The following is a 51371-nucleotide window of genomic DNA, read 5'->3' as shown; positions in this document are numbered from 1 at the left end:
TATGCGATCGTCGGCAGCGTCAGATGTGTATAAGAGACAGGCTCCGGGGTGGGCGGGTTCAAGAACTCGCTGTCCGACGTCGGCTACCAGCACGCCGACATCCTCGCCTACGTCAGCGCGGGCGGTGAGCTCGTCGCCGGTGTGCTGCTGGTGCTGGGGCTGTTCACCCCGCTGGCCGCGGCCGGTGCGCTGGCCTTCCTGATCAACGGCTTGCTGGCCACCATCACGGCGCGCCCGCATCCGCACACCTTCACGTACTTCCTGCCGGACGGGCACGAATACCAGATCACCCTGATCGTCCTGGCCGTCGCGGTCATCCTGTGCGGACCCGGCCGTTACGGGCTCGACGCGCGGCGGGGCTGGGCCCATCGCCCGTTCATCGGGTCGTTCGTCGCGCTGCTGGTGGGCATCGCGGCGGGCATCGCGGTGTGGGTGCTGCTCAACGGGGTCAACCCGATCGCCTGACCCCTTACTGATAGGGGTTGGGCACGCGCCCGGAGCTGGCCTCGGTCAGCTGAGGCAGGGTCGCGAACGTTACCGCGGGCAACCGCAAATCCGCGCCGCTCTTGAGGTGCGCGCGTGCCCAGGAGCCCCGATGGAACCGCAGCCCGTCGATGTCACCCCACTGCACCGTCTGGCTGCCCAGCAGCGTGCGGACCGTCACGCCTCGGTCGTCGGCGACGGTACGCAGCCGGACGATCATTGCCGACAGCAGCACGGGGATCACCAGCAGCGGCACGGACAGCGGCCACAGCATCACCGGTATCAGCAACCCCAGGGTCAAGAATCCGACGGCCAGGTGCGCGATGGGGGAGACCTTGATCACCACGGGCGTGTGGGAAGACGAACCGGTAGCCACTCGACCATCATTTCACCCGGCAAGGGGCACCGGATCTCCGCGCGGGCCGACAGTAGCGGATTTGACGGCTGAGCTGTGCGAAGGCTACCGTCGGACGTTATGGATACCGCCGGACAGCCCGGGATGCTCGTAGTAATTAGTCGGCGCGTTGGTGCCTGACTAGCCTCTTCGGCATTTGAAGCTATCCAGACCAACGCGCAACCCTCGTGCAGCAGATGAGCTGTCGGGGGTTTTTTGTTGCTCCCAGCGAAACTCCCAGACTGAATAAGGACGAAAGACAGTGAGCGCACCCACCAGGCAGCACGCCACACAGCCAGAGCGTGCCGCCGACGTCGCCTCCGACGCGGCGGAGACCCCTGCGGCCGCCCCCACCAAAAAGCCGAAACGTGTTGGGCCCGAGAAACTTACCGGCGCCCAGTCGGTGATCCGGTCGCTGGAGGAGCTCGGCGTCGAGGTCATCTTCGGGATTCCCGGTGGCGCCGTATTGCCGGTTTACGACCCGCTGTTCGACTCGAAAAAGCTTCGGCACGTGCTGGTTCGCCACGAGCAGGGCGCCGGCCACGCCGCCAGCGGCTATGCGCACGCCACCGGCAAGGTCGGCGTCATGATGGCCACGTCGGGCCCCGGCGCCACCAATCTCGTCACGCCGCTGGCCGACGCCCAAATGGACTCGGTGCCCGTGGTCGCGATTACCGGCCAGGTCGGTCGCACCCTGATCGGCACCGACGCCTTCCAGGAAGCCGACATCTCGGGCATCACGATGCCGATCACCAAGCACAACTTCCTGGTCCGCTCGGGCGACGAGATCCCCCAGGTGATGGCCGAGGCCTTCCACATCGCCGCCTCGGGCCGTCCCGGCGCGGTGCTCGTCGACATCCCCAAAGACGTGCTGCAGGGGCAATGCACCTTCAGCTGGCCGCCGCGCATGGACCTGCCCGGCTACAAGCCGAACACCAAGCCACACAACCGGCAGATTCGCGAGGCCGCCAAGCTGATCGCGGACGCCCGCAAGCCCGTGCTCTACGTCGGCGGTGGCGTCATCCGCGGCGAGGCGACCGAGCAGCTGCGCGAGCTGGCCGAGCTCACCGGCATCCCGGTGGTCACCACGCTGATGGCACGAGGCGCGTTCCCCGACAGCCATCGCCAGCACATGGGCATGCCCGGCATGCACGGCAGCGTCGCCGCGGTGGCGGCCCTGCAGCGCAGCGACCTGCTGATCGCCCTGGGCACCCGCTTCGACGACCGGGTGACCGGCAAGCTCGACACCTTCGCGCCGGAGGCCAAGGTCATTCACGCCGACATCGACCCGGCCGAGATCGGCAAGAACCGCCATGCCGACGTTCCGATCGTCGGCGACGTCAAAGCGGTCATCACCGACCTGATCGCGATGCTGCGGCACTACGACATTCCGGGCAACGTCGACATGACCGACTGGTGGGCCTACCTGGACAGCGTTCAGTCCACCTACCCGCTGAGCTACGACCCGCAGAGCGACGGCAGTCTCGGTCCGGAATACGTCATCGAGAAGCTGGGTCAAATCGCCGGCCCGGACGCGGTGTACGTCGCCGGGGTGGGCCAGCACCAGATGTGGGCGGCGCAGTTCATCTCGTACGAGAACCCGCGCACCTGGATCAACTCCGGCGGACTGGGCACCATGGGGTTCGCCATCCCGGCGGCCATGGGGGCCAAGATGGCTCGCCCGGAGGCCGAGGTCTGGGCCATCGACGGCGACGGCTGCTTCCAGATGACCAACCAGGAGTTGGCCACCTGCGCGATCGAAGGCGTGCCCATCAAGGTGGCACTGATCAACAACGGCAACCTGGGCATGGTGCGCCAGTGGCAGACGCTGTTCTACCAGGAGCGGTATTCGCAGACGGACCTGGCCACGCATTCGCATCGCATCCCGGACTTCGTCAAGCTGGCGGAGGCGTTGGGTTGTGTCGGATTGCGTTGCGAGCGTGAGGAAGACGTCGAAGACGTGATCAAGGCGGCCCGGGCGATCACCGACCGTCCGGTGGTGATCGACTTCATCGTCGGCGCGGACGCGCAGGTGTGGCCGATGGTGGCCGCCGGCACCAGCAACGACGAGATACAGGCCGCCCGCGGCATTCGCCCGCTGTTCGACGACGAGAGCGAAGGGCACGCCTGATGCACACGCACACGCTGTCGGTGTTGGTGGAGGACAAGCCCGGTGTGCTCGCGCGCGTGGCGGCGCTGTTCTCCCGGCGCGGTTTCAACATCGAGTCGCTGGCCGTCGGCGCCACCGAGCAAAAGGACATGTCGCGCATGACGATTGTGGTCAGCGCCGAGGAGACCCCGCTCGAGCAGATCACCAAGCAGCTCAACAAGCTGATCAATGTCATCAAGATCGTCGAGCTCGACGAGGGTGGCGCGGTGTCGCGCGAGCTGGCGCTGATCAAGGTGCGCGCCGACGCGGGCACCCGCAGTCAGGTGATCGAAGCGGTGAACCTGTTCCGCGCCAAGGTGATTGACGTATCGACCGAGGCGCTGACCATCGAGGCGACCGGTGATCGCGGCAAGATCGAGGCGCTGCTGCGGGTGCTGGAACCGTTCGGTATACGCGAGATAGTCCAATCGGGAGTGGTGTCGTTGTCCCGCGGTCCGCGCGGCATCGCCACGGCCAAGTAACACACAAGGAGATATTCAACAGTGGCACTAGAAATGTTCTACGACGACGACGCAGACCTGTCGATCATCCAGGGCCGCAAGGTCGGTGTGATCGGGTACGGCAGCCAAGGGCACGCGCACTCGCTGAGCCTGCGCGACTCCGGTGTGCAGGTGCGCGTCGGGCTGAAGGAGGGTTCGAAGTCGCGGGCCAAGGTCGAGGAGCAGGGCCTGGACGTCGACACCCCCGCCGAGGTGGCCAAGTGGGCCGACGTCATCATGCTGTTGGCGCCCGACACCGCGCAGGCGGACATCTTCAAGAACGACATCGAGCCCAACCTCAAGCCCGGTGACGCGCTGTTCTTCGGGCACGGCCTCAACATCCACTTCGGTCTGATCAAGCCGCCCGCCGACGTCACCGTCGCGATGGTCGCCCCGAAGGGGCCCGGCCACCTGGTGCGCCGTCAGTTCGTCGACGGCAAGGGCGTGCCGTGCCTGATCGCGCTCGACCAGGACCCGACCGGCAACGGCGAGGCGCTCGCGCTGTCCTACGCCAAGGCCATCGGCGGCACTCGGGCCGGCGTCATCAAGACCACCTTCAAGGACGAAACCGAAACCGACCTGTTCGGTGAGCAGGCCGTGTTGTGCGGTGGCACAGAGGAATTGGTGAAGACCGGTTTCGACGTCATGGTGGAGGCCGGCTATCCGCCGGAGATGGCCTACTTCGAGGTGCTGCACGAGCTGAAGCTGATCGTCGACCTGATGTACGAGGGCGGCATCGCCCGGATGAATTACTCGGTGTCCGACACCGCCGAGTTCGGCGGGTACCTGTCGGGGCCGCGGGTCATCGACGCCGGCACCAAGGAGCGGATGCGAGAGATTTTGCGCGACATCCAGGACGGCACCTTCACCAAGAAGCTGGTCGCCAACGTCGAGGGCGGCAACAAGCAACTCGAGCAGCTGCGCAAGGAGAACGCCGAGCACCCCATCGAGGTCACCGGCAAGAAGCTGCGCGACCTGATGAGCTGGGTCGACCGGCCCATCACCGAGACGGCGTAGCCGCTCGCTGATCGTCGAGACTGAATCTACGCACACCCACCGCGGCGTGTCGTGTGCGTAGATTCAGTGTCGCGACTCAAGAACCCAGGCGCCCGGCGACTGCCACCACGCGCCGGGCCAGGTGATCCAGGGCGTTCTCGGTGGCCTCGTCGCATTCGTTGATGTTGTCGTGCGTCGAGACCAGGCTCACCCCATACGGATTGCCGTCGACGAACTTCAGCGGGTCGGTGTATCCCGGCGGGACGATGATGCCACCGAAATGCATCAGCGTGATGTAGAGCGACAGCAGCGTGGTCTCCTGACCGCCGTGCACGGTGTTGGAAGACGTGAACGCCGCGTACACCTTGTCCGCGAGTTTGCCCTCGGCCCACAGCCCGCCCAGCGAGTCCAGGAAATTGCGCAATTGCGCAGCGGGAGAGCCGAAGCGGGTCGGCGAACCGAAGATCACCGCATCGGCCCAGACGATGTCCTCACCGGTCGCGGCCGGAAGATCCTTCGTCGCTTGGTAATTCGCCGTCCAGGCCGGGTTCTGGGCAAACGACTCGGGGTCGCGGGTTTCGGCGACGTGGCGCAGGCGGACTTCGGCGCCCGCCGACTCGGCCGCGGCGGCCACGCGCTGCGCCATCGCGGTGCCATGACCGGTGGCCGAGTAGTAGATGATCGCGAGTTTGGTCACGAGCGCATCCTAGGATCGCGATGACGCGCTCCCCAAGCGTGTGTCGGCGCAGGTGACGGCAGTGGTGAGCCCGTCGATGGCCGTCGAAGGCAGCCGTTAGGCTGGCCGGGTGAATCTGCCTGTTGTATTGATCGCCGACAAACTCGCCCAATCGACTGTCGCCGCCCTGGGAGACCAGGTAGAGGTGCGCTGGGTAGACGGGCCGGACCGGGAAAAGCTGCTGGCCGCGGTGGGCGAGGCCGACGCGCTGCTGGTGCGCTCGGCCACCACCGTCGACGCCGAGGTGCTGGCCGCCGCGCCCAAGCTGAAGATCGTCGCACGCGCCGGGGTCGGACTGGACAACGTCGACGTGGCCGCCGCGACCGAGCGCGGCGTGCTGGTGGTCAACGCCCCCACCTCCAATATCCACAGCGCCGCCGAGCACGCGTTGGCGCTGCTCTTGGCCGCTGCCCGGCAGATCCCGGCGGCCGACGCCTCGCTGCGCGAGCACGCCTGGAAGCGGTCGTCGTTCAACGGCACCGAGATTTTCGGCAAGACGGTCGGGGTGGTGGGGCTGGGCCGGATCGGGCAGTTGGTCGCCCAACGGTTGACGGCCTTCGGCACCCACCTCATCGCGTACGACCCATACGTCTCGCCGGCCCGGGCCGCTCAGCTGGGCATCGAACTGCTGCCCCTCGACGACCTCCTCGGCCGCGCCGACTTCATCTCGGTGCACCTGCCGAAGACGCCCGAGACGGCGGGCCTGATCGGTAAGGAAGCGCTGGCGAAGACCAAGCCGGGCGTCATCATCGTCAACGCCGCCCGCGGCGGCCTGGTGGACGAGGCCGCGCTGGCCGAAGCGGTGAGCAGCGGACACGTTCGCGGGGCCGGTATCGACGTCTTCGCCAAGGAGCCGTGCACCGATAGCCCGCTGTTCGAGCTGCCGCAGGTGGTGGTCACGCCGCACCTGGGCGCGTCCACCTCCGAGGCGCAGGACCGGGCGGGCACCGACGTCGCCGAAAGCGTGAAGCTCGCGCTGGCCGGTGAATTCGTCCCCGATGCCGTCAACGTCGGCGGCGGCGTGGTCAACGAAGAGGTGGCGCCCTGGCTGGACCTGGTGCGCAAGCTCGGGGTGCTGGCCGCCTCGCTGTCCGACGGGCCGCCGGTGTCGGTGTCGGTGCAGGTGCGCGGCGAGCTGGCCTCCGAAGACGTTGAGGTGCTGAAGCTTTCGGCTCTGCGCGGTCTGTTCTCGGCGGTGGTCGAGGGGCCGGTCACGTTCGTCAACGCACCGGCGCTGGCCGAAGAGCGCGGCATCACCGCCGAACTCGCCAAGGCCTCGGAGAGCCCGAACCACCGCAGCGTCGTCGACGTGCGCGCAGTAGCCCCCGACGGCACCGCCGTCAACGTCGCCGGAACCCTGTCCGGGCCGCAGCTGGTGGAGAAGATCGTGCAGATCAACGGCCGCAACTTCGACCTGCGGGCGCGGGGCACCAACCTGGTGATCAACTACATCGACCAGCCCGGGGCGCTGGGCAAGATCGGCACTCTGCTCGGCTCGGCGGGCGTGAACATCCAAGCCGCGCAGCTTTCCGAGGATGCCGAGGGGCCGGGTGCGACGATCCTGCTGCGGCTCGACCGCGACGTGCCGAGCGAGGTGCGGTCGGCGATCGGCACGGCGGTGGGCGCCAACAAGCTTGAGGTGGTTGATCTGTCGTGAAGTGCGCCGGCGACGATGCAGAGCGAAGCGATGAGGAGGAGCGGCGCTCATGAAGTTGGCTGTTATCGGCGGCGACGGTATCGGACCGGAAGTGACAGCCGAGGCGCTCAAAGTCCTTGACGCGGTGTTGCCCGGGGTCGAGAAGACCGATTACGACCTGGGCGCCCGGCGTTTTCACGCCAGCGGTGAGTTGCTGCCGGAATCGGTGCTCGCCGAGCTGCGCCAGCACGACGCCATTCTACTCGGGGCGATCGGCGACCCGTCGGTGCCCAGCGGTGTGCTGGAGCGGGGTCTGTTGCTGCGCCTGCGTTTTGAGCTGGATCATCACGTCAACCTGCGGCCGGGTCGGCTGTATCCCGGCGTGAGCAGCCCGCTCGCCGGAAATCCTCACATCGATTTCGTGGTGGTGCGCGAGGGGACCGAGGGTCCCTACACCGGCACCGGCGGCGCGATTCGCACCGGAACGCCGCACGAGGTGGCCACCGAGGTGAGCCTGAACACCGCCTTCGGCGTGCGACGCGTGGTGGCCGACGCCTTCGAACGTGCCCAGCGCCGTCGCAAGCACTTGACGCTGGTGCACAAGACCAACGTGTTGACCTTCGCCGGGAAGCTGTGGTCGCGGATCGTGGCCGAGGTCGGGGAGGACTACCCCGACGTCGAGGTCGCCTACCAACACGTCGACGCCGCCACCATCTTCATGGTCACCGACCCCGGTCGCTTCGACGTGATCGTCACCGACAACCTGTTCGGTGACATCATCACCGACTTGGCGGCGGCGGTGTGCGGTGGAATTGGCTTGGCCGCCAGCGGAAATATCGACGCCACCCGGACCAACCCGTCGATGTTCGAGCCGGTGCACGGCAGCGCGCCGGACATCGCCGGTCAGGGCATCGCCGACCCGACCGCGGCGATCATGTCGGTGGCGTTGCTGCTCGCCCATCTCGGCGAGGACGATGCGGCTAGACGGGTGGATCGGGCTGTCGAGGCCTACCTGGCAACGCGTGGGAGCGAACGGCTCGCCACCACCGAAGTCGGCGGACGGATTGCCGCCGGGCTGTAGTTTCCAAGCCGGGCGGGAGCAACCGCGTCGGCACCAACGGCACCGCGGCCACCGGAAACAGTCCGCACAATATCCACGCGTTCGGGTATTTCGCGGCGGTGATCAACGCACCGAACAGCGGCGGCGCGGCCGCCGCCAGCACCCGCTGGGTGGTGTTCTGAATGCCGAGGGCGCGTCCGCTCCAGAACGGCCCGGCGAATTCGGTGATGGCCGTCGCCTCCAAACCGTTGTCCAGCACGGCGATCACCGAAATGGCGACCATCAGCGGCGCCTGCCAACTCGAATTCAGGAAGTCGGCCCAGGCCAGAAGGAAGAGGGTGACGGCGGCGGCGCCCGCGATGATGCGGACAGGTCGCATGCGCGAGCCGATGCGGTCGGACCAGCGGCCCACCATGACGCGGCCGATTGCACCCAGCAGCTGCGAAAGGGTCACCAGACTGCCGGCGGCCGCGACCGACCAGTGCAGATTCTTGATCAGCCATACCAGCATGAACGTGACGGTCACCGTCTGCGGGACCATCATCAGGCCCGCCACCGTGTGAATTCGCCACAGCACCAAGGACCCTCGGTACGGGCTGGCCAGTTCGGAATTGGTGGCCTTCTCCCGGGGCTTGCGCGGCGGATCGATGATGCCGACCGCACTCGCTACCGCCCCGAACGCGCACGCCAAGGCCGTGAATCTGAGCCCCGCAGCCGGCCCGTGTTCGGCCAGCTCGGGAATTACCAGCGCTCCCAAGGCGATTCCGAGGGGTTGCGCGGTTTGGCGGAAGCCCATGGCCAGGCCGCGTTGGTGCGGCGGGAACCACGCCGACACCAGCCGCCCGCCGGCGGTATTGCAACTGGCCGCCGCCATGCCGCCGAGGAACAGATAGACGGCGATCAACACCATCGAATGCGCCGACGCCGCGGCGTAGGCCGCCACCGCGGTGAGTGCCGAACCCGCGGCCATCACCATCCGCTCGCCCACGCGGTCGAGCACGTAGCCCCACAGCACCAGTGTCACCACCATGCCCCAGCTCGGCATGGAGGACAGCAGACCGGCTTCGTCGAGCGGGATTCCGCGCGCCGTCTGTAGCGAGGGAATCAAGAACGCGACGCCATTGATGAAGAGGAAGGAACTCGCCGTGGCCACCAGCGATACGACCATGATGGACCAGCGCCCGCGCGCGCCCAGCTCCCGTGTCGTGGCCGTCCCCGTTTGCATCCTTAATGCTTGCACACGCAGGGAGAACCGCTGGTAATACTCGTGTGCCCGCCGTCATTGCGGTGACCGGCTATGCCGGGCGCTACCGGCCATCACTAGGCTCAACGAAATGCGCCTTGGTCGAATCGCCAGCCCGGACGGTGTCGCCTTCGTCAGCATCGAGGGCGAACTCGCCGATCCCGCCGCCATGATCGCCCGCGAGATCGCCGAGCATCCCTTTGGCACGCCGAACTTCACCGGCCGGTCATGGCCGCTGGCCGATGTGCGGCTGTTGGCTCCGATACTGGCCAGCAAGGTGGTCTGCATCGGCAAGAACTACGCCGATCACATCGCCGAGATGACCGAGCTCACCGGGCCCGCTGCGCCGGATCCCATCATCTTCCTCAAGCCCAATACGGCCATCGTCGGCCCGAACGTGCCGATCCGGTTGCCCGCCAACGCATCACCCGTGCATTTCGAGGGCGAGCTGGCCGCGGTCATCGGGCGGCCCTGCAAGGACGTCTCGGCAGCCGAGGCCGCCGACAGCATCCTGGGCTACACCATCGGGAACGACGTGTCGGCCCGCGACCAACAGAAAGCCGACGGCCAGTGGACCCGGGCCAAGGGGCACGACAGCTTCTGTCCGGTGGGTCCGTGGATCGTCACCGACGTCGATCCGGCCGATCTCGAAATCCGAACCGACGTCAACGGCGAGGTGAAGCAACACAGCCGTACCTCGCTGATGATCCACGACGTCGGCGCCATCATCGAGTGGATCTCGGCCGTGATGACCCTGCTGCCCGGCGACCTCATCCTCACCGGAACGCCGGCCGGGGTCGGTCCGATCGAGGACGGCGACACCGTCTCCATCACCGTCGAGGGCATCGGTACCCTCACCAATCCCGTGGTCCGTAAGGGAAAGTCGTGACTACCGAAACGAAAGTCCGCGTCAGGTTCTGCCCGTCGCCCACCGGTACCCCGCACGTCGGAATGGTCCGCACCGCGCTGTTCAACTGGGCCTACGCGCGGCACACCGGTGGCACCTTCGTCTTCCGCATCGAGGACACCGACGCCGAACGTGACAGCGAGGAAAGCTATCTGGCGCTGCTCGACGCGCTGCGCTGGCTGGGCCTCGACTGGGATGAGGGGCCCGAGGTCGGCGGGCCATACGGCCCATACCGGCAGTCGCAGCGCAAAGAGATCTACCGCGACGTGGTGGCCAAGCTGCTGGAAGCGGGCGAGGCCTACTACGCCTTCTCGACACCGGAAGAGGTTGAGGCGCGCCACATCGCGGCGGGCCGCAACCCCAAACTGGGGTACGACAATTTCGACCGGCAGCTGACGGATGCCCAGCGCGCCGCGTTCCTGGCGGAGGGCCGCAAGCCGGTGGTGCGGCTGCGCATGCCCGACGAAGACCTCGGCTGGCACGATCTCGTGCGCGGACCCACCAATTTCGCCGCGGGCACCGTGCCGGACTTCGCGTTGACCCGCGCCAACGGAGATCCGTTGTACACCTTGGTCAACCCGTGCGACGACGCGCTGATGAAGATCACCCACGTGCTGCGGGGCGAGGACATACTGCCCTCGACGCCGCGCCAGCTCGCGCTGTACAAGTCGCTGATCCGGATCGGCGTCGCCGATCGCATCCCGGAGTTCGCGCACCTGCCAACGGTATTGGGGGAGGGGACCAAGAAACTCTCCAAGCGCGACCCGCAGTCGAATCTGTTCGCTCACCGCGACCGGGGCTTCATCCCCGAGGGGCTGCTGAACTATCTCGCGTTGCTCGGCTGGGCGATCGCCGACGACCATGACCTGTTCAGTCTCGACGAAATGGTCGCCGCGTTCGACGTCGTCGACGTCAATTCCAATCCGGCCCGCTTCGATCAGAAGAAGGCCGACGCGCTCAACGGTGAGCACATCCGCATGCTTGAGCCGGCGGATTTCGCGGGCCGGCTGCGCGACTACTTCGACGTTCACGGCCACCGCCTCGGATTAGACGCCGCGGCCTTTGACACCGCCGCCGACCTGGTCCAGACACGCATCGTCGTGCTCGCCGACGCGTGGGAACTGCTCAGGTTCCTCAACGACGACGAATACGCCATCGACCCCAAGGCCGCCGCCAAGGAGCTCGGTCCGGACGCGGCCGCGGTGCTGGACGCCGCGCTGGCGGCGCTGGGCGGCGTGACGGACTGGACCACGGCGCAGATCGAGGCCGCCCTCAAGGGCGCGCTCATCGAAAGCCTGGGCCTCAAACCACGCAAGGCGTTCGGTCCGATCAGGGTGGCCGCCACGGGAACGACGGTCAGCCCGCCATTGTTCGAATCGCTGGAGCTGCTCGGCCGTGACCGCAGCTTGCAGCGGCTGGGCGCCGCACGCGGAACGGTAGCCGGATAGGCGAGGACCTCGCATGCGGATTGTGCCGGGAGTCTTTGGTAGTCTGCACTGCGGCTCACAAAGGCCGACAACGGTTGGCAGCAGCGGTCTTCCGAGCAGCTCGATACGGCCCTGAATGACCGCTGACCAGCGGTTTTAGGCAGCCAATGGGGTATGGTGTAATTGGCAACACAGCTGATTCTGGTTCAGCCATTCTAGGTTCGAGTCCTGGTACCCCAGCAAAATCTCGCCACCTCAAGCGATTAGGTGGGCCTTTGAGTGTGAGCTATGCTGACTCTCCGGATCGTGTCCGGCCCCGTCGTCTAGCGGCCTAGGACGCCGCCCTCTCACGGCGGTAGCGTGGGTTCGAATCCCATCGGGGCTACAAAAAATTATTGGCCAGTGCCCAGCACTGCCGGTGCCGTGGATCCACCCACCGGCATGGCCGGCAGGCCAAGTTTGCGGTGATCCCACGAGCGGGCGCGTTGGGCGACGATGCGCACGCAGACGCGCTTGTTCATCATCTGCTCGACGAACGGTTTCATCTCTTCGGTGTAGGGCCCGGTGTAACGCTCGAACACGCTGACCCCGACCCGGTGTGAGACGCCGGGGTCGTCGACGATCTCGGCGACGCCTTCGAAGGACACTCCACGCAAGGTGTCATAGGTGTCGCCGTCCTCGATCAGGAAGCTCACCCGGGGATCGCGTTTGAGGTTGACCGCCTTCTGCGACTTGGCCTTGGTCTCCAGCCAGATTTCGCCGTCCACGACGGCGTACCACATTGCGGTCAGGTGCGGCTGGCCGTCGGGGCCGATGGTAGCCAGCGTCCCGGTGCGGCTCTTGACGACGAAGTCGGCGATTTCGTCCTCGGACATGACGATGCTCGCGCGCTGATTGGTTCCCATGGCGGTCAGTCTGTCAGGCCGTATGCGGCCGAGTGTGCGCTGGTGGCAGACAAAGCGCCCCCGCGACGTTCAGAGCCGGCGGGTGAGCGCTTCGGCCGCGGACAGCAGATCGGCGGCCCAGCGCGCGCCGGGGCGCCGGCCGATGCGGTCGACGGGTCCCGACACCGAGATGGCGGCGATGACGGCTCCGCGGCTGTCGCGCACGGGAACCGACACGCTCGCCACCCCGGGCTCGCGCTCGGCCACGCTTTGTGCCCAGCCGCGCCGCCGCACTTCGGCCAGGGTGCGCTCGGTGAATTTCGCTGCCGGTAGCACCGCTTTTTGCGTCGTCGCGTCGCTGTGGGCCAGCAGCACCTTGGCGCCCGAGCCCGCCGTCATCGGCAATCGCGCCCCCACCGGGACCGTATCGCGAAGGCCCGCAGCGGGTTCCAGGGCGGCCACACAGACCCGTTCGGTGCCCTCGCGGCGGTACAGCTGCACGCTTTCCCCGGTGGTCTCGCGCAACAGGGGAAGCACCCCCGCACTGGCGGCCAGCAGCGGATCGTTGACATGGGCGGCGAGCTCGGTGACGGCCGGACCGAGTCCCCAGCGCCCTTCGTCGTCGCGGGCGAGCAGGCGATGGATCTCCAGCGCTGCGGCCAGCCGATACGCGGTGGCCCTGGGCAATCCGGTTCGTTCGCACAGTTCGGCCAATCCGCACGGGGATTGGGCGATGGTGTGCAGGACATCCACGGCTTTGTCGAGGACGCCGATGCCGCTATGCTGTCTCACAAGGAGATACTAGCGTCTCGCATTCTGAGATCACAGCCCATGATCGATCGGCGAGCCGCAGATGAGGGAAGAGGCGAATTTTCAGATGGGATCCGGCAAGCCGCGCACTCTGGCCGAAAAGGTCTGGGCCGACCACGTTGTGGATAAAGGGAGCGGCGACGCACCCGACCTGATCTACATCGATCTGCATCTGGTGCACGAGGTCACCAGCCCGCAGGCCTTCGACGGGCTGCGGCTGGCCGGCCGGCCGGTGCGACGGCCCGATCTGACGCTGGCCACGGAGGATCACAACGTGCCCACCGTTGACATCGACAAGCCGATCGCCGACCCGGTGTCGCGCACCCAGGTCGAGACGTTGCGCCGCAACTGCGCCGAATTCGGCATTCGTCTTTATCCGATGGGCAATATCGAGCAGGGCATCGTGCATGTCGTCGGGCCGCAATTGGGTCTGACCCAACCGGGAATGACGGTTGTCTGTGGTGATAGTCACACGTCGACGCACGGCGCATTCGGCGCACTGGCAATGGGCATTGGCACCTCGGAGGTCGAGCACGTGCTCGCCACCCAGACTTTGCCGCTGCGGCCGTTCAAAACGATGGCGGTCAATGTCGACGGCGAATTGCCCGCCGGTGTATCGGCCAAGGACATCATTCTCGCCTTGATCGCCAAGATCGGTACCGGCGGCGGGCAGGGGCACGTCATCGAATACCGCGGCAGTGCCATCGAATCGCTGTCGATGGAAGGCCGGATGACGATCTGCAACATGAGCATCGAGGCCGGTGCCCGAGCGGGCATGGTGGCCCCGGACGCCACCACCTTTGAATTCCTGCGCGACAAGCCGCACGCGCCGCAGGGGGCGCAATGGGACGCGGCGATGCGCTCTTGGCAGGAGCTACACACCGACCCCGGTGCCGTCTTCGACACCGAGGTGCACCTCGACGCAACATCGTTGAGCCCGTTCGTGACGTGGGGAACCAATCCTGGGCAGGGCGTGCCGCTGGCCGCGGCCGTGCCCGACCCGGAGCTGATGACCGGTGACGCCGAGCGGCAGGCCGCCGAGAAAGCCTTGGCCTACATGGACCTTCGGCCGGGCACTCCGATGCGCGATATCGCGGTCGACACGGTCTTCGTGGGCTCTTGTACCAACGGTCGTATCGAAGACCTGCGGGTGGTCGCCGACGTGCTGCGCGGCCGCAAGCTGGCCCCCGGGGTGCGGATGCTCGTGGTGCCCGGGTCCATGCGAGTACGCGCGCAGGCCGAAGCCGAAGGGCTGGGCGAGGTTTTCACCGCAGCGGGCGCCGAGTGGCGACAGGCGGGCTGCTCGATGTGCCTGGGAATGAACCCGGACCAGCTGGCGCCGGGGGAGCGGTGCGCGGCGACGTCCAACCGCAACTTCGAAGGGCGCCAGGGGAAAGGCGGCCGCACGCATCTGGTGTCACCGGCCGTGGCCGCCGCGACAGCGGTTCGCGGCACATTGTCTGCCCCGGCCGATTTGAACTGACCCAACCGAGAAGAAGAGATTCGCATGGAAGCATTTCACTCCCACACCGGTATCGGTGTGCCGTTGCGGCGGTCCAATGTCGACACCGATCAGATCATTCCGGCGGTGTATTTGAAGCGGGTCACCCGAACCGGTTTCGAGGACGGGTTGTTCGCCAGCTGGCGCTCGGATCCCTCATTCGTCCTCAACCTCAGCCCCTTTGACCGTGGGACAGTCCTGGTCGCCGGCCCCGATTTCGGGACGGGCTCGTCGCGCGAGCACGCGGTGTGGGCGCTCATGGACTACGGGTTCCGGGTGGTCATCTCGTCTCGATTCGGTGACATCTTCCGGGGCAACGCCGGCAAGGCGGGCCTCTTGGCGGCCGAAGTTTCTCAGGACGGCGTGGAACTCCTTTGGAAGCTCATCGAGCAGAGTCCGGGACTGGAAATCACTGCCAATCTTCAAGATCGAAATATCACCGCGGGAACGACGGTGTTGCCGTTCAAGATTGACGACCACACGGCCTGGCGATTGCTCGAAGGCCTCGACGATATAGCCCTTACGCTGCGGAAACTCGACAAAATCGAATCTTACGAGGCCACCTATCCGCAGTGGAAACCGCGCACTCTGCCCGCCTCCTGAACGGTCGGGAACGCCGGAATTTCTTCTCGCTCACCTAACTAAACCGGGCCGATTTCCAAGGCCCGCCACCGGTCAAGGGCGGCAACCGGATTGCGAAACCTCGGATTGTCCGACCCTGAAATTGCGCGTGGCTCTTGGAAATTTGCTGGGTGAGGGTTTACCGTGTGCACTAGTCGGTTCAAATCGAGGACCACTAGCGTCGGAGGGATTGGATGAATAAGGCAGAGCTCATAGATGTGCTCACTCAAAAATTGAACACCGACCGTCGGCAGGCAACCGCCGCCGTCGAGAACGTCGTCGACACCATTGTGCGTGCCGTGCACAAGGGCGACAGCGTCACCATTACCGGGTTCGGTGTTTTCGAGCAACGGCGCCGCGCGGCCCGGGTGGCCCGCAACCCGCGTACCGGCGAGACGGTGAAGGTAAAGCCGACCTCCGTCCCGGCGTTCCGTCCCGGTGCTCAATTCAAAGCGGTTGTCTCTGGCGCACAGCGTCTCCCGTCGGAAGGACCTGCAGTGAAGCGTGGTGTAGTGGCAAGCGGCGCGGCCAAGAAGACCGCCGCCAAGAAGGCTCCCGCCAAGAAGGCCGCGGCGAAGAAGGCCCCCGCCAAGAAGGCTCCGGCCAAGAGGGCTCCCGCCGCCAAGAAGGCTCCGGCCAAGAAGGCCGCCACCAAGGCCCCGGCCAAGAAGGTCGTGGCGAAGAAGGCTCCGGCCAAGAAGACGGCGGCGAAGAAGGTCGTGGCGAAGAAGGCTCCGGCCAAGAAGGCCGCGACCAAGGCTCCGGCCAAGAAGACCGCGGCGAAGAAGGCTCCCGCCAAGAAGGCCACCGCGCGTCGCGGTCGCCGTTAAGGCAACAGCCGAGTTCTCAACGCGAATACCCTTCGGGTCGCAGCGGTGCGCCCGAAGGGTATTCGCGTGTCAGGCTCGCACGTTGGCGGCCAGCGCGCCGCCGATGTGGTCGGCCGCCACCAGCCGGCCACCTGAGAGTGAGAGCACCCAGGTGCTGCCCTTGTGGTTGCGCGACTTGTCGGGACGTATCCCGTCCCGTTCGCACCACCACGCGATCAAGTCCGGGATCACCTTGCCCTGAGTGCAAATGACCGGTGTGCCTTCCTGCTGGGCGATCTCGAGCATTCGTTGCCGGCCCCGTTTGGGGCTTTTGCCGTAGGACTCCTCGGTGAGGGTCGGCTCGTTGTGCACCGTCACGCCCAATTCCTCGGCCAGCGGTTCCACCGTCTGGTGGCAGCGCAGGCGGTCGGCCGCGTACACGTCGGTGGCGCCGAACGCCAGCAGCTGCGGAACCAGTGCCTCGGCCTGCGCGCGTCCCCGTTTGTCCAGCGGTCGCTGGGTGTCGTCGCCCTTGAACCGTGATTTCCGTCCCGCCGTGCCATGCCGCACCACCACCACCGAATGCGTGTCTGCAGGGTGTTTCATGAAGTGGCGCAACATCTTTCGGTCATGTGAATAACTGAGCTTCTTGAGTGCCTCGGGTATCGGCATCCAGACCAATTCGTCGACCTCGTTGCCGGGGATGAAGTCCCCGCCGGTGCTGCGCGCCGCCCAGTAGTAGACCTTCTTGACGCCCGCCTCGATCGGGTAACTCACCATGTCGAGCCGCCGGCCCAGGACCGCATGCTGTCCCGTCTCCTCGCACACCTCCCGCACCGCGGCGACGGGCGCCGTCTCGCCCGGGTCCACCTTCCCCTTCGGCAGCGACCAGTCGTCGTAGCGGGGGCGGTGGATCACCGCGAGCTCGAGGCCGGGGTTGGAGGAATCGGTCGGCCGCCACAAGACCGCGCCGGCGGCGTACACGATCCGGCTTCCCGGACGCCGAGCGGTGGACGAGCTCTTGGTCGGCAACTCAACTCCTGCAGGTCAATTCGGTCGGGGCCGCGCACACGTTTGCGGTGCGGCCGGAGAACAACCGTAAATCACCACGCAGGGGCTACGGACTGCGGTGTCGCTCCATCAACGACACTTGGTGGTCGCGCACGGTGTGGCCGTCCTGCGGTGACGCGATCCACTGTCCGTCGGGCCCCAGTTCCCAGCACCGGGTGGACGGGTCCAGCGCGGACTCGAACAGGTCGTCCAGGTATGAGGTCAGCCTGGGATCCTTCACCTGAACCAGCGCCTCGACGCGCCGGTCGAGGTTGCGGTGCATCATGTCTGCGCTGCCGATCCAAAACTCGTTGATGCGATTGAAATGCATGATGCGGGAATGCTCCAGGAAGCGACCGAGAATCGAACGGACCGCGATGTTCTCCGAGAATCCTTCGGCGCCGGGGCGCAGCGCGCAGATGCCGCGCACCACCACCTCCACCCGCACGTCCGCCATCGACGCACGGTACAGCGCGTCGATGACCTGCTCGTCGACGAGCGCATTCATCTTGAGCCGGATCCGGCCGCCGCCGTGCTCGCGGTGGGCGGCGATCTCACGCTCGACGCGATCGATGATGCCGGTGCGAATGCTGTGCGGGGCGACCAGAAGGTTGCGGTAGGAGACCTTGCGGGAGTAGCCGGTCAGCGAATTGAACAGGTCCGTCAGGTCGGCCCCGATCTCGGGAGACGCGGTCAGCAGACCGACGTCCTCGTACAGTCGCGCCGTCTTTCCGTTGTAGTTGCCGGTTCCGATGTGGCAGTAGCGCCGGATCGTCGAACCCTCGCGGCGGACCACCAGGCATGTCTTGCAATGCGTCTTGAGCCCGACGTATCCGTAGACGACGTGCACGCCCGCCTGCTCCAGCTCGCGCGCCCAGCGGATGTTGGCCTGCTCGTCGAAGCGCGCCTTGATCTCCACAAGCGCCACCACTTGCTTGCCGGCCTCGGCGGCGTTGATGAGCGCCCGAACGATCGGCGAGTCACCGGATGTGCGGTACAGCGTCTGCTTGATCGCCAGCACATTCGGGTCCGCGGCGGCCTGCTCGATGAATCGCTGCACGCTGGTGGAGAACGACTCATACGGATGATGCAGCAGCACATCGCCTTCGCGCAGCGTGGCGAAGATGCTCCTGGGCGTCTCGCGGTCGACGAATGCGGGACTGGTGGCCGGAACGAACGCCGGGTCCTTGAGTGCCGGCCGGTCGAGGCTGTAGACCTGCCACAACGACGACAGATCGAGCAGGCCGGGCACCTCGATGACGTCACCCGGGTTCACGTCGAGTTCGCGCAGCAGCAGTTCCAGCATGCTCTCGGTCATGTCGTTGGCGACCTCTAGTCGCACCGGCGACCCGAACCGCCTGCGCGCCAATTCCCGTTCCAGCGCTTGCAGCAGGTCTTCGTCACGGTCCTCTTCGACCTCGTAGTCCGCGTTGCGGGTGATGCGGAAAGCGTGATGCTGGACGATCTCCATGCCGGGGAACAGCACCGGCAGGAAGGCCGCGATCAGCTCTTCCATAGGCAGGTAGCGAATTATGGTGGGGCCTTCGCTGTCATCCGTATCGCGTGCGCCCAGCTCCACGAAGCGATTGACGTTGTTGGGCACCTTGACTCGCGCGAAGTGCTGGCCGCCGTCCTCGGGCTGGCGCACCATGACCGCCAGGTTCAGGCTCAGCCCGCTGACGAACGGGAAGGGGTGAGCGGGATCGACGGCGAGCGGCGTGAGAACGGGAAAGACTTGTTCGTGGAAATAGGTGGACAGTTCGTCGCGCTCACCCTGCTCCAAATCCGCCCACGTGACTATATGTATGCCTTCCTCGGCGAGCGCCGGTCGCACCGAATCGAGGAACACCCGCGCGTGCCGGGTGGCGATCCGCTGCGTCTGTTCGCCGATCAGCGCGAGTTGCTCGCGCGGCGTCAGGCCGTCGGCGGAGCGCACCGACAGCCCCATCTCGTCGCGACGCTTGAGGCCGGCGACCCGGACCATGTAGAACTCGTCGAGGTTGGAGGCGAAGATCGCCAGGAACTTGGCCCGCTCCAACAATGGCAACGAGTTGTCCGCGGCCAGCGCCAGCACGCGGGCGTTGAAGTCCAGCCAGCTCAGCTCCCGGTTGAGATAGCGGTCCTCCGGCAGGTCGGTGAGCGCGGCCGGCGTCGCGGCGGGCGGCGCTGCCACGGCCGAGTCGCCTTGGTGCCACAAGTTCTCTTCGGGGCGCGCCTCAGCTTCGATTTCGGTCACCCTGCGATCATTGCTCATCACTCGCCGATGCTGCTAGCGCTCGACGGACATCCATTCGCCGTTGGGCCGACGTTCACCGCGCGGACAGGTGCGCCGCGCGACCGGTTGAGTCACTGGTGGGCGAGGGCGCGGGCGGTCGCCGCGCCCACCCCGAGCCGGCGCGCGGTAGCGAGGTCGTCGGGAGTGTCGACGTCACAGCGCAGGCCGGGCCACGCACCGGTCAGCTCGATCGCGCCCGAACGTCGGTGTCTCGCCGAGGAATCGGCACCGAACTGCGGATCCAGCGGGGCGCGGAAGGCGAAGAGGGCGGCGGTTCCCGTCGCCAGCCGGTCGGCGACGAAGCTGCGCCGGTGATGACGCGCGGCGGCGATCGCCTCGGCCAGCTCCTGCGTCTGAAGCGCCGGTAAATCCCCCTGCAGCACAACGACATTCGGGAAAAAGCCGCCCACCGCCCGTTCGGCGGTGGCGATGGCGTTGTTGAGCGGGTCGCCGTGCCCCTCGGGTGTCGGGTCGGCGAGCACCTCGGCGCCCAGCTCGGTCGCCGCGGCGGCCGCGGCCTCGTCGGGCGTAATGACGGTGATCGAGCCCAGTGAACCGACGCGGCCCGCGGCGGTCAGGGTGTCGATCAACATGGCCAGCACCACGTTCTCCCGGGTGCGTGCCGAGAACACCGGGGCCAGCCTCGTCTTGGCCGCGGCCAACCGTTTGACGGCGACGATCAGGGCGACGTCTCTACCCGTTTCGTCGGCTCGTGTGCCGCTCATGAGATCTCATCCTGCCAGCGGCCGCTGAAGGCGGACGCGCTAGCTCGCGTAACGGCCGCTGATCTAGGGTGTAGCGGCTGCAACACGCTGAGACGACAGACGGGGGTGGTGGATGACCGGTTCGAAGGGCGCCGTCGCGGTCATGGGTGCCGGGGCGTGGGGCACCGCGCTGGCCAAGGTGCTCGTCGAGGCCGGCGAGCCCGACGCGGAGGTCATGCTGTGGGCCCGTCGATCCGACGTGGCCGACCGGATCAACGCCACCCGCTCCAACCCCGACTATCTGCCCGGCGCGATACTGCCGGCGAACGTCCGCGCGACCACCGACGCCGCGGAGGCGCTGGGCTTTGCCTCGACGGTGCTGCTGGCGGTTCCCGCGCAGACGATGCGCGCCAACCTCGAAGGGTGGGCGCCGTTGATACCCGACGGCGCCACCCTGGTCAGCCTGGCCAAGGGCATCGAGCTGGGCACGCTGATGCGGATGAGTCAGGTCATCGTTTCGGTGACGGGTGTCGATCCCTCTCAGGTCGCGGTCGTCTCGGGGCCCAACCTGGCCAGCGAGATCGCCGAATGTCAGCCCGCCGCCACCGTCGTCGCGTGCAGCGACTCCGGGCGCGCGGTCGCCCTGCAGCGCATGCTGAACACCGGGTATTTCCGCCCGTACACCAACAGCGATGTTGTCGGCACCGAGGTCGGCGGGGCGTGCAAGAACGTCATCGCGCTCGCGTGCGGCATGGCGGCCGGCGTCGGGCTTGGCGAAAACACCGCGGCGGCGATCATCACCCGGGGCCTGGCGGAGATCATCCGGCTGGGTATCGCGCTCGGCGCCAAGGGCGCCACGCTGGCCGGCCTGGCCGGGGTGGGCGACCTCGTGGCGACGTGCACGTCGCCGCAGTCGCGCAACCGGTCCTTCGGTGAACGCCTGGGTCGCGGCGGGACGATGGAATCGGCGATGCAGGCCAGGGAAGGGCACGTCGTCGAGGGCGTGACGTCGAGCGAGTCGGTGCTGGCGCTCGCGTCCAGTTACGACGTCGAGATGCCGCTCACCGACGCCGTGCATCGGGTCTGTCACAAGGGGTTGTCGGTGGACGAGGCGATGGCCCTGCTGCTGGGCCGCAGGACCAAGCCAGAGTGACTGCCGCGCGGCGACCGAAACCCCAGCTAGCGGCCCGCCGCCCGGCCCGCGTGCCGCACAACCGGTAGCCTCTTTAGGTTGTGAGTGCCAGCGGAAGCCGCGTGCGCGTCGCCGTCGTCTTCGGCGGGCGCAGCAACGAGCACGCCATCTCGTGCGTGTCCGCGGGCAGCATCCTGCGCAATCTCGACCCCGAGCGGTTCGAGGTGGTCGCGATCGGCATCACCCCGCAAGGGTCGTGGGTGCTCACCGACGGCGACCCGGAGGCGCTGGCCATCAGCGACCGGCGGCTGCCGGAGGTGACCGCGCAGTCGGGCACCGAACTGGCCCTGCCGGCGGATCCGCGGCGCAGCGGCCAACTGGTCTCCCTCTCGTCCGGGGCCGGCGAGGTCCTGGCGTCCGTCGACGTGGTGTTCCCGGTGCTGCACGGTCCGTACGGAGAGGACGGCACGATCCAGGGTCTGCTGGAGTTGGCCGGCGTGCCCTATGTCGGCGCCGGCGTGCTGGCCAGCGCGGCGGGCATGGACAAGGAGTTCACCAAGAAGCTGTTCGTCGCCGAAGGGCTGCCGGTCGGCCCGTACGCGGTGCTGCGCCCGTCGCGGTCGACCCTGCGACCCGATGAGTGCGAGCGGCTGGGTCTGCCGGTGTTCGTCAAACCCGCCCGGGGCGGCTCCTCGATCGGCGTCACCCGGGTGGCGCGCTGGGAGGACCTCGCCGCCGCGGTCGCGGTCGCGCGCCGGCACGACCCGAAAGTGATCGTAGAGGCGGCGATCACCGGTCGCGAGCTGGAGTGCGGCGTGCTCGAAATGCCCGATGGCACAATAGAAGCCAGCACGTTGGGCGAGATCCGGGTGGCCGGGGTGCGGGGACGCGAGGATTCGTTCTACGACTTCGCCACCAAATATCTGGACGACGCAGCGGAATTGGACGTGCCGGCCAAGGTTGACGACGACATCGCCGACGCCATCCGGCATTTGGCGGTCCGAGCGTTCAACGCCATCGACTGTCAGGGGTTGGCCCGGGTCGACTTCTTCCTCACCGACGACGGGCCGGTGCTCAACGAAATCAACACGATGCCCGGGTTCACCACGATTTCGATGTACCCGAGGATGTGGGCGGCCAGCGGCGTGGACTACCCGACCCTGCTGGCGACCATGGTCGAAACGGCGTTGGCCCGGGGCGTGGGCCTGCGCTAACCGGCCGCCGGTCCCGGGTTGATGGGCACCGCCGCGATGGTGCGGTCGACCACCTCGGAGAGTTGCTGAATCGGGGTCGGGCCCGATCCCGACGGCAGCGTGAGCGCCACATACACCGGCCGATCCACCGTGTACCAGGTCGACCTGCCCGCGTCACCGGCGGATTGCTGTTCTGGGCGCACGGCGAACCACTGCACGCGGTCGACGACCTGAATCGGAGATCCCACGACGAACTCGGCGGGACGGTCGAGTCCGCAGCGCAGCACGACGGGCTCGCCCTCCGGACCGGCCCGCCACGCGGCGGCGCCGTGCGGCGTCGGTTGGGCGACGGGCGCGCGCTGATAGTCGCCGAGCCGCTGCGGCAGCGCCCCGGCCAGTGCCCGGCATGCGGGGCTGTCGGCCTGCGGCGCCGGGGCGGCGGGCACGGCGACCGGTTGCGGCGGCGCCTCACGATTCGCCGCGATCACCAGGATCACGCCGATCGCCACGACGGCCACCGCGATGGCCGCGATGATCACCGCGGGCGGTGGCCCCGTGTCGACGGCGGGGCCGGTATCGGGGTCGGTCGTCACCGCCGCGCACCTCCTATCTCTGGCACAGCGGTGCAGGGTTCTACACTGGCGCGGGCCGCTCGCGCGGGCAGTAAACCAACTTACCGCAGGTCGGCGACCCGTCAGAGGCCCACACAGGGGACGAAGGCGCCGGAGGAGGTGGCGTGCGCGACGACGCATCGGAACCCACACTGCAGCAGCTCGGGGAGTTCGCCGTCATTGATCGTTTGGTGCGCGGCCGCCGGCAGCCGGCCGCGGTGGCGGTCGGGCCGGGCGACGACGCGGCGGTGGTGCAAGCCAGGGACGGCCGCATCGCGGTGTCGACCGACATGCTCGTGCAGGATCGTCATTTTCGGCTGGACTGGTCGACCCCCCGCGACGTCGGCCGCAAGGCCATCGCTCAGAACGCCGCGGACATCGAGGCGATGGGGGCGCGCCCGACGGCCTTCGTGGTCGCGTTCGGCGCGCCTGGTGACACTCCGGCGGCCGACGTCGACGGACTGGTCGGCGGCATGTGGGACGAGGCGCAGCGCATCGGCGCGGGCATCGCCGGCGGCGATCTCGTCAGCTGCCCGCAATGGGTGATCTCCGTGACGGTGCTGGGTGACCTCGACGGCCGCGCGCCGGTGCTGCGGTCCGGGGCGAAAGCGGGATCGGTGATCGCGGTCGCCGGTGAACTCGGCCGCTCGGCGGCCGGACTTTCGTTGTTCGGCAAGGGGATTGAGGGATTCGATGCACTGCGCCGCCGGCATCTGGTTCCCCAGCCGCCCTACGGGCAGGGCGTGGCGGCGGCCGCCGGGGGAGCGCAAGCGATGATCGATGTCTCCGACGGCCTGGTCGCCGACCTGCGGCACGTCGCCGAGGCATCGGCGGTGGCGATGGACCTGTCCACGGCGGCGCTGACCGCGGACCACGACGCGCTGAGGGCTGCGGCCGCCGCCGCGGGCGCCGACCCATGGTCGTGGGTGCTCGGCGGCGGCGAAGATCACGCCCTGGTGGCCTGTTTCCCCGGCCCCGCGCCCGCCGGATGGCGGATCATCGGGCGGGTTCTCGAGGGAAACGCCGAAGTCCTTGTCGACGGACAACAGTGGACCGGCTACGCCGGCTGGCAGTCATACGACCGTTAGGGTGGCGCGATGAGCCTTGATGCTTCGAAAGGACCGGTGACGGCGGCGCGGCCGTTGAGCGAACTCGTCGAGCAGGGTTGGGCGACCGCGCTGCAGCCGGTGGCCGATCGGGTCGCCGCGATGGGCCAGTTCTTGCGGGCCGAGATCGCGGCTGGGCGCAGGTACTTGCCGGCGGGTCCGAATGTGTTGCGCGCGTTCACGTTTCCCTTCGACAGCGTCCGGGTGCTGATCGTCGGGCAGGACCCGTACCCGACGCCGGGGCACGCCGTGGGCCTGAGCTTTTCGGTGGCCCCAGACGTGCGCCCGTTGCCGCGCAGCCTGGCCAACATCTTCGACGAGTACGCCGCCGACCTCGGGCATCCGCAGCCCACGTCCGGCGACCTGACGCCGTGGGCCGAGCGCGGGGTGATGCTGCTGAACAGGGTGCTCACCGTGCGCCCGAGCAACCCCGCCTCGCACCGGGGGAAGGGCTGGGAGGCGGTGACCGAGTGCGCGATCCGTGCGCTGGCGGCGCGCTCGCAGCCGATGGTGGCGATCCTCTGGGGCCGCGACGCCTCGACGCTCAAACCGATTCTGGCCGAGGGCAATTGTGTGGCGATCGAGTCGCCACACCCGTCGCCGTTGTCGGCATCTCGGGGATTCTTCGGGTCGCGTCCGTTCAGCCGCGCCAACGAACTGCTCACGGGCATGGGCGCCGATCCCATCGATTGGCGACTGCCTTGACCGAGATGAGGGCCTTGCGGGCGCAGCACCGGGGCGGTCCGGAGCAGCTGGTGGTCGAGCGGACGCCCGTGCCGGCCCCGGCCGCGGGCGAAGTCTTGCTGGCCGTCCACGCCGCCGCCATCACGTTCGACGAGTTGACGTGGGAGGAGACCTGGACCCGAGACGGGGTGAGCCGGACGCCGGTGATCCCGTCGCATGAAGTATCGGGCGTGGTCTCCGACGTGGCCCCGGGCGTGACGGACTTCGCGCCCGGCGACGAGGTGTACGGGCTGATCCCCTTCGACCGGGACGGTGCGGCGGCCGAATTCGTCTGCGCCCCCGCGGGGGACCTGGCCGCCAAGCCTTCGACGGTCTCGCACGCCGTCGCCGCCGCGCTGCCGCTGGCCGGCCTCACCGCCCTGCAGGCCCTGACCGACCACGCCGGCGTGCGCCCGGGTGAAGCCGTGCTGGTGCACGGCGGCGCGGGCGGGGTGGGCGCCTTGACGGTTCAGCTGGCCGCGATGCTTGGTACGCGCGTCACCGCCACGGTGCGCAGCGATGCCGGTGACCTCGTCCGGGGGTTCGGTGCCGTCCGGGTGATCGACGTCCGCACCGAGACATTCGAAGACGCCGTCTATGACGTCGTGATCGACACCGTCGGCGGTGAGACGCTGGACCGATCGTTTCCGGTGCTCCGCCCGGGCGGGCGGCTGGTCACCCTGTCGGCGCCGTCGCCGGCGGGCGTAGCCGACGAATACGGCGTCACGGCAATCTTTTTCATCGTCACGCCGAATCGGGATCAGCTGGTCGAGCTTGCGGCGCTGGTTGACCGGGGACAGTTGCGGGTGGAGATCGCCGAGACGTTCCCGCTCGAGCAGGGCCGCGAGGCCTTCGAAAGCGGCGGCCGCCCGGGCCGGCGGCCCGGCAAGACGGTCATCGTGGTTCGGGATTGATGGCAGGGATACAGGCTGTGTACGACCTCGAAGACACCATTCGGCAACGGCATTCGACGCGGCTCTTCCTGCCCGACCCGGTACCGCGCCACCTGGTGGAGGAATCGCTGGAGCTGGCGATCCGCGCGCCGTCGAATTCGAACGTGCAGCCATGGCACATGGTGTTCGTGTCCGGTGCGGCCCGGGACCGGTTGGTCGCCGCCATGCTGGAAAAGGCGCGCGCCGAACCGCCCCGCGTCCCGCAACTGCCCGCCGCGTTCGCTCACTTCCGGAGTGACACGGGCGCGGAGGTTTACGGGTCGATGGGCATTGCCCGCCATGACAGCGAGGCCCGGCGCATCGCCGTGTTGCGCAACTGGGAGTTCTTCCGCGCACCGCTGGGCGGCATCGTGTGCATGCACCGCGACCTCGGTTACGCCGACAGCATCGGTGTCGGCATGTTCCTGCAGACGCTGCTGCTGGCGTTGACCGCACGCGGATTGGGCACCTGCGTGCAGGTGGCCATCGCCGGTTATCCCGACGTCGTGCGCGAGCAACTCGATATCCCCCCGGAGATGAACATCCTGTGCGGCCTGTCGATCGGTTACTCCGATCCCGATTTTCCCGCCAACAACCTGCACATCGGGCGAGACCCCGTGGACCGGCACGCCGTGTTCCTCGACGAGTGACTTACGAACTCTCGAAGTTGACGTCCTTGGTGACGGCTTTCCACTGTTCGATCGACGACGACAGCGCGGCGATCTTGTCGCGCATGGCCTTGAGAACGTCGCGGCCCAGCAGCAGCCGCAGCGGTGGGTCGTCGAGTGTGGTCACCATCAGCACCGCATCGGCAACCTTCTTGGGATCACCGGGGAGATGATCGGCGAACTGCTTGATCAAGTCCTTGCGCGCCGCCACGTCGACGTAATCGGCTATCGGGGTGCCCGACTCCTTCATCGACCGCGTCGCCCAGTCGGTGCGGAAGGCGCCCGGCTCGATGGCGGTCACCTTGATCCCGAGCGGCCGCACCTCGGTGGCCAGCGCCTCGGTGATCGCTTCCAGCGCGAATTTCGTCGACGAGTAATACGCGTTGGGCGGGTTGGCGACCAGACCGGTCATCGACGACATGTTGATGATGTGCCCGGAGCCGCGGGCACGCATGGCCGGCAGCACCGCCTTGATCATGTTGACCGCACCGAAGTAGTTGACCTCGAACAGCTTTCGAACCTCGGCGTCCTCGCCCTCCTCCACTGCGGACAGGTAGCCGTGACCTGCGTTGTTGATCAGTACGTCGATGCCGCCGAACGCTGCATCGGCCGCCGACACCGCCGCCGCGATCTGATCGGCGTCCGTCACGTCGAGCGCAACGGCCAGCGCCCGGTCGCCGAACTCGTCGATGAAGTCGCGCACCGAGTCGGCCCGCCGCGCGGTCACCACCGTGCTGTGGCCCGCTTCCAGTGCGGCGCGCGCGATTTCGCGCCCGAAGCCGGTGGAGCATCCGGTGATCAGCCAGCGCGACATCGCTAGATCGCCCCTTCCGGCAGGCGCCGCAGATACGCGGGTCGCCGAGCCGCGAGTTGGGCGGCCCGTTCCTGCGGGCTCATCCGCGGCAGGTGCGGCACCTCGGCGTCGAGCCGGTCCAGCTTCACCACCCGCCCGCGGGCGCCGAGGTCTTCGCGGGGACCCGCTCCGCCGAATTCCGCCATGCGCAAAGTCAAGATCCCCTCGCGCAGGCCGTCGGAGTCGATCCAGTTGGCCACGCCGGGATCGGCCGGCGCGATCACGTAGGTGTAGCCGCCGTCCTCGTTGGCGACCGATTGCGCCTTGTTGAGGCTGCCGGTGCGGTCGAGAATGCCCAGCGTGGTGCCCCAGATGTTACTCAGCGGCACCGTGAAGTACTCGGCGCCACCGTCGTTGAGGTCCACCACGAACGCCTCGTCGGGTGCGAGATCGAAACGGCCCATGACGTAGACCTGGTTGCGCATCGCGCCGACCTTGTCGGCCGACCACGCCAGGTTGAAATGGTTGGCGGGCATCTTGTACACGCCGTGGCTGAGTTTGCCGGTGAAGTCGGCGAAGTACTCCATCATCGCCGCGGTGGCCTCGGCCTGCTCGTCGAGCGTGCGTGCTGGTGTCGCGGGCGGCCCACCGAGCCGTTGCACCTCAAGGTAATTGGGGTCGTCGCGGCCCCAGTCCAGCAGCACGTCTCGGATGTAGAACTCGTGCGCCGCGGGGGAGGTCTGCACGTGGTTGGGCCGCCCGCCGGCGCGGTCGGCGTCCACGGTGATGGTGAAGCTGCCGTCGGAGTCGACCCGCATGGTGCGTCCGTTCAGCACGTCGACGGTGCCCATGTGGGCATCCCAGAGCGTGAAGTAGTTTTCGGTCATGCGGTGTTCGCCCACCCGGCCGTGGATTTCGTAGCGTTCATCACCGGAGATCGGGATCACCCGGTACACGCTGTCCGGATTGTCGATGCCCCAACGTGACCCGGGAATGCGCCGACCGTCGACGGGATGCGCCAGCCGGGTGATGCAGCTGACCTTCGGCCTCAGCTTGTCCTGGTTGGACGACCACACCGCCGCCGAGAACATCACCTCGGCGAACGCGTCGTCGAACCGCTCCCGCATCGCGTCGGACGCCTTGGCGCGGCCCAGCCAGGTCTCGGCCACCGCCCGATAGGCGGCCTTGACGGTCGGGTGCTCGATCAGGTCCAGGGCGGCCAGTTCCTGCTCGTGCTGGGATTTCGTCGCGACGGGGTCATCACGCATGCGCTGGTCCTCCGATGTATTGCTCAAAACGATTGGCACACAACGCGATCAGAACTTCAAATGCTGGCTGACGTCGCCGACCTGATCGATGAACATGGTGCGGCTGTCGAACCGCCAGGCGCCGTCCACCCGCGCAAACGTGTCCTTGTAGTGTCCGGTCACGATCACCTGCAAGGGCAGGTCGGGGGTGGCCTGCGTGACGCAGTAGTAGGACGTGCTGCGGGCGGTCCCTTCGGCCTCGTCGATGTGCAATTGCACGTTGGTGGTGTTGTGTTTGGTCTTGGGGGTGCCGTCGGAGTAGATGCGTGTGGCCATCTCATACATCTCGCGCACCCGGGCGGCCCCGGCGAACACCGTCTCCGGTGGGCCGTCCTCCACGCCGCAGATGCGGCCGTGCTCGAAGAGCCGGGCGACCCCGTCCAAATCGCCCCCGTCGAGAAGCTCGGCGTAGGTGTAGATGAGGTTGGTGATTTCGGTTGCGCTGTCACTCATGTGGAACCACCTTTGAACCCATCTCCTCCGCTTCCGCGAACAATGGTGGCAGAACCGGTCCAATTAACATAGAACCGACCATTACTCTTGATCGCCGTGACGTTACCTTGGACGCCGAGCCGGCTCGGCAACCTGACCGGCAAGCGAATCGTTGTGACCGGAGCGACCAACGGGGTCGGCCTGGGCACCGCCCGTGCCCTGGCCAAAGCCGGCGCGCACGTGATCCTGGCGGTGCGCAACACCGAGCTGGGCGAGCAACGCGCTGCCGAGATGGGCGGCTCGACGTCGGTGGCCAGGGTCGACCTCGCCGACCAATCGTCGGTGCGCGCCTTCGCGAAATCGATCGACGACGACATCGACATCCTGATCAACAACGCCGGCGCGCTGACCGACCGCCGCACCGACACCGTCGACGGATTCGAGATGACGCTGGGCACCAACCTGCTCGGACCGTTCGCCCTGACCAACCTGCTGCTGCCCAAAGTACGCACGCAGATCATCAACGTCGGCTCCGACGCACACCGGTCGGCGACGCTGCGCATGGACGACCTGCACCTACGCCGTCATAAGTGGACCCGGCTGGGCGCCTACGCGCAGTCGAAGCTCGCGGTCATGCTGTGGGGACTGGAGCTGGACCGCCGGTTGCGCGCCGCCGGCTCGCCGATCGTCACCCAGCTCACCCACCCGGGCTGGGTCGCCTCGAACCTGTCGCAGCTCGGCGACTCGCCAGTGATGGCGGCAGCCCACAAAGTGGTCAAGCTGGTAGCCGACCGGCTGGCCAACGACATCGACGAGGGGGCGGCACCCACCCTGTATTGCATCAGCGAGCCGGTGCCCCCGGGCAGCTACGTCGGGGTCAGCGGCAGGTTCGGCCTGCGCGGCGGGCCGGTGCTGATCGGCCGGTCACCGGTCGCCTGCGACTATGACACGGCCGCTCGCCTGGTGGCCTTCGCCGAAGAACAAACCGGCACGAAGCTGGAGGTATAGCCATGGGTGAACTCGACAACAAGGTCGCCGTCATCACCGGTGCGGCGCGCGGCCAGGGCCGCAGTCACGCCGTCGCCCTGGCCGAACAGGGCGCCGACATCATCGCGGTGGACATCTGCGCCGATATCGACGCGATTCCCTACCCGCTGGGGACCAAATCGGATCTCGACGAGACCACGCGGCTGGTCGAAGCCACGGGCCGCAAGGTGGTGCCCGTCGTCGCCGACGTCCGCGACCTGGCGCAACTGGAGGCCGCGGTGCAAAGCGGAATCGACGATCTAGGGGAGGTGGACATCGTCATCGCCAACGCCGGGGTGGTGGCGATCGGTGATCCGGAATCCCATTCCGAACCGGTGTTCAACTCGATCGTGGATACCAACCTCAAGGGGGTGTGGCACACGTTGTTGGCGACGGTCCCGTCGATCATCCGCAAGGGCCAGGGCGGGTCGATCGTCCTGGTCAGCTCGTCGCAGGGGCTGACCGGCCGGGGCGGCGACGGCAGTGCGGCGATGTTCGCCTACGCCGCGTCCAAGCATGGGGTGGTGGGGTTGATGCGGTCAGCGGCCAATGCCTATGCGCAACACAAGATTCGGGTCAACTCAGTGCATCCGAGCGGCGTCATGACGCCGATGATCCTCAACGACTTCGTCGTCAACCGGATGCTGGAGAACCCGAACCCGGCCGTCTCCCAGATGCTGCTGCCCGACGTGCCGTTGGTCGAGGCGCAGGACGTGACGGAGGCGGTGCTGTGGCTGGTCGGTCCCCGTGCCCGCTACGTGACGGGCGTGTCGATACCCGTCGACGCCGGGCACATCGTGATGTAGCGGCGGACTAGCCCCGGACGACCTTGCCGGCCTTGATGCAGGACGTGCAGACGTTCAGGCGCTGCTTGTTGCCGCCCGGTCGGGTGACAACGTGCACGGTCTGGACGTTGGGGTCCCACCGGCGGCTGGTGCGGCGGTGGGAGTGCGACACCGACTTACCGAAGCCGGGGCCTTTCCCGCAGATGTCGCACACAGCGGCCATGGTTCAAGCTCCTCAAATCTCGGGGGTCCGGCTCGGCGGTCTGACACGTGGCCGGGACAGCCCGGGCTGACCGGGCCCAACCAGGATACCGATTGTCCTGGCAACCACCAAAACGATCGCCGCCGCTGTCGCCCTGTCTGGCTAGGCTCAATGGGTCGGATCGCCCCGCCGGCGGGTGGTGGTCACGGGCAGCCGTTGCCCGGGCCGCCGAGCTACGCTGGCGCCCACCGGGAGCAGGGTGTGGAGGAGGTGGGTAAAACTGGGAGCGTCGGAGCGTCTGCTGGACGCGATCACCTTGCGGGACTGGGCGCACACCGCCGTCAGCGACCTGATCACCCACATCGATGAGATCAACCGGCTCAATGTCTTTCCGGTTGCCGATTCCGACACCGGCGCGAACATGCTGTTCACCATGCGCTCGGCGCTGGCCGAGGCCAACGCGGGCGTCAATTCCGAGGGCGGCTCGGCCTGCGTCGCCCGGACCGCCGCGGCGATGTCGGCCGGTGCGCTGAACGGCGCCCGCGGGAATTCCGGCGTGATCTTGTCCCAAATCCTGCGGGGCATCGCCGACGTCACCGCCCTCGCGGCCACCGATTCCGGCGGTGAGCTGCCCCACATGGACGCGGCCATCCTCGAGGCGTCGTTGCGCCGCGGCGTGGACCTGGTCATCACCTCGATGGGCGGGGACGAGATCCCGGGGACCATCGTCTCGGTGCTGCGGGCCGCGGCCGACGCCGTCCGGGAGTGCGCCCAGGCCGGGGAAGGGCTCGCCGCGGCGATCATCGCCGCCGGCGATGCGGCGGTCGTCGCGCTGGAGAAGACGCCCGAACAGCTCGACGTGCTCGCCGACGCCGGTGCCGTGGACGCCGGCGGGCGGGGCCTGCTGGTCCTGCTGGACGCCCTGCGGACCACCGTCACCGGCCAAGCGCCCGCCCGAACCGTGTACGAGCTCTCGCCGCGGGCAGCGCAACCGGAAGGCGCCGCCGAGCGGCCGGCACCGCAGTTCGAGGTGATGTACCGGCTGGACGGATGCGATCCGGCCGCGGCGGACGTGCTGCGCGACCGGCTCGGGGAGCTGGGCGACTCCGTGGGCATCGCCGCCGCGCCGTCGTCGGCCGATTGCACGTACTCGGTGCACGTGCACACCGACGACGCCGGCGCCGCGGTCGAGGCGGGGCTGGCGGCGGGGCGGCTGAGCCGCATCGTGATTTCTGCGTTGAGCTCCGGCGGCACCGGGCTGCCGGCCGGCGGCTGGATACGGGAACGCGCCGTGCTGGCCGTGGTCGACGGCGACGGTGCCGCCGAGCTGTTCGGCGGGGAGGGTGCCTGTGTGCTGCAGCGCGATCCGGCCGCCAACGAACCCAACATCAGCGCCCACCAGCTGATGCGGGCGGTGGTCGACACCGGTGCCGCGCAGGTGATGGTGCTGCCCAACGGCTACGTGCCCGCCGAGGAGCTGGTGGCCGGGTGCACCGCGGCCATCGGGTGGGGTATCGACGTGGTGCCGATCCCGACCGGGTCGATGGTGCAGGGGCTGGCCGCGCTGGCCGTGCACGAAACCGACCGGCAGGCGGTGGACGACGGCTACACGATGGCCCGCGCCGCCGGTGCGGCCCGGCACGCATCGGTGCGCATCGCGACCGAGAGCGCGTTGACGTGGGCGGGCCGCTGCCAGCCGGGCGACGGCCTGGGGATCGCCGGGGACGAGGTGCTGATCGTGGCCGCCGACGCGGTCGCGGCGGCCATCGGCCTGCTCGATCTGTTGCTGGCCTCGGGCGGCGACCTGGTGACGGTGCTGGTCGGCGCCGACATCGACACCGAAGAGAACGCCGCGGCCGTGGGCGACATCCTGGAAAAACACATGCACGACCACCACCCGGGAACTGAACTCGTCACCTACCGCACCGGCCATCGCGGGGACGCGCTCTTGATCGGGGTCGAGTAGCCGTGGCGTCGCTGGGCGACCGGCTGGACTTCGTGGTGGGTGCCAAGGCCGCCGACCAGCTCGACGAGGAGTTGGGCATCCGGACCGTCGACGATCTGCTGCGCCACTATCCGCGCAGCTACACCGAGGGCGCGACCCGGTGGGGCTCCGACGATCAACGCCCGCCGGCCGGCGAGCACATCACGATCGTCGACACGATCACCGAAACCAAGACGTGGCCGATGAAAAAGACCCCGAAGAAGCTGTGCCACCGCATCACCCTCGGCGCCGGCCGCAACAAGGTGACCGCGACGTTCTTCAACGCGAACTATTTGAAGAAGGACCTGACCGAAGGCACCAAGGTGATGCTCTCCGGGGAGGTCGGATTCTTCAACAACGTCATGCAGCTGACGCACCCGGCGTTCCTCATCCTCGACTCACCGGACGGCAAGAACCGGGGCACCAGCTCCCTGAAGAACATCGCCATCGCGTCGCAAGCCACCACCGGCGAGGTGCAGATGGCGGCCTTCGAGCGAGCCTTCTTTCCGATTTATCCGGCGACCACGAAGTTGCAGAGCTGGGACATCTTCAGGTGCGTGCGCCAGGTGCTCGACGTCCTGGATCCGGTGGATGACCCGCTGCCCGCCGACCTGCGCGGCCGTTACGGCCTGGTCTCCGAAGACCAGGCGTTGCGCGACATTCATTTGGCGGAAGACGAGGCGGCGCGGAGGCGGGCGCGGGAGCGCCTGACCTTCGACGAAGCCGTCGGGCTGCAGTGGGCGCTGGTCGCCCGGCGGCACAGCGAGCTGTCTGAATCTGGCCCCCCGGCGCCGCCGCGCCCCGAAGGTCTGGCCGCGGAACTGTTGCGGCGGTTGCCGTTTGAGCTGACCGCCGGGCAGGGTGAGGTGCTCGACGTGTTCGCACAGGAGCTGTCGGCAACCCGGCCGATGAACCGCCTGCTCCAAGGTGAGGTCGGTTCAGGCAAGACCATCATCGCGGTGCTGGCGATGCTGCAGCTGGTGGACGCCGGTTATCAGTGTGCGCTGCTTGCCCCCACGGAAGTCCTTGCCGCCCAACACTTGCGGTCGATCAATGACGTGCTCGGCCCGTTGGCGATGGCGGGCCAGCTCGGCGGTGCGGACAACGCGACCCGGGTCGCCCTGCTCACCGGTTCGATGACGGCGGCGCAGAAGAAGCAAGTCCGTGACGAAGTGGCAAGCGGTCAGGTCGGGATCGTCGTCGGCACGCATGCGCTTTTACAGGACGCGGTGGAATTCCACAACCTGGGCATGGTGGTGGTCGACGAGCAACACCGGTTTGGTGTCGAACAGCGAGACCAGTTGCGCGCCAAGGCTCGTCCCGGCGTCACCCCCCACCTGCTGGTGATGACGGCGACGCCGATACCGCGCACGGTCGCGTTGACCGTCTACGGCGATCTGGAAACCTCGACGCTGCGCGAGCTTCCGCGCGGACGCCAGCCGATCACCAGCAACGTCATCTTCGTCAAGGACAAGCCCGCGTGGCTCGAGCGCGCCTGGCGGCGCATCATCGAAGAGGTCGCCGCCGGGCACCAGGCCTACGTGGTGGCGCCGCGGATCGACGAGACCGACGACCCGGAGAAGCAGGAGCAGAACGTCAGACCGTCGGAAACCGCCGAGGGCCTCTACGCCCGGCTGCGTTCCGGCGAGCTGGCCAATGTGCGTCTGGGGCTGATGCACGGGCGGTTGTCCGCCGACGAGAAGGACGCTGCGATGGCGGCGTTTCGGGCCGGTGAGATCGATGTGCTGGTGTGCACCACCGTCATCGAGGTGGGTGTCGATGTTCCCAACGCCACGGTGATGCTGGTGATGGACGCAGACCGCTTCGGCATCAGCCAGCTGCATCAACTGCGCGGCCGCATCGGCCGTGGCCAGCATCCCAGCCTGTGTCTGCTCGCCAGCTGGGTTTCGCCGGAGTCGCCGGCGGGCCGGCGGCTCTCCGCCGTCGCCGCCACCTTGGACGGGTTCGCGCTCGCCGACCTGGACCTCAAAGAGCGCCGGGAGGGAGACGTCTTGGGCCGCAACCAGTCCGGTCGAGCGATCAATCTGCGCTTGCTCTCGTTGGCCGACCACCGCGAGGTCATCGAGGCCGCGCGCGACTTCTGCGTGCGAGCCTACGCCGATGATCCGGCCAACCCCGAATTGGCTTTGCTGGCAGCGCCTTTCGTGGACACTGACCGAATCGAATACCTGGACAAGTCGTGAATCGCAAGGCGCTGCTGTGGTTGTCCGCGGTCGCGGCGCTCGCGTTGCTGGTGGCCTACCAGACGGTCGGATCCTCGACCGCCAGGCACGCCGCCGAATACGCGGCGCGCGCCGACGTCCCCACGGTGCAACCCGGCACCGACGTGCTCGCGGGCATCGCGGTGCTGCCGCTGCGCGCACACCGGTACGACTACCGCAGGGCGGCATTCGGCGACGCGTGGGACGACGGCAACGACGCACCGCTGGGGCACAACGGCTGCGACACCCGCGACGACATCCTCAACCGCGACCTCGTCGACAAGACGTATGTGTCGACCAAACGGTGTCCGGACGCGGTGGCCAGCGGCACCCTGCACGACCCGTATACCAACACAACGATCGCGTTCCAGCGCGGCGCCAAGGTCGGTGAGGCCGTGCAGATCGACCACATCGTCCCGCTCGCCTACGCGTGGGACATGGGCGCCTATGCCTGGCCGGCGGGCGAGCGGCTGCGGTTCGCCAACGATCCGGCCAACCTCCTGGCCGTCCAGGGACAGGCCAATCAGGACAAGGGCGACGCGCCGCCGGCGCTGTGGATGCCGCCGAATGCCGCGTTCGCCTGTCAGTACGCCATGCAGTTCATCGCCGTGCTGCGCGGCTATTCGTTACCGGTGGACCAGCCGTCGACTCCGATATTGCGTCAGGCGGCCGCCACCTGCCCGGCGGGCTAGGTCAGGTGCCGTCGTAGGTGTTCGGATCCGGGCGCAGCCGGGTGCCGTCGTTGAGCCCGTTGATGGCGTCCATGTGCTCGGCGGCCAACTCGAAGTCGAAGACGTCGAGGTTCCCGGCGATGTGCTCGGGATTGGCGGACCGGAAGACGACCGCGTTGCCCAGCTGCAGGTTCCACCGCAGCAGCACCTGCGCCGGCGTCTTGCCGTATTCGCCGGCAACGGAAGTCACCGTCGGGTTGTCGTTCAACTTGCCGAGCGCCAGCGGCGTGTAGGCCTGGGTAACCACGTTGTGTTCGGCGTTGGTCTTGCGCAGCGCCTCCTGGTTGAGCAGCGGGTGCAACTCGACCTGGTTGACTACCGGGGTCACAAAGCTCAGGTCGATGACGTCCGTCACGTGTATGTCGGTGAAGTTCGAGACGCCGATCGAACGCGCGAGCCCGTCGCCGCGGCACTGGATCAGCCCGCCGAAGGAATTCACGTATTCGCCTCGTGCCGGGACCGGCCAGTGGATCAGGTACAGGTCGAGATAATCCAGGCCCAGCTGCTCCAGGCTCTCCTTGCAGGCCTCCATGGATCGCAGGAACCCGTGGTCGGTGGTGGCGAGTTTGGTGGTGACGAACAGTTCGGCACGCGGAATCCCGGAGGACGCAATCGCTCGGCCGACGGCCGCTTCGTTGCCGTAGGCCGAGGCGGTGTCGATCAGCCGGCAGCCCATCTCCAGCGCCGCGGAGACCGCGCGCTCGGTCTCGTCCTCCGACAAATCCGCGACGCCGAGGCCAAGGACGGGCATCGTGTTTTCGTCATTAAGAGCTATCGAGGGCACGGCAACGCCCGACTCGCCAGCCAATGTATTCACCTGCCTATGAAATTGAACGTTCGTGGACCAAACCGGATGTCGTCATCGAGCGAGGAGATCGACGCCATTCCATCGGCGCGATATTACCGGGCTGCAAAATACCACCTCGTCAAACGCCGGGGCGGGGCGCGCAGTGTTATCGGACCCTGGTCTGCATTTCGCATAATCGTGACCACGTAGTGTTGGTCACACGGCGCACCGGAACCGGCAAGTGCCCTGTCGGTCGCGCAGCGCGCCCGGCGCCAAGGGCACTGATCGGTGGCCGCCCGGGCCGGAAGGCTTCGAGACGACGGCGGGCAGCGTCGAGCGTTACGACGTTTTATTCGAGGGAGTACCCATGACCAAGAGCGTGCCCGCGCCGGACCTGCACCTCGGCGTGAAGCACACGCCCATGCGCCTGGCCAGTCGCATGCAGGGCGCGGTCTCCACGATCGGGGTCAAGGTCATTCCGTGGATCCCGACCCCCGCCAAGCGCGCGCTGTTCGGTGGCCGCTCGGTGACCATCGACGGCAACACACTGGACCCCACGCTGCAGCTGATGCTCTCCGGTCTGCGCGCCGTCGGCATCGACGGCCTGGTCGTCGACGACGACCCGGGCGCGTCCCGCGCCCAGATGCGCCAGCTGTTGCTGGAGCTTCCCGGGCCGCAGATCCACGTCGACGTCCAGGAGCTATCGCTGCCGGGGCCCGCCGGCGAAATCCCGGCGCGGCACTACCGCCCCGCCGACGGCGCGTCCGCGCCCGTGCTGGTCTTCTACCACGGCGGCGGATGGTCGATCGGCGACTTGGACTCCTACGACGCGTTGTGCCGGTTGACGTGCCGTGACGCCGGCATACACGTGCTGTCGATCGACTACCGGCTGGCTCCCGAGCATCCGGCGCCGGCCGCGGTCGAGGACGCGTACGCCGCCTTCAGGTGGGCATACGACCACGCCGGGGAACTCGGCGCCGCGCCAGGCCGGGTCGCGGTCGGCGGCGACAGTGCGGGCGGCAACCTGGCCGCCGTCGTCTGCCAACGGGCGCGCGACGAGGGTGACCCCGCCCCCGTGCTGCAGTGGCTGATCTACCCGCGGACCGACTTCACCGCGCAGACCCGTTCGATCGGCCTGTTCGCCCGCGGGTTCCTGCTGACCAAGCGCGACATCGATTGGTTCGAGTCGCAATACCTCAGGCGTTCGGGCATCGACCGGGCGGACCCGCGGGTATCGCCGCTGCTGGCCGAGTCGTTGGCCGGGCTGGCGCCCGCGCTGATCGCGGTCGCCGGTTTCGACCCATTGCGCGACGAAGGCGAGAGCTACGCGGCGGCCCTGCAGGCCGCCGGGACTGCGGTCGATCTGCGGTGCATGGGGTCGCTGACGCACGGCTTCGCCAATCTGTTCCAGCTCGGCGGCGGCAGTGCCGCCGCGACCACCGAGTTGATTTCGGCGCTGCGTGCCCACCTGAGCCGGGTCTGACCTGTTGCGCGGTCGCCGCCGGTAATCTAGAGGCGCCCACGAACGAGTTACGTCCACCAACGAACGACACCCGAGCACCGAAGGATCACGGAAACTGTGGCCGACAAATCCAAACGCCCCCCGCGCTTTGACATGAAGGCCGCCGACGGTAAATCGGGCCGACTCGTCCAGATCGGCGGGACCGCCGTCGTCGTCATCTTCCTCGTCGCGCTGGTCTCCTACATCGTGGTCACGCACCACAAGAAGACCGCCGCCATCGGCGCGGGCGACACGGTGCGGGTGACGTCGAGCAAGCTGGTCACCCAGCCCGGGACGAGCAACCCCAAGGCCGTGGTCACGTTCTACGAGGACTTCCTCTGCCCGGCCTGCGGCAACTTCGAGCGCACCTTCGGCCCGACGGTGTCCAGGCTCATCGACGTCGGCGCCATTGCGGCCGACTACTCCATGGTGTCGATTCTCGATAACTCCAGGAACCAGAACTACTCGTCGCGGGCGGGCGCCGCGGCCCTGTGCGTGGCCGACGAGTCCCTCGACGCGTTCCGCCGATTCCACACCGCGCTGTTCACCACCGACCTGCAGCCCAGCGAACGCGGCACCAGCTTTCCCGACAATGCCCGGTTGATCGAGCTCGCGCGCGAAGCCGGCGTCGTGGGCAAGGTGCCCGACTGCATCAACAGCGGCAAGTACATCGCCAAGGTCACGGGTGAGGCGGCGGCCGCGAAGATCAGTGCCACGCCGACCATCAAGATCAACGGCGACGATTACGACCCGTCCACGCCCGATGCGCTGGTCGCCAAGATCAAGAGCATCGTGGGCGACGTGCCGGGCATCGACGGCGCCGCGACCCCCGCGGCCACGTGACCACCCCGGTGTCAGCCCAAACCGCCGGCCTGACACCGGAATCGGGTCCCGAAGCGCGCGTGCCGGTGCCGAGCGCGTGGTGGGTGCTGATCGCCGGTGTGATCGGCTTGGTGGCCTCCGCGACGCTGACCGTGGAGAAGATCGACCTCCTGCTCAACCCGGCGTACGTGCCGTCGTGCAACTTCAACCCGATCCTGTCGTGCGGTTCGGTGATGGTCACGCCGCAGGCGTCGGTGCTGGGATTCCCCAATCCGCTGCTCGGCCTGGGGGCGTTCACCGTGGTGGTCGTCACCGGCCTGCTGGCGGTGACCAAAGTGGCTTTGCCGCAATGGTATTGGATCGGCCTGATGATCGGGCTGGTGATCGGGGCGGTGTTCGTGCACTGGCTGATCTACGAGAGCCTGTACAGCATCGGCGCGTTGTGCCCGTACTGCATGGTGGTCTGGGCGGCCACCATGACGCTGCTCGTGGTCGTCGCCTCGATCGTGTTCCGGCCGGCGCTGCAACGCCGGGGACGCGGTGTGGCGTGGGTGCTGTACCAATGGCGGTGGTCCATCGCCGCGCTGTGGTTCACCGCGGTGTTTCTGCTGATCATGGCGCGGTTCTGGGACTATTGGTCGACGCTGCTGTAAGTGTTGGCAGGTGACGCGGATCATCGGCGGCGTGGCAGGCGGCCGGCGCATCGCCGTCCCGCCGCGAGGGACCAGGCCGACCACCGACCGGGTGCGTGAGTCGCTCTTCAACATCTTGACTGTGCGGCGTGACCTGAACGGCATCGCGGTGCTCGACCTTTATGCCGGTTCCGGCGCACTGGGATTGGAGGCGCTGTCGCGTGGGGCCGCCTCGGCGCTGTTCGTGGAATCGGATCAGCGCAGCGCTTCGGTCATCGCACGCAACATCGACGCGCTCGGTTTGCCCGGCGCGGCGGTGCGCCGCGGCGCGGTCGCGACGGCCTTGGCGACCGGGACCCAGCGCCCGGTCGACCTCGTTCTGGCCGACCCGCCCTACGACGTCGAGGCCGCCGAGGTGGAAGCCGCGCTGGCCGCTTTGGACACCCACGGCTGGACGAAGGCCGGAACAGTGGCGGTGGTGGAGCGGGCGGCGTTCGGCGCGGAGCTGACCTGGCCGGCCGGCTGGTCCGTCTGGCCGCCGCGCGTGTATGGCGACACCCGTTTGGAGATGGCCGAACGACTGTGAGGCGGGCGTGTACCGTCTTTCGTCATGAGTGGCGCGGTATGCCCGGGGTCGTTTGATCCAGTGACGTTGGGCCACATCGACGTCTTCGAACGGGCGGCGGCTCAGTTCGACGAGGTGGTGGTGGCGATCCTGACCAATCCCGCCAAGAAGGGCATGTTCGAGCTCGACGAGCGGATCGCGATGATCAACGAGTCGACGACACATCTGCCCAACCTGCGCGTCGAGGCCGGCCAGGGCCTGGTGGTGGACTTCGTCAGGTCACAGGGGATGACCGCGATCGTGAAGGGCCTGCGCACCGGCACCGACTTCGAATACGAGCTGCAGATGGCGCAGATGAACAAGCACATCGCCGGTGTCGACACGTTTTTCGTCGCGACGACGCCGCGGTATTCGTTCGTGTCGTCGTCCTTGGCCAAAGAGGTTGCGCTGTTGGGCGGCGACGTCTCGGAACTACTGCCCGAACCGGTCAATCGCCGCCTGCGCGAAAAGCTTGCCGGCCGCTCCTGAAGCGCTGCACCGCAAACGCGCACTCGCGCAGAGGATTTGCGCCGCCAGCTAGTGGCACTCGTGGTCGTGGCCACCGTCGGGGGAGCCGCCCATCATCCGCGCCATCGGAACTCCGCCCGTCGCGACAAACCGGACCACCAGAATGGCCGCGACGGCAAGGAAGGCGATGTTGAGCCAGGTCGTGTAGTTCCACGAAATCGTCGCTTCCATGACCGTGGCGTTGCGCTGCTTCGGAATGAGACTTGCTGCGCCGAAGAACAATTCGACCATATAGCCCGCGGCGACCATGGCGGCGTAGAACGTGCCCAGCAGCGTCAGCATCATCCTGGTGCCGTAGTACTTGCGGTAGATGTTGAGGATCGGCAGGATCAGCAGGTCGGCGTAAATGAACGCGATGACACCGCCGAAACTGATGCCCCCGTTCCACAGCACCGCGGCCAGCGGCACATTGCCGATCGAGCACACGAAGGACACGATCGCCACGATTGGTCCGACGATCGGACCCCATATCGTCGACCAGCCCGGGTGGTCGGCCAAAAAGAAGACCTGCCAAAACTTTTCGGGCACCCACGCCGCGATGGCCCCCGCGATCAACAAGCCCAGGACGAGGTCGCGCAGGATCGCCAGCCACTCCATCACGAACACATGGGCAACGGAAGTGAAGCCCTCCGCGGTGAATAGGCGCTGAGCGAACGAGCCCTGCTTCTTGATGGACATGTCCATGGCCGCATGGCCTTCCATCGAGCCGGCGATTCCGCGGTCGGCCTGCTCACGGGCGGCATCGATAAGCCGAGATCGCACGAACAACCGGAACAACACGGCGAGCACCACGATCATCAGCGGGCCGCCGACGAATTCCGCGGCGGTGAACTGCCAGCCCATCAGCAGGGCCAGGATGATGCCCAGTTCCACCACCAGGTTGGTAGAGCCGATCTCGAACGCCATGGCGGCGGTGAAGCTGGCGCCCTTGCGGAAGAGTGATCGGGCCAACGCGACCGCGGCGTACGAGCACGACGACGACGCCGCACCGAGGCCGGCGGCCAGCGCCAAGGTGCGCGGCCGGTCGTCGCCCAGCAGCGCCACGATGGTGGAGCGCCGCACCACCGCCTGCACCACCGCCGACAGGGCAAACCCCAAGATCAGCGCCCACAGGATTTCCCACGTCATCGATCCCGCCACCGCCAAGGCGTGTCCGACCGCTGCTAGCACGAGTTCTAATCCTTCCCCTTCGATGGGCTGGGCCCCAAACCTATACCCCATGGGGGTATAGGTCAACCGCTGCAAAGTGCGCTGGCCAGCGCCTGGAGCCGCCGCGACCCCTAGAATGGCCGCAACAGGTGCAACCAGCCTTGGTGGCGCGGACGGGCGTTTCGATGCATTTCACTGATGACGGCGAGGCCGCAGCCGGTTTTCGGCGGCGTTTCGCGTCGTTGTCGCGGTCAAATGTCCGACACACCGGCCTCGCCACCACTGTCACAAAGGCAACACCAGGCACACTGGTAACAACAGGGTTTTTGCAGACGCCAGGAGGATGTGGCCGTGTACAGAGTCTTTGAAGCGCTCGACGAATTGAGCGCCATCGTTGAAGAAGCACGCGGCGTTCCGATGACGGCCGGCTGCGTGGTGCCTCGCGGTGACGTGCTGGAACTGATCGACGACATCAAGGATGCAATCCCCGGCGAGCTGGACGACGCGCAGGATGTGCTCGACGCGCGCGACTCGATGCTGCAGGACGCCAAGTCGCACGCCGAATCCATGGTTTCCTCGGCGACCACCGAGTCGGATTCGATGCTCAACCACGCCCGTGCGGAGGCCGACCGGCTGTTGTCGGACGCAAAAGCGCAGGCCGACCGCATGGTGAGCGAGGCTCGCCAGCACAGCGAGCGGATGGTCGGCGAGGCCCGCGAGGAGTCGATGCGCATCGCCACGGCGGCCAAACGAGAGTACGAGGCCAGCGTCGGCCGCGCGCAGGCCGAGGCCGACCGGCTGCTCGAGAACGGCAACATCTCGTACGAGAAGGCCGTCCAGGAGGGCATCAAGGAGCAGCAGCGCCTGGTGTCCCAGAACAGCGTGGTGGAGGCGGCGAACGCCGAGGCCACGCGTCTCATCGACTCGGCGCATGCCGAGGCCGACCGGCTGCGCGGTGAGTGCGACATCTACGTCGACAACAAGCTCGCCGAGTTCGAGGAATTCCTCAACGGCACCCTGCGCTCCGTCGGGCGCGGCCGTCACCAACTCCGGACGGCGGCCGGTACGCACGACTACGCGGTGCGCTAGCGCGTCAACCGGGCGGCCGCGCCCTGGAATTGTGCGGTTCGCGCCGTAGGATTTCTGATATGACGCGGCAGCACAGCACCACCTCGCGGCGCCATCTGAGCTCGCCGATGACGATTGACATCGCCCGGCTGGGGCGGCGCCCCGGGGCGATGGTGACCCTGCGGAAGACCGTGCCCACCCCGTCGCGCATCGGGCTGGACATGATCGCGATCGAGGCGGGCGCTCCGTTGGAGCTCGACCTGCAAGTTCAGTCGGTCTCCGAGGGCGTATTGGTGACGGGGACGGTGGACGCGCCCACCGCCGGCGAATGCTCCCGTTGCCTGACCCCGGTGAAGGGTCACGTGCAGATCCGGTTGACCGAACTGTTCGCCTACCCCGACAGCACGACCGAGGCGACCACCGAGGAGGACGAGGTCGGGCACATCGTCGACGACATCATCGACCTCGAGCAGTCGATCGTCGACGCCGTGGGACTGGAGCTGCCGTTCTCGCCGGTGTGCACCCCCGATTGCCCGGGGCTGTGCCCCGAATGCGGCGTTGCCCTCGCGGCCGAGCCGGACCATCACCACGACGCCATCGACCCGCGGTGGTCGAAGCTGGCGGGCATGTTTCCCGAGGCCGACGCGGCGCGGGGTGAGCAGTGACGTCACGGCAAGACCTGCTCGATGCCCTCGGGGTCGAGCTGCCTGACGAGCTGCTCTCGCTGGCGTTGACGCACCGCAGCTACGCCTACGAGCACGGCGGGCTGCCGACCAACGAACGGCTGGAATTCCTCGGCGACGCCGTACTCGGCCTGACCATCACCGACGAGCTCTACCACCGCCATCCCGACCGTTCTGAAGGCGACCTGGCCAAGCTTCGGGCCAGCGTCGTCAACACTCAGGCGCTGGCCGACGTTGCGCGCAAGCTGTCCGCGGACGGCCTGGGCGTGCACCTCTACCTCGGGCGCGGGGAAGCCAACACCGGCGGCGCCGACAAGTCGAGCATCCTGGCCGACGGCATGGAATCGCTGCTGGGCGCCATCTACCTGCAGCACGGAATCGACACGGCCCGCGAGGTGATCCTGCGATTGTTCGGCGCGCTGCTGGACGCGGCCCCGACCCTGGGCGCCGGGCTGGACTGGAAGACCAGCCTGCAGGAGCTGACCGCGGCGCGGGGCATGGGCGCGCCGTCCTACGTCGTCACCTCCACCGGCCCGGACCACGACAAGGAATTCACCGCCGTCGTCGTCGTGATGGACACCGAATACGGCTCCGGCGTGGGGCGCTCCAAGAAGGAAGCCGAGCAGAAGGCCGCGGCGGCCACCTGGAAAGCGCTGGAAGTGCTGGACACGGCGGTTCCCGGGAATTAGATGCCCGAACTGCCCGAAGTCGAGGTGGTCCGCCGCGGCTTGCAGGCCCGCGTCGTGGGCAGGACCATCACCGCCGTCCGAGTGCACCACCCGCGCGCGGTGCGCCGGCACGAGGCCGGGCCCGCCGACCTCACCGCCCGGCTGCTCGACGCCCGGATCACCGGCACCGATCGGCGCGGCAAGTACCTGTGGCTGCTGCTCGACGGTCCGGGCCAACCGGACACCGCGCTCGTCGTGCACCTCGGCATGAGCGGCCAGATGCTGCTGGGGGAAGTGCCGCGCGCCGACCACGTCCGCATCTCCGCGCTGCTCGACGACGGAACAGTGCTGAGCTTCGCCGACCAGCGCACCTTCGGCGGGTGGATGCTTGCCGATCTGGTGAGCGTGGACGGAAGCATCGTCCCGGTCCCCGTCGCGCACCTCGCCCGCGACCCGCTGGACCCGCTCTTCGACCGCGATGCTGTCGTTAATGTCTTGCGGCGCAAGCATTCCGAGATCAAGCGGCAGCTCCTCGACCAAACGGTGGTTTCGGGCATCGGCAACATCTATGCCGACGAGGCGCTGTGGCGGGCCAAGGTCAACGGCGCCCGGATCGCCGCCGGGTTGAGCCGCCGCCAGCTGGCCGCCGTCCTAGACGCCGCGGCCGACGTGATGCGCGACGCGCTGGCGCAAGGCGGGACGTCGTTCGACTCGCTGTATATCAACGTCAACGGCGAATCGGGCTATTTCGACCGGTCGCTGGACGCCTATGGCCGCGAGGGGCAGAGCTGCCGGCGCTGCGGCGCGGTGATGCGCCGGGAGAAGTTCATGAACCGGTCATCGTTCTACTGCCCGAGATGTCAGCCGAGGCCGCGGCTTTGATTGTGCGCGTGGGGCTTTGGGTGTGCGCCCACGGCGGCGGCACGCCGAGCGGGGCGACGGCGGATCAATCGAAGATGTCCCGGCGCGCGGACCCCGTGGGCAGGGCCGGGTCGACGAACCACTCGCGGGGAAACAGCAGGCCGAACGCCTGAGGTGGCAGTCGAAGCAGGACCCCGTACATGCGGGCGGCCACGCCGGAGTCACCGATCTGTGAGCGGTGGGCGGCGAACGCGTCTCGCTTCTGGCGCGCGAATCCGAAGACGTCGATGCGGTGGGTGATGCTCGCCCGCGGCGCGTACGCGGTGCGGGCGATGTGCGGCTCGTAGGGCGCCGGCAGCCGCAGCAGACTGGCGAGATGGCCGACGCGCACAAGTAATTCGCGCGGCATAGTCGCCTCCAGCACTCGCGGGGTCGCCGCGAGTTCGGCGCCCCGCTTGCCAACGTGATGCACCTGGACATGATCCCGGTGGCCGTAGCCGCCGTTGGGCTGATAGCTGAGCAGGAGGTCCGCGTCTTCCTCGCTGAGTATTGCCGCGAGCCGCTGCGCCGCCTCCTCGACGTTTGCTCGCCCGAAGCGGACCCGCCCCGGCGGATCCGGGTAGAACACCGGGCCATATCCGCTATCGGCATAGCCGAGGCACTCAACCCGCCGCGCTCCCAAAATGTCGGCGCTCGAACGCAATTCGTCCAGCCGAAAACCGCTTTCCTCGTTGTGCACGCGCCCGTCGGTTGCGGTGACGACGACCACGCGATGCCCACCTGCCGCCGCGCGTGCGAGCGTCCCTCCGGTGAGGATCACCTCGTCGTCGGGATGTGCGTGGAAGGCGACCACGGTGGCCATGAAACGCAGTATGCCCAGGGCGCGGTGAATGCACGCCCGGTAAGAAGTAGGGCATGACCGAACTCTGGGTGGAGCGCACGGGATCGCGCCGTTACACCGGATACAGCTCGCGCGGTGCGCAGGTCCTCATCGGCTCGGAGGACGTCGAGGGCGTGTTCACCCCCGGTGAGCTGCTGAAGATCGCGCTCGGCGCGTGCAGCGGGATGTCCAGCGACCAGCCGCTCGCCCGCCGGCTCGGCGACGACTACAAAGCGGTGGTCAGGGTGTCCGGGGCCGCCGACCGCGAAAACGAGGTCTATCCACTCCTGGAAGAGACGCTCGAGCTCGACCTGTCCGGACTCTCCTCGGAGGAGAAGGAGCGGCTGCTGGTGGTGGTCGATCGGGCGATCGACCTGGTCTGCACCGTGGGGCGCACGCTGAAAGCCGGCACGCAGGTCAATTTCAAGGTCGCCGATGTCGGATCCTGACGTCCGGCTCACCGCCTGGGTGCACGGGACGGTCCAGGGCGTCGGCTTTCGCTGGTGGACGCGCTGCCGGGCGCTCGAGCTGGGCCTGACCGGTTACGCGGCCAACCAGGCCGACGGCCGCGTCCTGGTGGTCGCTCAGGGGCCGCGCGAGGCCGGCGAGAAGCTGCTGGCGCTGCTGGAAGGCGGCGAGTCGTGGCCGTCCAGGCCGGGCCGCGTCGAGAAGGTCGTCGCCGACTGGTCGCAGCCGCAGGAACGTTACGAAGGCTTCGTCGAGCGCTGACGCCTGAACGTGATACCGCCGGCGCTATCACCTTTCGGCGCCCGGCATCGCATCTGTTCCCGTGACTGATGTGGTCACTGTGGCCAGTGCGTCGACTGTGTTCAGCGGCCGTATTTCGACCCAGGCGACACCCCTCGGTGAGGGCGGCACGGGCGATTTGAGCGGTAGTCTGGCTCGCCGTGTACCTCAAGAGTCTGACGCTGAAGGGCTTCAAGTCCTTCGCATCGCCGACGACTCTGCGTTTCGAGCCGGGCATCACCGCGGTCGTCGGACCCAACGGTTCCGGCAAATCCAACGTCGTCGACGCCCTGGCCTGGGTGATGGGGGAGCAGGGAGCAAAGACCCTGCGTGGCGGCAAGATGGAAGACGTCATCTTCGCCGGCACCTCGTCGCGGGCCCCGCTGGGCCGCGCCGAAGTCACGGTCACCATCGACAACTCCGACAACGCGCTGCCGATCGAATACTCCGAGGTGTCGATCACCCGCCGCATGTTTCGTGATGGCGCCAGCGAATACGAAATCAACGGTGCCAGTTGCCGTTTGATGGATGTGCAGGAGCTGCTGAGTGATTCCGGGATCGGCCGCGAGATGCACGTCATCGTGGGGCAGGGCAAGCTTGACGAGATCCTGCAGTCGCGACCAGAAGACCGTCGCGCCTTCATCGAAGAGGCCGCCGGCGTGCTCAAGCACCGCAAGCGCAAGGAGAAGGCCCTCCGCAAACTCGACGCGATGTCGGCGAACCTGGCCCGGCTCACCGATCTGACCACCGAGCTGCGCCGCCAGCTCAAACCGCTGGGCCGCCAGGCCGAGGTGGCCCGTCGCGCCCAGACCATCCAGGCCGACCTGCGCGACGCCCGGTTGCGGCTGGCCGCCGACGACCTGGTCAGCCGGCAGGTGCAGCGCGACGCCATCTTCGAGGCCGAGGCCGCCATCCGCCGCGAGCACGACGAGGCCGCCGCCCGCCTGGCCGTGGCGTCCGAGGAGCTCACCGCGCACGAGGCGGCGGTGGCCGAACTGTCGGTTCGCGCCGAATCCGTGCAGCAGACCTGGTTCGGGCTGTCCGCGCTGGCCGAACGGGTGGCCGCGACGGTCCGCATCGCCAGCGAACGCGCGCACCATCTCGACGTGGAACCCGCACCGCCCAGCGAGAACGACCCCAGAAAGCCTGAAGAGTTGGAAGCCGAGGCCGAGCGGGTTGCCGTCGCCGAGCAGCAATTGCTGGCCGAATTGGCGGAGACGCGCACGCGGCTCGATGCCGCCCGCGCCGAACTGGGCGAGCGTGAGCGCGAGGCCGCCGAGGCCGACCGGGCCCACCTGGCGGCGGTGCGGGCCGAGGCGGACCGGCGTGAGGGCCTGGCGCGGCTGGCCGGTCAGGTGGAGACCATGCGGGCGCGCGTCGAATCGATCGACGACAGCGTCGCGCGGCTGTCCGAACGCATCGAACAGGCCGCCGCCCGCGCGCAGCAGTCCAAGGCGGAATTCGAAACCGTGCAGGGACGCGTCGGCGAACTCGACCAGGGCGAGGTGGGTCTGGACGAGCACCACGAGCGGACCGTCGCCGCGTTGCGGTTGGCCGACGCACGCGTTGTCGAACTGCAATCCGCCGAACGCGACGCCGAACGCCGGGTGGCCTCGCTGCGGGCGCGCATCGACGCGCTGTCGGTCGGGCTGGAGCGCAAGGACGGCGCGGCCTGGCTTACCGAAAATCATTCTCAGGCGGGACTTTTCGGGCCAATCGCGAAGTTGGTCAAGGTCCGCTCCGGCTATGAGGCGGCGCTGGCCGCGGTGCTGGGATCGGCGGCCGACGCGCTGGCCGCCGAAAGCTTCGGCGCGGCCCGGTCCGCCGTCGCCGCCCTCAAACAGGCCGACGGCGGCCGCGCGGCGCTGGTGCTCGGCGACTGGCCCGCCGACCACCCCGCGGCGCGTGACGCCCTGCCGGGCACCGCCCTGTGGGCGCTGGACCTGATCGAGACGCCCGCGCGGCTGCGCGGTGCCATCACGGCGATGCTCTCGGGGGTCGCGGTGGTCGACGACCTGGATCAGGCGCTGGAGCTGGTGGCGGCGCGACCGCAGTTGCGCGCGGTCACGCTCGACGGCGATCTGGTGGGCGCGGGCTGGGTGAGTGGGGGCTCGGACCGCAAGTTGTCCACGCTCGAGGTGGCTTCGGAAATCGACAAAGCCGGCAGTCAGCTGGCCGCCGCGGAGTCGCAGGTCGCCCAGCTGACCGCGGCGCTCTCGGGCGCGCTGACCGAGCAGGCCGCCCGCCAGGACTCCGCCGAACAGGCATTGGCCGCGCTCAACGAATCCGACACCGCGATCTCGGCGATGTACGAGCAACTGGGCCGGCTCGGGCAGGAGGCCCGCTCGACCGAAGACGAGTGGAGCAGGCTGCTGCGGCAGCGCGAGGAGCTCGAATCCGGTCGCGCGCAGACGCTCGAGGAAGTCACCGAACTGGAAAACCGGCTGCGCAACGCTCAAGAGACGCAGCACGTGGACGCGGACAGGCCCGACCATGCGGAGGTCCGTCAGCGGATCGCCGCCGCCGCGGAGGCCGCCCGCAGCGCCGAGGTGGAGGCCCGGCTGGCGGTGCGAACCGCCGAGGAGCGGGCCAATGCGGTGCGCGGGCGCGCGGATTCGCTGCGCCGTGCCGCGGCCGCCGAACGCGAGGCACGGCTGCGGGCTCAACAGGCGCGTGAGGCGCGGCTGCGCGCGGCCGCCGTCGCCGCCGCGGTGGCCGACGCCGGCCGGTTGCTGGCGCAGCGGCTGGACTGGGTGGTCGCGGCGGCGTCGAAGATCCGCGAAGCGCTGGCGGCCGAACGCCAGGAGCGCGCGACGGCGATGGCGGCGGTGCGCGAAGAGGTGAACGCGTTGAGCGCCCGGGTGGCCACCCTGACCGACTCGCTGCACCGCGACGAGGTGGCCAACGCGCAGGCGGCGATGCGCATCGAGCAGCTGGAACAGATGGTGCTCGAGCAGTTCGGCATGGCGCCGCCCGACCTGATCGCCGAGTATGGGCCGGACGTGGCCCTGCCGCCCACCGAGCTCGAGATGGCCGAATTCGAGCAAGCGCGGGAACGCGGTGAGCAAGTGGTCGCGCCCGCTCCGATGCCGTATGACCGGGCCACCCAGGAGCGGCGGGCCAAACGCGCCGAGCGGGAACTCGCGGAGCTGGGCCGGGTCAACCCGCTGGCGCTGGAGGAGTTCGCCGCCCTGGAGGAGCGCTACAACTTCCTGTCCACGCAGCTCGAGGACGTCAAGGCGGCCCGCAAAGACCTGCTCGACGTCGTCGCCGACGTCGATGCCCGCATCCTGCAGGTGTTCAGCGACGCCTTCGTCGACGTGGAACGCGAATTCCGGGAAGTCTTCACCGTGCTGTTCCCCGGCGGCGAGGGCCGGCTGCGGCTCACCGATCCGGACGACATGCTCACGACCGGCATCGAGGTGGAGGCGCGTCCGCCCGGCAAGAAGATCACCCGGCTCTCGTTGCTGTCCGGTGGCGAGAAGGCGCTGACCGCGGTGGCGATGCTGGTGGCCATCTTCCGCGCCCGCCCGTCGCCGTTCTACATCATGGACGAGGTGGAGGCCGCGCTCGACGACACCAACCTGCGCCGGCTGATCAGCTTGTTCGAGCTGCTGAGGGCCCGGTCGCAGCTGATCATCATCACCCACCAGAAGCCGACGATGGAGGTCGCCGACGCGCTGTACGGCGTGACCATGCAGGGCGACGGCATCACCGCGGTGATCTCACAGCGGATGCGCGGGCAGCAGGTGGAGCAGCTGGTCTCGCAGTCTTCGTAGCGGCGCAGACCCCGCGCCGACCGCGCGGCGTCGTGCCCCTGAAACAATGTCAGCGTGTCCCAAGGTCTTTGGATCGCCATCGCGGTCGTCGCTGTCCTGGTTGTCATCGCGGCGCTGGTCCTGGGGCTGCTGCGGTACCGCCGCCGACGGATCACCTTCACGGCCAAGCCAGAGCCCGGCGCGATCGACCGCTCGGGTGGCTACACCGCGTCGTCCGGCATCGCCTTCAGCCAGACCGCAACGGCCGATCGGCTAGACACCACGGGCCTGCCCGCGGTGGGCGACGACGCCACCGTTCCTCGCGACGCGCCGCGGCGCACCATCTCGGAGGTCGAGCTCCCCGAACCGGAGACCCTGAAGACCCCCGCCCCGCCGCCGGTAGCACCTGTCTCTTATACACATATCCGAGCCCACGAGACGGAGCTACATATCCTATGCAGTGTTCTGCTTGAAAAAAAAAAAAGGGGGGGGGGGGGGGGGGGGGGGGGGGGGGGGTGGGGTGGGGGTTGGGGTGGGGGTGGGTGGGGGGGGTGGTGGTGGTTGTGGGGGTGGGGGGGTTGGTGGTGGTGGGGGGGGTGGTGGTTGGGGGGGTGGGGGGTTTGGTGTGGTGGGGGGGGGGGTTGGGGGTGT

49 protein-coding genes, 2 tRNA genes and 2 pseudogenes are annotated in these 51371 nt (G+C 67.9%); 37 read left to right on the top strand and 16 right to left on the bottom strand.

What is annotated here, in order from left to right:
* Nucleotides 1-39: 39 nt before the first annotated feature.
* Nucleotides 40-465, top strand: a pseudogene (locus A5781_RS01160) (DoxX family protein); the annotation flags it as partial.
* A 4-nt stretch (nucleotides 466-469) separates the two neighbouring features.
* On the opposite strand, the gene A5781_RS01155 reads toward A5781_RS01160, so the two are convergent.
* A complete protein-coding gene (locus A5781_RS01155) occupies nucleotides 470-829 on the bottom strand; it encodes a PH domain-containing protein (protein WP_197503643.1) in 360 nt (119 codons plus the stop codon).
* A gap of 310 nt (nucleotides 830-1139) precedes the next feature.
* Between A5781_RS01155 and A5781_RS01150 the strand changes: the two genes are divergently transcribed.
* Genes A5781_RS01150 through ilvC form a run of 3 tightly spaced genes read left to right on the top strand, consistent with a single transcriptional unit; the run spans nucleotide 1140 to nucleotide 4543 of the window.
* The gene (locus tag A5781_RS01150) at nucleotides 1140-3008 is read left to right on the top strand and encodes an acetolactate synthase large subunit (RefSeq protein ID WP_067199846.1); all 1869 of its coding nucleotides are present in this window, start codon (nucleotides 1140-1142) and stop codon (nucleotides 3006-3008) included.
* Nucleotides 3008-3508 carry an acetolactate synthase small subunit gene (gene ilvN / locus A5781_RS01145; RefSeq protein WP_067199843.1) on the top strand — a complete coding sequence of 167 codons (501 nt, stop codon included), beginning with the start codon at nucleotides 3008-3010 and terminating at the stop codon, nucleotides 3506-3508. Before A5781_RS01150 ends, ilvN begins: the two co-directional genes overlap by 1 nt.
* Before the next feature lie 33 nt (nucleotides 3509-3541).
* Nucleotides 3542-4543, top strand: coding sequence for a ketol-acid reductoisomerase (ilvC, locus tag A5781_RS01140; protein ID WP_082939166.1), 1002 nt, complete (start codon nucleotides 3542-3544; stop codon nucleotides 4541-4543).
* Nucleotides 4544-4619: 76 nt separating this feature from the next.
* Here ilvC and wrbA read toward each other — a convergent pair whose 3' ends face one another.
* The gene (gene wrbA, locus A5781_RS01135) at nucleotides 4620-5219 is read right to left on the bottom strand and encodes an NAD(P)H:quinone oxidoreductase (RefSeq protein WP_067199836.1); all 600 of its coding nucleotides are present in this window, start codon (nucleotides 5217-5219) and stop codon (nucleotides 4620-4622) included.
* A gap of 109 nt (nucleotides 5220-5328) precedes the next feature.
* Between wrbA and serA the strand changes: the two genes are divergently transcribed.
* Nucleotides 5329-6915: a phosphoglycerate dehydrogenase gene (serA, locus tag A5781_RS01130; RefSeq protein ID WP_067199833.1), complete on the top strand. Its 1587-nt coding sequence runs from the start codon at nucleotides 5329-5331 to the stop codon at nucleotides 6913-6915.
* 49 nt (nucleotides 6916-6964) lie between these two features.
* The gene (locus A5781_RS01125) at nucleotides 6965-7975 is read left to right on the top strand and encodes a 3-isopropylmalate dehydrogenase (RefSeq protein WP_067199830.1); all 1011 of its coding nucleotides are present in this window, start codon (nucleotides 6965-6967) and stop codon (nucleotides 7973-7975) included.
* Here A5781_RS01125 and A5781_RS01120 read toward each other — a convergent pair.
* Nucleotides 7875-9179: an MFS transporter gene (locus tag A5781_RS01120; protein WP_067199827.1), complete on the bottom strand. Its 1305-nt coding sequence runs from the start codon at nucleotides 9177-9179 to the stop codon at nucleotides 7875-7877. The two genes, A5781_RS01125 and A5781_RS01120, sit on opposite strands and share 101 nt — an antisense overlap.
* A 109-nt stretch (nucleotides 9180-9288) precedes the next feature.
* Between A5781_RS01120 and A5781_RS01115 the strand changes: the two genes are divergently transcribed.
* From A5781_RS01115 to A5781_RS01100, 4 genes are all read left to right on the top strand, one after another.
* Nucleotides 9289-10086 (top strand): fumarylacetoacetate hydrolase family protein, encoded by a 798-nt coding sequence (locus tag A5781_RS01115; protein ID WP_067199824.1) that lies wholly within the window; start codon nucleotides 9289-9291, stop codon nucleotides 10084-10086.
* The gene (gene gltX / locus A5781_RS01110; RefSeq protein WP_082939165.1) at nucleotides 10083-11552 is read left to right on the top strand and encodes a glutamate--tRNA ligase; all 1470 of its coding nucleotides are present in this window, start codon (nucleotides 10083-10085) and stop codon (nucleotides 11550-11552) included. Before A5781_RS01115 ends, gltX begins: the two co-directional genes overlap by 4 nt.
* A gap of 147 nt (nucleotides 11553-11699) precedes the next feature.
* A tRNA-Gln gene (locus tag A5781_RS01105) sits at nucleotides 11700-11771 on the top strand.
* A gap of 72 nt (nucleotides 11772-11843) precedes the next feature.
* Nucleotides 11844-11916: transfer RNA gene (locus tag A5781_RS01100), tRNA-Glu, on the top strand.
* 7 nt (nucleotides 11917-11923) lie between these two features.
* Here A5781_RS01100 and A5781_RS01095 read toward each other — a convergent pair.
* Together A5781_RS01095 and A5781_RS01090 are read right to left on the bottom strand one after the other, a co-directional pair.
* On the bottom strand, nucleotides 11924-12436 hold the full coding sequence (locus A5781_RS01095; RefSeq protein WP_067199817.1) for a pyridoxamine 5'-phosphate oxidase family protein: 513 nt from the start codon (nucleotides 12434-12436) through the stop codon (nucleotides 11924-11926).
* A gap of 69 nt (nucleotides 12437-12505) precedes the next feature.
* Complete coding sequence (locus tag A5781_RS01090; protein WP_067199814.1) at nucleotides 12506-13207, bottom strand: IclR family transcriptional regulator; 702 nt, start codon at nucleotides 13205-13207, stop codon at nucleotides 12506-12508.
* Between the two features lie 85 nt (nucleotides 13208-13292).
* On the opposite strand from A5781_RS01090, the gene leuC reads away from it, so the two are divergent.
* From leuC to A5781_RS01075, 3 genes are all read left to right on the top strand, one after another.
* Nucleotides 13293-14708 carry a 3-isopropylmalate dehydratase large subunit gene (gene leuC, locus A5781_RS01085; RefSeq protein ID WP_067199862.1) on the top strand — a complete coding sequence of 472 codons (1416 nt, stop codon included), beginning with the start codon at nucleotides 13293-13295 and terminating at the stop codon, nucleotides 14706-14708.
* 24 nt (nucleotides 14709-14732) lie between these two features.
* Nucleotides 14733-15329: a 3-isopropylmalate dehydratase small subunit gene (leuD, locus tag A5781_RS01080; RefSeq protein ID WP_067199812.1), complete on the top strand. Its 597-nt coding sequence runs from the start codon at nucleotides 14733-14735 to the stop codon at nucleotides 15327-15329.
* Between the two features lie 212 nt (nucleotides 15330-15541).
* On the top strand, nucleotides 15542-16177 hold the full coding sequence (locus tag A5781_RS01075) for an HU family DNA-binding protein (RefSeq protein ID WP_067199808.1): 636 nt from the start codon (nucleotides 15542-15544) through the stop codon (nucleotides 16175-16177).
* Nucleotides 16178-16246: 69 nt separating this feature from the next.
* On the opposite strand, the gene A5781_RS01070 is transcribed toward A5781_RS01075, so the two are convergent.
* The 3 genes from A5781_RS01070 to cofC form a co-directional block, all read right to left on the bottom strand.
* Entirely contained in the window at nucleotides 16247-17188 is a 942-nt protein-coding gene (locus A5781_RS01070) for an NUDIX hydrolase (protein WP_067199805.1), read from the bottom strand.
* Between the two features lie 85 nt (nucleotides 17189-17273).
* Nucleotides 17274-19463 (bottom strand): RNA degradosome polyphosphate kinase, encoded by a 2190-nt coding sequence (locus A5781_RS01065; protein ID WP_067199803.1) that lies wholly within the window; start codon nucleotides 19461-19463, stop codon nucleotides 17274-17276.
* A gap of 89 nt (nucleotides 19464-19552) precedes the next feature.
* On the bottom strand, nucleotides 19553-20206 hold the full coding sequence (gene cofC, locus A5781_RS01060) for a 2-phospho-L-lactate guanylyltransferase (RefSeq protein ID WP_067199800.1): 654 nt from the start codon (nucleotides 20204-20206) through the stop codon (nucleotides 19553-19555).
* 112 nt (nucleotides 20207-20318) lie between these two features.
* Between cofC and A5781_RS01055 the strand changes: the two genes are divergently transcribed.
* Complete coding sequence (locus A5781_RS01055; RefSeq protein ID WP_067199796.1) at nucleotides 20319-21338, top strand: NAD(P)H-dependent glycerol-3-phosphate dehydrogenase; 1020 nt, start codon at nucleotides 20319-20321, stop codon at nucleotides 21336-21338.
* Between the two features lie 80 nt (nucleotides 21339-21418).
* Entirely contained in the window at nucleotides 21419-22531 is a 1113-nt protein-coding gene (locus tag A5781_RS01050) for a D-alanine--D-alanine ligase family protein (RefSeq protein WP_067199792.1), read from the top strand.
* On the opposite strand, the gene A5781_RS01045 is transcribed toward A5781_RS01050, so the two are convergent.
* Complete coding sequence (locus A5781_RS01045) at nucleotides 22528-23103, bottom strand: DUF3515 domain-containing protein (protein ID WP_067199788.1); 576 nt, start codon at nucleotides 23101-23103, stop codon at nucleotides 22528-22530. The two genes, A5781_RS01050 and A5781_RS01045, sit on opposite strands and share 4 nt — an antisense overlap.
* A 143-nt stretch (nucleotides 23104-23246) precedes the next feature.
* Between A5781_RS01045 and A5781_RS01040 the strand changes: the two genes are divergently transcribed.
* From A5781_RS01040 to A5781_RS01025, 4 genes are read left to right on the top strand one after another with little or no spacing between them, the layout of a single operon-like run.
* Nucleotides 23247-24209 carry a thiamine-phosphate kinase gene (locus tag A5781_RS01040; protein ID WP_067199785.1) on the top strand — a complete coding sequence of 321 codons (963 nt, stop codon included), beginning with the start codon at nucleotides 23247-23249 and terminating at the stop codon, nucleotides 24207-24209.
* Between the two features lie 9 nt (nucleotides 24210-24218).
* Nucleotides 24219-24932, top strand: coding sequence for a uracil-DNA glycosylase (locus tag A5781_RS01035; RefSeq protein ID WP_067199782.1), 714 nt, complete (start codon nucleotides 24219-24221; stop codon nucleotides 24930-24932).
* Between the two features lie 5 nt (nucleotides 24933-24937).
* A complete protein-coding gene (locus A5781_RS01030; protein ID WP_067199779.1) occupies nucleotides 24938-25864 on the top strand; it encodes an NADP-dependent oxidoreductase in 927 nt (308 codons plus the stop codon).
* A 17-nt stretch (nucleotides 25865-25881) separates the two neighbouring features.
* Entirely contained in the window at nucleotides 25882-26532 is a 651-nt protein-coding gene (locus A5781_RS01025) for a nitroreductase (protein ID WP_082939164.1), read from the top strand.
* Nucleotide 26533: 1 nt separating this feature from the next.
* On the opposite strand, the gene A5781_RS01020 is transcribed toward A5781_RS01025, so the two are convergent.
* From A5781_RS01020 to A5781_RS01010, 3 genes are read right to left on the bottom strand one after another with little or no spacing between them, the layout of a single operon-like run.
* Nucleotides 26534-27364: an oxidoreductase gene (locus tag A5781_RS01020; protein WP_067199772.1), complete on the bottom strand. Its 831-nt coding sequence runs from the start codon at nucleotides 27362-27364 to the stop codon at nucleotides 26534-26536.
* A 2-nt stretch (nucleotides 27365-27366) separates the two neighbouring features.
* Complete coding sequence (locus A5781_RS01015; protein ID WP_067199769.1) at nucleotides 27367-28611, bottom strand: hypothetical protein; 1245 nt, start codon at nucleotides 28609-28611, stop codon at nucleotides 27367-27369.
* Nucleotides 28612-28659: 48 nt separating this feature from the next.
* On the bottom strand, nucleotides 28660-29103 hold the full coding sequence (locus A5781_RS01010; protein WP_067199768.1) for a nuclear transport factor 2 family protein: 444 nt from the start codon (nucleotides 29101-29103) through the stop codon (nucleotides 28660-28662).
* A gap of 96 nt (nucleotides 29104-29199) precedes the next feature.
* On the opposite strand from A5781_RS01010, the gene A5781_RS01005 reads away from it, so the two are divergent.
* Nucleotides 29200-30090 carry an SDR family NAD(P)-dependent oxidoreductase gene (locus A5781_RS01005; RefSeq protein ID WP_067199859.1) on the top strand — a complete coding sequence of 297 codons (891 nt, stop codon included), beginning with the start codon at nucleotides 29200-29202 and terminating at the stop codon, nucleotides 30088-30090.
* 2 nt (nucleotides 30091-30092) lie between these two features.
* Nucleotides 30093-30914 carry a mycofactocin-coupled SDR family oxidoreductase gene (locus tag A5781_RS01000; protein WP_067199765.1) on the top strand — a complete coding sequence of 274 codons (822 nt, stop codon included), beginning with the start codon at nucleotides 30093-30095 and terminating at the stop codon, nucleotides 30912-30914.
* Nucleotides 30915-30921: 7 nt separating this feature from the next.
* Here the strand turns inward: A5781_RS01000 and rpmB are convergent, their stop codons facing one another.
* Complete coding sequence (rpmB, locus tag A5781_RS00995) at nucleotides 30922-31116, bottom strand: 50S ribosomal protein L28 (protein ID WP_046185726.1); 195 nt, start codon at nucleotides 31114-31116, stop codon at nucleotides 30922-30924.
* 259 nt (nucleotides 31117-31375) lie between these two features.
* On the opposite strand from rpmB, the gene A5781_RS00990 reads away from it, so the two are divergent.
* From A5781_RS00990 to A5781_RS00980, 3 genes are read left to right on the top strand one after another with little or no spacing between them, the layout of a single operon-like run.
* Nucleotides 31376-33061: a DAK2 domain-containing protein gene (locus A5781_RS00990; protein ID WP_067199856.1), complete on the top strand. Its 1686-nt coding sequence runs from the start codon at nucleotides 31376-31378 to the stop codon at nucleotides 33059-33061.
* 2 nt (nucleotides 33062-33063) lie between these two features.
* Nucleotides 33064-35283 (top strand): ATP-dependent DNA helicase RecG, encoded by a 2220-nt coding sequence (gene recG / locus A5781_RS00985; protein WP_067199762.1) that lies wholly within the window; start codon nucleotides 33064-33066, stop codon nucleotides 35281-35283.
* Nucleotides 35280-35993 (top strand): HNH endonuclease family protein, encoded by a 714-nt coding sequence (locus A5781_RS00980; RefSeq protein WP_067199759.1) that lies wholly within the window; start codon nucleotides 35280-35282, stop codon nucleotides 35991-35993. Before recG ends, A5781_RS00980 begins: the two co-directional genes overlap by 4 nt.
* Nucleotide 35994: 1 nt before the next feature.
* On the opposite strand, the gene A5781_RS00975 is transcribed toward A5781_RS00980, so the two are convergent.
* Entirely contained in the window at nucleotides 35995-36840 is an 846-nt protein-coding gene (locus tag A5781_RS00975) for an aldo/keto reductase (RefSeq protein WP_156624285.1), read from the bottom strand.
* Nucleotides 36841-37186: 346 nt separating this feature from the next.
* Here A5781_RS00975 and A5781_RS00970 point away from each other — a divergent pair, with 346 nt between their 5' ends.
* The 5 genes from A5781_RS00970 (at nucleotide 37187) to coaD (ending at nucleotide 40867) form a co-directional block, all read left to right on the top strand.
* On the top strand, nucleotides 37187-38302 hold the full coding sequence (locus tag A5781_RS00970; protein ID WP_067199752.1) for an alpha/beta hydrolase: 1116 nt from the start codon (nucleotides 37187-37189) through the stop codon (nucleotides 38300-38302).
* 96 nt (nucleotides 38303-38398) lie between these two features.
* Complete coding sequence (locus A5781_RS00965) at nucleotides 38399-39163, top strand: DsbA family protein (protein WP_067199749.1); 765 nt, start codon at nucleotides 38399-38401, stop codon at nucleotides 39161-39163.
* Between the two features lie 8 nt (nucleotides 39164-39171).
* Nucleotides 39172-39795, top strand: a complete 624-nt coding sequence (locus A5781_RS00960) for a vitamin K epoxide reductase family protein (RefSeq protein ID WP_197503642.1) — start codon at nucleotides 39172-39174, stop codon at nucleotides 39793-39795.
* A gap of 10 nt (nucleotides 39796-39805) precedes the next feature.
* Nucleotides 39806-40360, top strand: coding sequence for a 16S rRNA (guanine(966)-N(2))-methyltransferase RsmD (rsmD, locus tag A5781_RS00955; RefSeq protein ID WP_067199742.1), 555 nt, complete (start codon nucleotides 39806-39808; stop codon nucleotides 40358-40360).
* A gap of 24 nt (nucleotides 40361-40384) precedes the next feature.
* Nucleotides 40385-40867, top strand: coding sequence for a pantetheine-phosphate adenylyltransferase (coaD, locus tag A5781_RS00950; protein ID WP_066952547.1), 483 nt, complete (start codon nucleotides 40385-40387; stop codon nucleotides 40865-40867).
* Nucleotides 40868-40915: 48 nt separating this feature from the next.
* Here coaD and A5781_RS00945 read toward each other — a convergent pair whose 3' ends face one another.
* On the bottom strand, nucleotides 40916-42127 hold the full coding sequence (locus A5781_RS00945; RefSeq protein ID WP_067199739.1) for a permease: 1212 nt from the start codon (nucleotides 42125-42127) through the stop codon (nucleotides 40916-40918).
* Nucleotides 42128-42406: 279 nt separating this feature from the next.
* On the opposite strand from A5781_RS00945, the gene sepIVA reads away from it, so the two are divergent.
* From sepIVA to mutM, 4 genes are read left to right on the top strand one after another with little or no spacing between them, the layout of a single operon-like run.
* Nucleotides 42407-43144, top strand: a complete 738-nt coding sequence (gene sepIVA / locus A5781_RS00940; RefSeq protein ID WP_067199853.1) for a cell division protein SepIVA — start codon at nucleotides 42407-42409, stop codon at nucleotides 43142-43144.
* A 59-nt stretch (nucleotides 43145-43203) separates the two neighbouring features.
* Nucleotides 43204-43788, top strand: a complete 585-nt coding sequence (locus A5781_RS00935; RefSeq protein ID WP_197503641.1) for a DUF177 domain-containing protein — start codon at nucleotides 43204-43206, stop codon at nucleotides 43786-43788.
* A complete protein-coding gene (rnc, locus tag A5781_RS00930) occupies nucleotides 43785-44495 on the top strand; it encodes a ribonuclease III (protein WP_067199736.1) in 711 nt (236 codons plus the stop codon). The genes A5781_RS00935 and rnc overlap by 4 nt, the downstream gene beginning before the upstream one ends.
* On the top strand, nucleotides 44496-45356 hold the full coding sequence (mutM, locus tag A5781_RS00925; RefSeq protein ID WP_067199734.1) for a DNA-formamidopyrimidine glycosylase: 861 nt from the start codon (nucleotides 44496-44498) through the stop codon (nucleotides 45354-45356).
* Nucleotides 45357-45420: 64 nt separating this feature from the next.
* Here the strand turns inward: mutM and A5781_RS00920 are convergent, their stop codons facing one another.
* The gene (locus A5781_RS00920) at nucleotides 45421-46197 is read right to left on the bottom strand and encodes a PIG-L deacetylase family protein (protein WP_067199731.1); all 777 of its coding nucleotides are present in this window, start codon (nucleotides 46195-46197) and stop codon (nucleotides 45421-45423) included.
* Nucleotides 46198-46250: 53 nt separating this feature from the next.
* Here A5781_RS00920 and A5781_RS00915 point away from each other — a divergent pair, with 53 nt between their 5' ends.
* From A5781_RS00915 to A5781_RS24705, 4 genes and pseudogenes are all read left to right on the top strand, one after another.
* A complete protein-coding gene (locus tag A5781_RS00915) occupies nucleotides 46251-46664 on the top strand; it encodes an OsmC family protein (protein WP_067199728.1) in 414 nt (137 codons plus the stop codon).
* Nucleotides 46651-46944, top strand: coding sequence for an acylphosphatase (locus A5781_RS00910; protein ID WP_067199725.1), 294 nt, complete (start codon nucleotides 46651-46653; stop codon nucleotides 46942-46944). Before A5781_RS00915 ends, A5781_RS00910 begins: the two co-directional genes overlap by 14 nt.
* Before the next feature lie 179 nt (nucleotides 46945-47123).
* The gene (gene smc, locus A5781_RS00905; RefSeq protein WP_067199721.1) at nucleotides 47124-50741 is read left to right on the top strand and encodes a chromosome segregation protein SMC; all 3618 of its coding nucleotides are present in this window, start codon (nucleotides 47124-47126) and stop codon (nucleotides 50739-50741) included.
* 54 nt (nucleotides 50742-50795) lie between these two features.
* Nucleotides 50796-51128 (top strand): annotated as a pseudogene (locus A5781_RS24705) (signal recognition particle-docking protein FtsY); the annotation flags it as partial.
* Nucleotides 51129-51371 lie beyond the last annotated feature (243 nt).

This window comes from Mycobacterium sp. 852002-30065_SCH5024008 (assembly GCF_001665645.1).
Taxonomy (GTDB): Bacteria; Actinomycetota; Actinomycetes; order Mycobacteriales; family Mycobacteriaceae; genus Mycobacterium; species Mycobacterium paraffinicum.
Note: the sequence above shows the minus strand (reverse complement) of the source record. Positions and strands in the feature narration are given on the sequence as shown.

Bases quoted from the DNA above. Each gene is read 5' to 3' on its own strand.
- ilvN (WP_067199843.1), top strand. From the start codon at position 3,008: ATGCACACGCACACGCTGTCGGTGTTGGTGGAGGACAAGCCCGGTGTG.
- ilvC (WP_082939166.1), top strand. From the start codon at position 3,542: ATGTTCTACGACGACGACGCAGACCTGTCGATCATCCAGGGCCGCAAG.
- A5781_RS01125 (WP_067199830.1), top strand. From the start codon at position 6,965: ATGAAGTTGGCTGTTATCGGCGGCGACGGTATCGGACCGGAAGTGACA.
- A5781_RS01120 (WP_067199827.1), bottom strand. From the start codon at position 9,179: ATGCAAACGGGGACGGCCACGACACGGGAGCTGGGCGCGCGCGGGCGC.
- A5781_RS01115 (WP_067199824.1), top strand. From the start codon at position 9,289: ATGCGCCTTGGTCGAATCGCCAGCCCGGACGGTGTCGCCTTCGTCAGC.
- A5781_RS01095 (WP_067199817.1), bottom strand. From the start codon at position 12,436: ATGGGAACCAATCAGCGCGCGAGCATCGTCATGTCCGAGGACGAAATC.
- leuC (WP_067199862.1), top strand. From the start codon at position 13,293: ATGGGATCCGGCAAGCCGCGCACTCTGGCCGAAAAGGTCTGGGCCGAC.
- leuD (WP_067199812.1), top strand. From the start codon at position 14,733: ATGGAAGCATTTCACTCCCACACCGGTATCGGTGTGCCGTTGCGGCGG.
- A5781_RS01075 (WP_067199808.1), top strand. From the start codon at position 15,542: ATGAATAAGGCAGAGCTCATAGATGTGCTCACTCAAAAATTGAACACC.
- cofC (WP_067199800.1), bottom strand. From the start codon at position 20,206: ATGAGCGGCACACGAGCCGACGAAACGGGTAGAGACGTCGCCCTGATC.
- A5781_RS01055 (WP_067199796.1), top strand. From the start codon at position 20,319: ATGACCGGTTCGAAGGGCGCCGTCGCGGTCATGGGTGCCGGGGCGTGG.
- A5781_RS01035 (WP_067199782.1), top strand. From the start codon at position 24,219: ATGAGCCTTGATGCTTCGAAAGGACCGGTGACGGCGGCGCGGCCGTTG.
- A5781_RS01030 (WP_067199779.1), top strand. From the start codon at position 24,938: ATGAGGGCCTTGCGGGCGCAGCACCGGGGCGGTCCGGAGCAGCTGGTG.
- A5781_RS01020 (WP_067199772.1), bottom strand. From the start codon at position 27,364: ATGTCGCGCTGGCTGATCACCGGATGCTCCACCGGCTTCGGGCGCGAA.
- A5781_RS01015 (WP_067199769.1), bottom strand. From the start codon at position 28,611: ATGCGTGATGACCCCGTCGCGACGAAATCCCAGCACGAGCAGGAACTG.
- A5781_RS01010 (WP_067199768.1), bottom strand. From the start codon at position 29,103: ATGAGTGACAGCGCAACCGAAATCACCAACCTCATCTACACCTACGCC.
- A5781_RS01000 (WP_067199765.1), top strand. From the start codon at position 30,093: ATGGGTGAACTCGACAACAAGGTCGCCGTCATCACCGGTGCGGCGCGC.
- rpmB (WP_046185726.1), bottom strand. From the start codon at position 31,116: ATGGCCGCTGTGTGCGACATCTGCGGGAAAGGCCCCGGCTTCGGTAAG.
- A5781_RS00970 (WP_067199752.1), top strand. From the start codon at position 37,187: ATGACCAAGAGCGTGCCCGCGCCGGACCTGCACCTCGGCGTGAAGCAC.
- coaD (WP_066952547.1), top strand. From the start codon at position 40,385: ATGAGTGGCGCGGTATGCCCGGGGTCGTTTGATCCAGTGACGTTGGGC.
- A5781_RS00945 (WP_067199739.1), bottom strand. From the start codon at position 42,127: ATGGGGTATAGGTTTGGGGCCCAGCCCATCGAAGGGGAAGGATTAGAA.
- A5781_RS00935 (WP_197503641.1), top strand. From the start codon at position 43,204: ATGACGCGGCAGCACAGCACCACCTCGCGGCGCCATCTGAGCTCGCCG.
- mutM (WP_067199734.1), top strand. From the start codon at position 44,496: ATGCCCGAACTGCCCGAAGTCGAGGTGGTCCGCCGCGGCTTGCAGGCC.
- A5781_RS00920 (WP_067199731.1), bottom strand. From the start codon at position 46,197: ATGGCCACCGTGGTCGCCTTCCACGCACATCCCGACGACGAGGTGATC.
- A5781_RS00915 (WP_067199728.1), top strand. From the start codon at position 46,251: ATGACCGAACTCTGGGTGGAGCGCACGGGATCGCGCCGTTACACCGGA.
- A5781_RS00910 (WP_067199725.1), top strand. From the start codon at position 46,651: ATGTCGGATCCTGACGTCCGGCTCACCGCCTGGGTGCACGGGACGGTC.